This window comes from Selenomonas sp. FC4001, assembly GCF_000701565.1.
GTDB lineage: Bacteria > Bacillota > Negativicutes > Selenomonadales > Selenomonadaceae > Selenomonas_A > Selenomonas_A ruminantium_B.
The window spans coordinates 42071-99741 of sequence record NZ_JNJF01000012.1 but is presented as its reverse complement, the minus strand read 5'-3'; the positions used below and the strand labels follow the sequence as shown (position 1 = coordinate 99741).

Here is a 57671-nt window from a genome sequence, read left to right as displayed (position 1 = left end):
CTGGGTCACGCAGGGCGAGCGCATCGGTCAGTTGACCTTGGGCTTTGGCGCCGATGACCTCGGCAGTATCATGCTCGAAGAAAATGTCGTGCGGGCCGCTGGTACGCAGTATGAAATGTCCATCAATAAGATGACGGAACTGATAAAGGGCGCAGGCAAACAGCCCGCTCAGCGTGATACAGAATATAATGTAATAAGACGATATTAAAAAAGCCTTCCCCTTGAGGGAAAGGTGCCCCGTAAGGGGCGGATGAGGTGTGAAGACGATGAATGACCATAAAATCCCCGCAGCCGCCTACGCCGTAGTCGGCGGCTCGGGTACATTATCCAGCAATTTTCCGGCCAACGTGACCGATAAGGATGTAGAAATTCTGGCCGACAATCTGCGCTTTAATACGCCTTACGGCGAAAGCCCCGCTATGCGCCTGTTCCGTGTGGGCGAAAAGCGGGTGCTCACCGTCAAGATGCACGGCTGGCGCAGCGGCGTAACCCGAGCGGATGCTTCGCGGCAGGTATTCTGGGTTTTCCGCGAAGCTGGTGTTAAGCGCATTATCTCCGAAGGTGGTGTAGGCACCGTCAACAAGCTGCTCGATTTGCGGGACTTCATCATTCCGGATGATTATCTCGACCTTTCCGTGCGCAAGGATGTGATGCTCGATGGCCGCTATCTGCTCGTGATGCGTGATGCCCTGTGCCCGGAAATGCGGCAGGCTTTGATTGCGGCTACTAAGAAGCGTTTTGACGGCCGGGTATTTATCCGCGGGACCTATGCGGTAACCGATGGCCGCCATTTTGAAAGTCCGGCCGAAGTGGCCATGATGAACGGCCATGCCGATATCGTGGGCCAGAGCATCTGCCCCGAGGTCTATCTGGCGCGCGAAATCGGTGCCTGCTATGCAGGCCTGTACTTCACGGTGAACTACGGCGAGGGGATTAAGGAAAAATGGTCCCATCAGGATATGGCGGATATCTTCTACGATGATGCGCCGATGATTGGTGAGATTATCCTTGAAACCATCCGCAATGTGGATGCAGACGACAGAAAGTGCGAATGTCTGTCCCTGCGCAAGGAAACCTTGCTCAAGGACGTATATAACGAAGTGTCAGCCAAAGGTTAACGGCGGATAGCACCTGGGAGGTGACTCGTTTTGACAGCGGAGGAAATGAGGAATTTTTTCGGTGGACAGGGCTTGCGGCCTGAGCTTTTGGCGCAGGCTGCGGCCTTTCGTGAGGCTAATCCCTGGCAGGGAAAAAGGGAGGTAAATACGCCCCGTTTTCCCTACTTTGGCACAGAAATTTTAACAGCGGCATTGACGGCTCTGTTGGCGGGGGCAAACCTCCTGCTGGCAGGGCCTAAAGCCACAGGCAAAAATATTCTGGCAGAGAATCTGGCGCTGCTCTTGGGGCGGCCACTTTGGAATGTGTCCTTTCATATTGATGTGGATGCATCTTATCTGATTGGCATGGACACTTTCAAAGGCGGCGAAGTCTGCTTCCGGCCCGGCCCTGTCCATGAGTGCGTGACGGCGGGCGGCATCTGCGTCCTCGATGAAATCAATATGGCCCGCAACGAGGCCTTGGCGGTGCTCCATTCGCTGCTCGACCATCGGCGCCAGCTGGAGGTGCCGGGCTATGACCGCTTAAACCTTCATCCTGCCACCCGCTTTATCGCCACCATGAACTATGGCTACAGCGGCACGCGTGAACTGAATGAGGCGCTGCTATCCCGCTTTGTGGTCATTCATATGCCGGTGCCCGGCGAAAGCGAGCTTACCTCCCTGTTAAAATACGAATTCCCGGATTTGCGGGAAAATGCTGCCCGCACAATGGTAGCTTTGTTCCTCGACCTGCGGCAGAAATACGAAGCCCGGGAAATATCTGGCCGGGCGCTGGACTTGCGGGGATTATTGGAATCCCTGCGTCTCATTAAGCTGGGGCTTACGGCGGGACAGGCTTTTTCCATGGGGCTCACGGGCAAATGCTTTGATTTGCAGGAGCGGGCTTTGGCTGAGGACATTATCGCCCTGCGCCTGCCGGCGGACTGGGGCAGGGAAGAAATCTTTGCGGGGTAATTTGACATGTCAAAGGAAAATCTTCATGCCCAGCGGCAGAAACGGGCACGCAATATTGTCTGGACAGCGGCAGGGCGCTATGACTTTCGCCCGGCCTTTTTGTCCTTTTACGCAGACGGTGAACCGGATTTATACCTCAATTCAATTGTGGGACTGGTTCACCGTCATTATGATGCAGAAAAACTGACCGCTTACCTGCAAAATACGCTGGATAAATCCCTGCTGGGAGAGCTCTTTGTGGATCTTTTCTGGTTGGGACTGGAAGCGGCGGCCTATGAAAAGGAACTGCCTGCCCGCCCTGTTTTGGCAAGTTTGCGCCGTCAGCATGCGGCGCGGTTTCTGCGGGAGGATGTGGACTTGTCCTTTCAACAGCTTATGCTGCGGCAGGAACTGGCCCATAATCTCAAATGCGCCCGCTGTCGGGAGATTTTGGGCGGTAAGCCGGAACTCTTAAACCCTTGGGACAGGAAACTTTATAAAGCCCTGCAGTTTACAGGACAAATGAGTACTGAGGAAATCATTGCCGCCATGGAGCGGATTATCAAGCGCTTCTTTCGCTTTCATTGGTACGGTGCCCCGCGCAAAGCCCTGCACTTTTCTTTATCGCCAAGGCTCAAGACACTTTTGCATAAAATTCTGCCCCTGCATAGTCGCTATGGGGAGAATTTTGCGGCGGGCATGCTGCTGCCTGCTGCAGGTGAAAATGTGGCTGAGGAAAAATCCTTTTGGCCGGGGGTGAAGGTGGGCAGGAAGTCAGAGGCGGAACTTAGCCGCCTTTACGGCGAGCCGTTGTTCAGTCAGGAACGGTTAAGCGGGATAGAAGGAAAACTTTGCCGGGGCATCCATCGCCATGCCCAGCTTTGGTTTACCGGAGAAACGGGGAACGTGCAAAGTGAGAATTGGGAATTTTTTCAGCAGCAACAGATGTGGTTCCATACGGAATTACGGGAACTTACCCGCCGCCTGCAAAATGCTTTGCTCGTACACCGCCAGCCCATGGAACTGCCGGCCCGCAGCGGACGCCTGGCACCCGGCCGGGTATGGCGGGGCGTGAAATTGCAGGACAGCCGGGTTTTTACGGCGGCGGAAAAGGTAAGCTATGCTGATTTTTCCGTGATGCTGCTGCTGGATGCTTCGGACTCCCGGCAGGGGCGGCAGATGGTGATTGCTACGCAGGCGTATCTGTTGGCCGAGGCCTTGGGACAGGCGGGAATCCGATTGGCAGCGGCCTCCTTTTTCAGTCAGGGCGGCTGCACAATTCTGCGCCTGCTAAAAGGCTTTGACGACAGTTCAAGTCGGGGAATCTTCGCTTACAAGGCGCAGGGCTGGAACCGGGACGGGCTGGCCCTGCGGGCGGTGCCGGAGCTTTGGGGAGAGATGCCCGGCAGGAAGTTGCTTTTTATCCTGACCGATGCCGACCCTAGCGATGAGCAGCTTATTCCAGCCGAGGGCCTTGGCACCGCCACAATTTACGGCGGCCTTCCGGCAAGGGAAGATGCAGCCCAGGGTGTTAAGTATCTGAAAGCGCAGGGATTTGCCGTTATGGCGCTGATAAACAGCGTGATTTCCGCGGAGCTGGTGACGGAGGCAGCAGGCAAAATCTATGGCTCCGACTATATTCATCTGCAGGATTTATCGCATATGGCCAACAAAGTAGGAGATATGCTGGAGAAGGAAATTTTTTCGCATAGCGGTTGACAACTTTACACTCCGGTGCTAAGATAATAAACGTGTTCAAGAAAACAATAATCCACAATACAGATACAGTCAATGAGAGGAAAGAGTACATTTCCCAGCAGACTTCCAGCGAATCGGGTATGGTGTAAGCCGATAGTCCAGCAGAAATGGAAAATCATCCTTGAGATATGGTGCTGAACGCATTTGACATGTCAAAGGCAGTAGGCGGCCACGGGGGCTTCCCGTTACAGAAGCCGCGTATGCTGGTACGTAGTAGAGTGCCCTGTCATAAAAACAGGCAGGGAATTTGGGTGGTAACACGGATAATGAGTCCGTCCCTTCGCGGGACGGGCTTTTTTTATTGAAAGGGAGGATTATTTATGGAAGCTTTAGACTTACAACGACTCAAGCGCAAGCGGGACTTACGCATCATTTTGCCAGTGTTTCTGGTGTCCATCATTGCCTGCATTGACCGGGTCAATGTTGCTTACGCCAAACTCACCATGACGGCAGATATGCCCTGGCTGACGCCGGAAATCTTCGGCATGGGCGCCGGAATTTTCTTCGTGGGCTATCTGATTTTTGAAGTGCCCGGCTCGCTGGTTGCGGCGAAGTTCTCCGCGACAAAGTGGATTGCCCGTATCATGTTCACCTGGGGATTGGTGTGCGTGTATATGGCCTTCGTGAAAACACCGTCGGAATTTTACCTGTGCCGGTTCCTGCTGGGGGCGTCAGAAGCCAGCTTGTATCCGGTCATCTATTCGGTATTATTCCCGCGTTGGTTTGCCGCTGGGGAGCGTGCAAGAGCAACTTCACTGATGCTGACATCGCTGTTGATTTCCACGATTATCGGTGCGCCATTGGCTGGTGTTCTGCTCGAAACTTCCCTGTTCGGCCTGCACGGCTGGCAGGAACTCTTTATCCTCGAAGCACTGCCCGCGCTGGCGTTTGCGGTGTATTTCTTCTTCGCCGTCAAAGACCGCCCCGAACAGGCCCATTGGCTCACAGATGCGGAAAAGGAATACTTGAATAAAGTGTATGAAGAAGAACAGGCTGCTATGCATCGCGTAAAAAAATACACCGTTTGGCAGGCCTTCTGCGAGCCAAAGGTGCTGAAACTCTGTCTTATCTATTTCCTCTGGGTAGTAGGTTTCTGGGGCTTCAACTTCTGGATGCCCACGGTGCTCAAAGGACTTTCCGGCTGGTCAACCAGCCTCCTGGGCGGCGCTATCGCTATTCCCATGATTGCTGCTCTCGTGGTACAGGTGATTATCGGCCATACTTCGACAAAGACGGGCGATAAAGTCTGGCATGTGGCAGGCGCCCTGCTGGTTGGTGCTATCGGTCTTGGCTGCTCCCCACTGGTGGACAGCATGGGCATGGCCCTGTTCCTCGTGTGCCTTTCTGCTATCGGCATTTACGCCGCCATGGGCGTATGGTGGACGATTCCGACCACTTTCCTGACCGGCCCGGCCGCGGCTGCTTCTGTCGCTCTCATCAATTCCTGCGGCAATATCGGCGGTTGGGTAGGTCCGAATATGATGGCCTGGGTACAGACCAATACTGGCGCATTTGATTTGGGATATTACATCATGGCCGCCTTCATGCTGGCTGCTGCCGTACTGGTGCTGACCGTCAAATACCGCTGGAACGGCGAAGTCCGTGAGGACATGGCACAGCTTAAAGCGGAGGAAGAAGCTGTTTTGGCAACGGAATAAGCAAAGGTGTTATAAAGAGGCAGAGAAAGGCCGTTCCTTCGTGGGAACGGCCTTTGGCGTGAATGATTATATTACAACTTAAACTTCTGCATCTCTGCCTGCAAATCTCCGGCCAGTGTTGCCATATTGCGGGCGGCGTCGGAGATTTCGTGCATGGAGGCACTTTGTTCTTCGCCGGCGGCGGATACGGACTGGGCTTCGTCGGAGTTTTTGCCGCTGGTATTGGCGATATTGATGCTAGCTTGCAGCATACGTTCGTTTTCTGCGGCCATGGATTCGATGCCTTTTGCGATGGTTTGTATCTGGTTGGTCAAGTCGTCTATGACAGCGACGATTTCTTCAAAGACTTTGTCGGCGGACTGCACGGTGGCAATGCCGGACTGTACGCTTTGGGCACCGCTGTGGCTGGCTTCAACAGCTGATTTCATATCCTGTAGGTTGCTTTGAACCAGCTCGGCAATTTGTTGGGAGGACTGGTTGGAGCTTTCGGCCAGTTTGCGTACTTCGTCGGCAACTACGGCAAAGCCACGGCCTGCTTCTCCGGCTCTGGCCGCTTCGATGGCGGCGTTCAGGGCCAGCAGGTTGGTCTGTTCAGCTATGCCGGTAATCATCTGCACGATATCGGCAATCTTTTGCGAGCTGGTGTCGAGCTTTTCAATGGAGGCCTGAATGCTGTCGGTGCTGGCGGTGATGTTATTCATCTGTTCCACGGCCTGTACGATGGACTGGCGTCCTGTGGTGATTCTGTCCTTAGCCTGTATTGCATGGTCGTAGACCTGTTTGGTGCCTTTGACGATGTCCTGGGCGGATTCGGTCACCTGTTCGGCGGTGGCCTGGATATTGCCGGCATCGCTGGCCTGCTCGCTGGCACCTTCGGCAATGGAGACGATACTGTCGGCTACCATGTGGGAGGCCTGGGCAGATTGGTTTGCACTGGCGGTGAGTTCTTCACTGGCAGCAGCCACCTGCTGTGACATATCGTTGACCTGACCGATAACCTTGCGTAGGTTGGCTACCATATGGTTAAGGGAGTTGCCAAGGGCACCCATTTCGTCGTCACCCGTGATACGGAGCTGGCTCTGGAGATTGCCGTCGGCAATTTTGGCGGCTTCTTCCATGAGGTGATGGATGGGGCCGCCGATACGTCGGTTGAAAATCATAATCATGGCGGTGCAGAGAATTACCATAACCAATACGGCCATGATGATGCTGAGGTAGATGGATTTGGTGATGGGGCCAGTATAGTCGGCTTTGGGTGCCACAAGGACCAGTTTCATGTTGTCGATACAGAGTGGTGCGGCCATCACATAACTGTCCTCACCGAATACCGCGCTTTCCGTCAGGGATACTTCCGTGAGTCCCACGATTTTCTTGCCCAAGGCGGCCAGTTCCGGGGAGGATTCTTCGGTGATTTTTGCTTTCATGTTCTTGCTGTCGTCACGGGAAGCAAGGTAGAAGCCCTCCTGGCTGACCAAGAAGGCATAGCCGTTCTGACCGACCTGAATGCCTTTGACATAGTCTTCGAGTTCGGTGATGCCGATATCCACGGTGACAGTGCCCACATTTTTGCCGTCCTTTTGTACGGCGGCGGCGCTGGTCAGCATGGTTGTGCCGGTTATTTCGTCAAGGTAGGGGCCGGTCCAGGCTACTTTGCCGGGGGCCTTCATGGCGTTCTGGTACCAGTCGAATTTGGTGTAGCCGTATTCGGCGTTGCTGTACTCCATGTCCAAGTCAACAGAGCCCTTGTCGTTTTTCGCACGGTAGGGGCCGAAGTAATCGATGTCTGCTTGATAGGCGAAGGGCTCGAACCAAAAGCCACTGCCGATGATCAGCGGGTCAGAGAGTACATAGCCGTCTGCCATGCCGTACATGACATCTGTGTCATAGGTTTTCAGCTGGGTGACGCCACGGGCCAGCCCTGCGGTTTTCTGAGCTACCTGCAAAATGCGCTGGTCAAGTTTCCCGGCAATGGCGCCGGACTGCTCGGTCAGGGTGGCTTTTACCTGGTCTTCCATACTGCTTTTGAATTGTCCAATGTTGATAAAGGTCTGGATAGAAAGCAGTATACCAGTCAGCAGGATGATGCTGACGACGAATAATGTCTTAATACTTCCTTGTGGCTTGCGCATAAAAATCCCTTCCTTTCTGGCCACGAAACAACTGTGTTTTCGTTACTATTTCGCGACCGGGGGAACGTATTCCTGCCCGCACGAAAAAATCCCCTCCGCAATCTGCGGAAGGGATTTTTGTTATCTTACTGTACGTTCATGGAAAGTTCGATGAACTTGTTAGCCAGTTTTGCTTTCTGGAGAACTTCCTCGGTGATGTCCTGGCCTGCTTCTACGATAACGATGCCGTTATCCATCTTAATGTCGCGAGCGGCTTTCTTGCCCAGGAGAAATCGGCGATGGCGTTCTTCAGACGCTTTGTCAGCAGCGGCCTGTTTGGCGGCATCTGCTTTCGGAGCCTCTTTCTTGGGCTCAGCCTTGGGAGCAGGAGCAGCTTTCGGAGCTTCTTTCTTGGGCTCAGGTTTTGCTTCTTCTTTCGGAGCATCAGCCTTCGGTGCTTCTTCTGCTTTGGCAGGCTCAGCAGCCTTGGGAGCTTCCTCAGCTTTCGGTGCTGCTTCGGCCTTCGGTGCTTCCGGCTGTGCGGGAGCAGCTTTCGGAGCCTCAGGAGCACTGGGCATTACATTATTTTTTTTTTCCCCGGTGGGGTCAATAACCGTTACCTGCTTACCGAAGATGGAAATCTGGTCGGTTGCAATGTCGGAAGTGGTGCCATCGGGTGCAGTGATTTCGCATTTTTCAATTTTGCCATCGTCGCCGATGTAGAGTTCAGTTACTTTGCCCTGAATCGTACCGGACTTGGTGATAGCTTTGGTGTCGATGATGCGGATATTTTCATCCAGCAGAGCTTCGTAGTCGCCAGCAGCATCCAAAGTCAGGATGTTTTCGCTGTTGGTGATGGTTACGGCATCGTCACCGATAGCAATAACGGACTCATAGGGAATGAGTTTTACACCGCGGTACCAGTCAGCATCTTCGATGGTGATAGCTGCTACTGTGCCGTTCTTAGCATCGATAAGGAGCGTTTTGCTGACGCCCAGCTCGCGGCCTTCCGTAATGCTGATGATAGGAAGACCAAGGATTTCTACACTTTTCTTCATTAAAAATTCCTCCAATTATTTTGCGCTGCCACTGTGAGCCTGGAATTCGGTTTCGATTTCCTGCATGATATCTCCCGGAATTTGCGGGAAAGGCGTAGAAAGCGCAGCATGTTTGGCAAGTATATCCTGAACGGTGCCCAGATAGTGGATGTTCTTGGTGAACTCCTGACACATGGCATCGTTTTTGGCAATGATAGGCATGGTAAGTGCCTGTTTGTAAGCGGCGATGGCACCGCTGTAATTGGCTTGTTCTTTATAAAGGTTGCCCAGCTCGATGACGAGGAACGGTGTGTAGTCGTCGTCGCCGTAGCGGGAAATGGCTTCGTGATAGGCAAAGATGGCATCTTTGGGCTGTGCATCCTTGGCTTCGTAAGCAAAGTCCAAAATGGCATCGAGGCTGTCCATGCTCGCAAGCTCCTGCTTGAGTTCCTGTTCGTGAGCCTGACGCTTCGCAGCAAGTTCCTGACGCGCTTTTTCCTCTGCTTCTGCCCGAATCTTTGCTTCGGCAGCGGCTTTGGCCTTCGCCTCGGCCTCTGCTTTCTTGCGGGCAGCAGCTTCGCGTTTCTTCTGTTCAGCCCGCTCCTTGGCCTCTTTTCTGGCCTTGGCTTCGGCAATCGCCTGCGCTTCTTTTTCGGCCTTCTCTGCTGCAAGTTTGGCTTCTTTTTCCGCGATAGCCTGAGCTGCTAATTTTGCTTCTTCGACAGCTTTTTCTGCTTCGTTGTTCTTCTGCGGAGCTGCAGAGTTTTCTTCTGGGGGAACTTCCTGAACCGCTGTGGGCTGCTCTACCGGTGCTGTTTCTAAGGGGATAGCAGGTTCGGACGGGGTCATTTCGGCCATAGGTTCCTGCATTGTTGCCGGCAGTATATCTTCTGTAGGCGGTTCTTCTTCCACAGGCAGCTGCTCGGTGGGCAGAACTGTGCAATTGCCAGCAAGAGCTTCCTCCCGGCGCAGCATTCGTTCGTTGAAGATTGTCACCACTGCCGCTGCCGTTATGACCAATATCCCTAGTCGCAGGTAATGCCCGCGGTCGAGGAAAGGACTCATGGTGATTGCCATGCCATTGACGATGAAGGCCATCACAGCACAGAGCACCAGCGAAGTCCACTTCATCTCGATGTTAAAAAAGCGACATAGCCGATAAATGAGGAAGATGCTGATGGCCATGATGGATCCTGTTATCAGGATAAATGTCATGTTTCTCACCTCTTCCTGAAAGTGAGCATTATGCAAATATACTCACCATCTTATAAACTTTTCGACAATAATAGGAAAATTCCTGCCAGTGTTTACACATTTGTGCAAAATTAGCGAACCTTCCCCCACAGTATACCATATTCTCGTGGATTTGTGCAGATAAATATTTGTATTCTTATTGTTACTCGCTGATTTTGCTCTGGAGTTATAGTATAATGAAGGGAAGAAAGGAACGATGGCCAGATGATGTATGAACAGGAAGCTGTGGTTCACCACGAAAGCGGCATACATGCCCGCATTGCGGCCATGATTGTCCAGCGGGCAAGGGAACTCGGCGAAAAATATGCAACGCCTCTGTTTTTGCGCAGTCAGCGCAGTGAGCGGTTTGAGATGCGCAGTCTGATGAAGCTCGTCGCGCTCAAAATCGGCAAAGGCGATTCGGTCTTTGTATCGGCGGAAGGTGATGCCGGGCGGCAGGCAGTCTACGAGATGGTACGCTTTTTGGAAGGCGACTTCGAGCTGCGGGAGCCGGGAAAAATCCATGAGATGGATAAGCTGCTCCATGAAAATGCCTTGATGCAGGAACGCCTGCAGATGATTTTGGAGGCGGTGCAGGACGGCATCTGCGTGGTGGACAGAACCGGAGAGATTACCTATGTGAATCCGTCTTACCTGCGCATTGTCCATAAGACGCCTGAGATGGTCATGGGGCAGAATGTCTTTAAGACAGCGCCGGATGGCAATCGCTGTGCGGTGCTCCGCACTGGTGTGGCCCGCATTGGCAGCATCAGCCGCAAGAAGGATGGCACAACGGTCGTAGCCAATGTCAATCCCATCTTCATCAACGGTGAAATCGCGGGTGTTGTATCGGTCATCAAGGATATTACGGAACTGCAAAACCTTATGGCCAGATTGTCGCAGGTATCAGCCAGAGCAGAGTATTTGGAACAGGAACTTCTGCGCACGAAAAAGACCGCCAACGCCTTTGCCAACTATATCGGCAAAAGCGGCAAGGTCATTGACGTGCTGGCATTGGCTTCCAAGGCGGCGCAATCCTCGGCCACGGTGCTGATTCGCGGGGAAAGCGGCACCGGTAAGGAAGTCATTGCCGAGGGCATTCACTATGCCAGTGAGCGGCGCAGAGGACCCTTTATCCGCGTGAACTGCGGGGCTATTCCCGGCACTCTGCTGGAATCGGAACTCTTTGGTCATGAGAAGGGCGCTTTCACCGGCGCGGTGAAGCGCAAGCTCGGTAAGTTTGAACTGGCCGACCACGGCACGATTTTTCTCGATGAAATCGGCGAGATGGACAAGAAGATGCAGGTCAAGCTTCTGCGTGTATTGCAGCAGAAGGAATTTGACCGTGTCGGCGGTGAAGAAACTGTTCATGTGGATGTGCGAATTATTGCCGCCACCAACCGCCATTTGGAAGATATGGTGAAGGACGGAACCTTCCGCGATGATTTGTACTACCGTCTCAACGTCATTCCCATCATCCTGCCGCCGCTTCGGGACCGCATTGATGACATTCCTCTGCTCGTGGAGCATTTTATCGAGAAGGTCAGCGTCAGTACCGGTAAGACTGTCCGCAGTATTACGCCTGAAGCTATGGATATCCTCATGCGCTACAAATGGCTGGGCAATGTGCGGGAATTGGAAAATGTCATTGAGCGGGTTATCACCCTCATGGACAGCGACACCATTACGGTTGCGGCACTTCCTTCCTATATCAAGGGCGAAGCGGCGGACAGGGAGGTGCAGCGCCTCGAAACGGAAAGCGCCGTGCTCCCCTGGGAGGAATATGAGAAGCGCATCATTGCCAAGGCGTTGAAACAGTGTGGCAGTTTCAATGCCGCCGCTAAGGAATTAAAAATCACGCACAAGACGGTGGCGGCCAAAGCCCGGAAATACGGATTGGTATAATTGGTAAAAAATACCATGATTGGCAAAAATTACCAGAGAAATGACGTGAGTTGGTAAATTTTACCGAAACAATTATTGTTAGCTGGGAACTGCAGAGGGATAAATATTATTTTTTAACATCGTTATGGGTTGCTGGCAGGGCTTTTGCGAAAAAATTACCAAGTTTTTACAAAAGTTGGCACGCTGTTTGCATTTATATAAGGCAGTTAGCAACATTATAGTTCATAAACCGCTGTTTAGCGGTTAGGATATGTTGTGGTTTTTTAAGAATGGAGAGGTTTTAGAAATGACTCAGGAAATTGTAACGATTGAAAACAAGACTGGTATCCATGCCCGCCCGGCTTCCATCTTCGTACAGACGGCTACGAAGTTCAAGTCCAAGGTTCAGATTCAGGCTAAGGGTAAGACCGTTGACGCTAAATCCATCCTCATGATCATGAGCATGGGTCTCGTTAAGGGCACGGAAATCACCATCGTTGCAGACGGTCCGGACGAAGCAGATGCAGTTAAGGCTCTGAAAGACCTCGTTGATTCCAAGTTCGGCGAAGAATAATTTACTAAATTGGAATCTTAGGAATCGCCTTCTTTCCAAGGATTGGAACTTTGGAGGAAGGCGTTTCTTGTATGTATCGTATTTACAATCAGGGGGAAAGAAATAAAATGGCAGAAGCAATCAGAGGTAAAGGCGTTATTTCCGGTATCGCCATCGGTAAAATCATGCTGGCAGGTCAGAACCTGGACGGCTATCTGGTAAATTACCAGCCGGAATCCAAAGAAGTGGAGAGCAAGAAGGCTCAGGACGCTTTGACCGCCGTAGCAGAAACCCTGCGTGAAAACATCGACCGTCTGCAGAAGCAGAACATGGTTGAGCAGGCTGCAATCATGGAAGCGCATCGCATGATGGTGCAGGACCCCATGATGGCCCAGAAAATCGAAGAAAAGCTCGAAGAAGATGCCAATGCTCCGCAGGCTGTCCTCAAAGCTGCTGAAGAACAGGCACAGATGTTCGAGATGATGGAAGATGAATACTTCGCAGCTCGTGCAGTTGACCTCCGTGATGTAGGTAAGCGCGTAGCTAAGTACATCCTGGGCGTTAAAGAGCCGGAACTGGGTGACGAAAAAGTTATCCTCTGCGGCCGTGAAATCGAGCCTTCCGTTATCGCTGGCATGCCGACCGACAAGATTGCCGGTGTTATCCTGGGCTCCGGCTCCACGACGGCTCATGCAGTTATCATTGCCAAAGCCCGCGCTATTCCGACCATCGTTGGCCTGAACAAAGAAGACCGCATCGACAAGATTGCTGACGGCGACCATGTTATCATGGACGGCGAAGAAGGCAAGATTCTCGTGAACCCCAGCGAAGAAGAACTGGCTGGTTACAACGAAAAAATCAAGAAGCAGCAGGAACTGGCTGCTCATTACGCTCAGCTCAAAGACCTGCCGGCTGTTACGACGGACGGCGTGAAGGTTGACCTCATGGCCAACATCGGCACGCATATGGACGTTGATAACGCTCTCAAATATGGTGCTAAGGGCGTAGGCCTGTTCCGTTCTGAGTTCGTATTCATGGGCCGTCAGGATATCCCCAATGAAGAAGACCAGTTCAAGGCATACAAAGAAGCTGTTGAAAAGTGCCAGGGCAACCTCTGCGTTATCCGTACCATGGATATCGGCGGTGACAAACCCCTGCCGTACCTCAACATTCCGGAAGAAGAAAACCCGTTCCTGGGCTACCGTGCAGTTCGCATCAGCCTGCAGCGCAAGGACCTTTTCCTGCCGCAGCTGAAAGCTATCCTGCGCGCTGGTGTATACGGCAAAGTTGGTATCATGGTGCCGATGATCATCAACGTAGCAGAATTCAAGAAGGTTAAGGAATTCATCGAAGAAGCTAAGCTGGAACTGGCTCATGAAGGCAAGGCTTATGCTGAAGATGTACAGGTTGGTATCATGGTTGAGACCCCGGCGGCTGCTGTAATGACGCCGGTACTCGCTAAGTATGTAGACTTCTTCTCCATCGGTACGAACGACCTCGTTCAGTACACGCTGGCTTGCGACCGCGGCAACGCCAACATCGCTGAACTCTACAACCACTTCAACCCGGCTGTACTGCAGCTCATTCAGCGCACCATCACCAGCGCTCGTGAAAACGGCATCTGGGCCGGCATGTGCGGTGAAATGGCCAGCGACCCGAACGCTGCTGTAATCCTTATGGCTATGGGTATCAGCGAACTCTCCATGAGCGCTCCGTCCATTCCGCGTGTTAAGGAAAAAATCCGCAACATCAGCTCCACGAAGGCTAAGGAAATCCTCGCTGACGTGATGAAGATGGAAGACGGCGACGAAATCAAAGCATACCTGAGCAAGGTACTGTAATATTATAGAAAGCCCTGAATAAAGGATAAAAGCCTTTGTTCAGGGCTTTTTTAGGCTTAAATTTAACTGGAAATTATCTCTTTTTTAAGGCCATTTTAATATAGATGCATTATCATTGTTTATGGAATAAATCTTATAGCAGACCATAAACGGTAACACCGTGCCGAGGGATGTTGTGGCACGGTATTTCTTTGAGAAGTGGAAGGAGTAAAAATGAAGAAAAGTATGGGCAAGTTTTTTCTGGCAATGATGATGCTGATGGTGATGGTGGCATCGGCGGGTTGTATGATAAAAGCCGATTCTTCGGGATTGAAGTTCCATGGCGGTGGTGAAGATGTTTCCGTGCCGGCTGGTTGGGAGACGGTGAGCCTGCCTAAGAATGATGGCGGTCAGGTGGTAATGAAGATGCCGTTTGCGCTCAAGCGTGTAGCAGACCCGCATCCAAATGGCCCGGTGAAGGAGTCCGTTCGTTATCAAAACGAGTCTGACCGGATGGTAATTGATGTGCTCCACGGCAGTTTGGATGATCCGAAAGATGTGGTAAAATACAACTTGGGAACTTTTATGTGGGCTGTCAATATCGCGGAAAAACATCCGGAGATAAAGTCCATGGAAAGCCAGAAGTTAAATGGGCAGGAAATAACGCGCGCCAAGATCGCCATGGTCAACAATAAAAATATACCGTTCAGTGTGGACTGTGTGGGCCTTAATTTTGATAATGAGTTTTTTATCATCGAATTTTTCTACCCCGAAGGAGATCAGGAGATGAAGGAAGCCGCGGAGAAATCCATAGCGACGCTTAACATAAAATAAGTAAAAACTCGCTGGAGACAATGTCTCGCAGCGAGCTTTTTTATAAACCGATTGTATGGAATGCTGGGGGATGTTATTGATGAGGCAGGGACCAGTTGTTCCGGCCGTGTTCCTTTACATAGTATAGAGCCTGGTCGGCATGGTGCAGAAGTTCCTGATAGTCATTGCCGTGAACGGGATACAGGGCGATGCCAATGCTGGCCGACAGGCCGGGGAACTTGTCGCTGGCAGGTTCGAGGCTGTGTGCTGCTTCCATCACGCGACGGGCTACAGAGGCGATGGCTTCCTGCGGGAAATCCTGCAGCAGGAGGATGAACTCATCTCCGCCGAAGCGGCCGACGGCATCATGGGACCGCACAATATGGACGAGATTCAGGGCAAAATGGTGCAGGATTTCGTCGCCTTTTTGATGCCCCAGGGTATCGTTGGCTTCCTTGAAGTGGTCCAGGTCGATGATGAAGAGGGCATGACAGTGGCTCTGCTGAAACGGAGTGTTCAGCATTTCCTGACCGATGGTCTCAATGGCCGCTTTGTTCAAAACGCCGGTAAGTGCGTCGATTTCTGCTTTTTCCTTGTAGAACTCCCTGCTCTGGGTGGTTTCCTGCAATTCAAGGATGGTGGCCTTGAGTTTCGTGTTATTTTCCTGTAGAAGCTTTTTGGCCTTGGACATGGCCCGGCTATGGTGGTCGAGGAAGATCATGATGGCCAGCAGCAGCAGAATCAACCCGCAGACAAGTCCGGTCTGCAGGGGGTAGAAGGTGAGGATATGCTGCAGGGAAAAGCCGGGACGTGCCTTGATGATGTGCTTCTGGATGATATGGAGGCGCTTTTCCGGGTCGGTCTGGGTGATAGCTTTGTTGAGAATGCCCTGCAGAATACGGGGTTGGCTGGGGGCGATGATGATGCTTATGGGCACGTTGATGGAGGCATCGGGGATAATGACCAGATCAGGATGGAGCATCAGGGGACGGTCGATTTCCAGCATGGAGTTGCGGATGAGCGCCAGAGTTCCGGGCTTCTGGTCAAGGGCGTTGAGCGCCTCGGCGGCTGGTGCAGGGCTGGCTGTGATGTCCCAGGAGGGGAATTTCTGCTGCAAGAACTTCATCAGCGATGGTTCGGGGCGGGGGACAATCAGTTTTATGTTGTCAGCAGAAGATGGCGTCTGACTTGTGGAGCCGATGAAGGTATAGGGGAGGGTCGTTAGGGGATTGGTGTAGTAGAAGGGATGATGGTCTTCAGGCCCCGCATAGATGTCCAGCATCAAATCCGCCTGTCCGGATTTCAGCAGGTTTACGGCATCGTCATAGGTGGGTACATGGACATAGGTAAATTCCAGACCGGAATTTTTCACCAGCTGGCTGATAAGGTCGGGATAAATGCCGAGGGCTTTTTTCTGGGCCTCATCGTAGATAACATAGGGATAAACCCCACCGTAAATGGCAACCCGCAATGGCGCTGACATCTTGATATACTGACTTTCCTGGGGCGTGTAATGCACCAGCTGGAAGTCGAGCTTTTCCGCCAGCGTATGGGAAAGCTGAGGCTCGAAATGAGGATTTTCCATATTGAGCCGGTTGATGGCGTTTTCCAGATTGACCAGTTTGTCCCGATTGGCGGTTGTGGCGGCAGCACGCACGGGAATCCGGCTGTAGGCCAAAAGAAACTGTTCCTCGGGCATGGTGTTGGTGGCGGTGTCCACTACGAGGTCAACGCTTCCTGCCTGTAAAGCGGCCAGCATCTCCTGCTGGTTGGCGAAGGCTTTTACGGCGAAATTCAGGCTGTTGTTCTGTTGGAACAGTTCAAACTGCTGGTTGATGGGGCGGGCGGTGATAATGCCCACCCGGGCTCCGGTCAGCGTATTCAAATCGTGGGGGTCAAAGCGCGTTTCTCCAATGCGGGAGTACAGGCCCTCTACATCATAGCCAAAGTTGATGGTGCTGTAGATAATGCCACCCTTTAGGCCTAGGGAACTGGGATATTCCACGGAGAGCAGCAGGTCAATATCCCCGGCGAACAACCGTTCAAAGGCTGTGCTGGCATTGATGTTGACCAAATGGTAATCCCAGTCCGTATGTTTGGAGAGTTCGTCCAGATAGCTGGTATAGTATTGCCGCAGGACATGGGGATTGACTAGGCTGTTGTCCGGCTGTATATAGCCAAGCCGGATGTTCAGGTCTTCTGCTTCTAGCTGGTTGGCGGGCATAGCCAGCAGGAGGCAAATGCTGATAATAAATGACAGCAGTGCTTTCATATGTCATTCTCCTATGCATAATAAGAGCAGTGTTTCTGCTGTCTTAATTCGTGAGGGATAGAAAAAATCCTGCCTGTGGATAAAAGGCAGGATTTGTGGATAAAAGAGAAAATAATGCACAGATTATCCCCAGATATTGGGGATAATGTGGACAATTTTGTGGATAACTGTCGATAAAGCTGGCTTATTTATCCCTTTGCACGGTGTCATAAAGTGCATAAATGAATTTTTTCATGTTGATATGAACTTGAGAAGGGCTGGGTTTTTCCTCGTTTTCCAACAGGCGCATGGTATTGCGGATGTCGTTGTAGTCAAAGTATAGGGGCGCGTAGTCCTCAAATTTGGGATTGGTGTAGTCCAGCACGCCCATACTGGCCACGTTGATATGGCCCTGGAAAATGGTGCGGCGCAGCCGTTGTTCCATGGCTTTGGCTTCCCGGGCGGGGTCACTGGCGCCGTTCTGCTCCGCTACGGCGGTAAAGAGGCCCTTGAGGGCAGAGATTTCTCCGCCGCATTTTTCGATATAGGCAACGATGTTCAGCAGGTCCTGCGCTCCCGGCGCACTTAAGATGCCCAGTTCTTTCAATTGGTTTTCTGCCCGAGTGCGCAGGTTTTCCTTGGGGGCTGGGGCAGGTGCGGCCTGTGGATTGAGGCTCAGCAGGGAGTTTTGCAGATTGTGGGCAAAGGACTCCAGCCGCAGATGTTCGCTGACATTTTTCAGCACGCTGACAATTTCGTTGCGGTTCAGGGGCTTCATTATATAGTAGTCAATTCCGTTTTCATAGGCTTTGCCGACTAAATCTTTGCTTTCCACCTGCGAGAGCATGACGATTTTGCCGGGAAAGTCTTTTTTGATGCGGTTCACCGCCTGAATGCCGTCAATGCCGGGCATCAGCATATCGATGATGAGGATGTCTGTCTGGCGGCGGGAAAGAAGTTCGTTGGTTAATTCCGTAGCATTGTTTAGGGAGTCGGTTACATCGCCTAGATTATAGTCTTCGATGATGTCCTGCAGCATCATGCGTACGGCGTCATCATCGTCAATCAGCATTATATTCATAAGGGCTCTCCTTTATTTATCGTGTTGGGGGGAGTTTTCGTTGGTGCGGGGGCGGCAGGTTTATGGAGTTTTTGACAGGGCAAATCTAAGTGGCAGATAACTTTATCTTTGCCGTCTGAGGTCAATTCGATGGTGCCGCCTAATGTTTCTGTCTGATGTTTTACATAGGTCAGCCCCACGCCGCTGGAAGCCTTGCCGGTGCTGTCGAATTTTGTCGTGTAGCCCGGCGTGAAGACCTGCTCCAAACGCCGTGGTGAGATAAAGCTGCCGGTGTTTTCCAAGGTGATTTTGAGCCGTCCATCGCCAGTGCCGCCGACAATGGTCAAGGTGATGGTACCCCGGCAGGGGATAGCCTCTACGGCATTGGCTGCAAGATTGTTGAGGATAGACAGCAGCATAAAGGCGTGCAACGGTGGCAGTCCGGCAGGCACATGGCTGGCAAAATGTATTTCCTTGCCCAGCGAGCGGGCGTATTTTTTTTGTGTATGAATCATGAGCCGGGCGATTTTGTCCGGAGACATATAGTCATCGACCCGGCGGTTTTGGGTCAGCTCCTGCAGTCCTGCGTAAATGCGCTGCTGATTTTTCTTGATATCGTGACATTGGCCGGCAATGCGTAGTACTTCATTGGCCAGTGCTTCATCTTCTGGTGTTTGGGCGCTGTCTTTTAGCTGGACGTAGACGTTGTAACAGTCGTGGGTAACAGCTTCGCCGCTTTGCAGAGAGCATTTCAGCTCGAATACTTCTTCGTATAGCCCGGCAATCAGCATGGTGAGCCGGTCTTTTTCCTTGGTCTTGCGGGTCAGCCGCATTTCTGTGTTGTAGAGCTGAAACAGGAAGAAGAACGAGAGGATGAAGAAACACCGCAGAATGGCAATCAGTATCAGTCGCACAAGCATCCCAATGGTGAAGGTTTCCGACTGCTGGTAGGCGATGGCATTCATGGCCGCCAGTTCGCCGACGCTGGCAAAAACCTCCGCGATAATCGCCCAAAAGGCAATGCCCAAAGCCTGCTCGTAGATGGATTTACGGCTGAGCTGGGGCAGCGCGAAGAAGAGGGCGTAGACAAAATAGTAGAAGAAATTGGGAATGTGCTCAATGAAGGCCAGCAGTATGTCGTCGCCGTAGAACACATCAAGCCCCGTGCGGAACAGCATGACCGCAGCACCGGCCACAGCGCCGGTAAAGAGGCGGGGAAAGGTACTGAGCCAGATGAGAAACAGCAAAAACACAGGCGAGCCAAAGCTGACGCGGAAGTTGGCGAAGTCCCCGCTGAAGGGGTGCATCTTCGGTTCGCCTGCCAGGGGAACCAATATAATCATAAAGAGCAGCACTAGCCAGTCCTGTCGGGTAGGCTTGCCATCATTCATAGGAAAAACTCCTTTGAGAAATTTTATATATAAAATAATAATCGTTGCTTATCGGATTATATAGTTTTTTATAGTCACGCATTTATATTATTACCATCAATCATACCATAAGTCAAACAGCAATTATAATTTCGTTCAACTAAGACTTATGGTGGTCTAGTTATGAGGAGGTAGAAAAAATGTCTGACTCGAAAAATCAGGGATTAAGCCCGCTGATTCGCGGCCTGATGTGTGTGGCCATCGGTGCAATTATCTGGTTCATTCCCGCACCGGCCGGAGTTACTGCTCAGGCTTGGGGCCTCTTGGCCATCTTTATCGCAACTATCGCAGGTTTCATTCTCCAGCCCATGCCCATCGGTGCTATCGCACTGATTGCGCTGACGCTGCTGCCAATTTTGGGTATTATGAAAACCGGCGAAGCGCTGGCAGGTTTTTCCAACACGACGATTTGGTTAATCGTGTCCGCCTTCATGTTTGCAGAAGGTTTCATTAAAACCGGTCTTGGCAAACGCATTTCCTACATGCTGCTCTCCAAATTCGGCAGCAGTACGCTGCGGGTTGCTTATGTCATGAGTGCCGCTGACTTCGTTATCGCACCGTTCACGCCGTCCAATACGGCCCGCGGCGGCGGCATCATCTTCCCGATTGTCCGCAGTATCACGGCTGCCGTTGGCTCGGACGTGGACAAGAAGACCAATATGCGCACGGGTGCATTCCTGATGTTCAGCGCCTATGCGGCAGTTATCACTTCCGCTTGTATCTTCCTGACGGGTGCTTCCAACAACGTGCTCTGCAACACCTTGGCACAGCAGATTTTCGGCACCTCGATTGGCTGGGGAGACTGGTTCCTGGCCTGCATCATCCCCGGTCTTATCCTGACCGTGGCTACACCGTATATTCTCTATAAACTCATTAACCCGGAACTCAAGAACACTCCGGAAACGCAGGAACTGGCCCGCCGTGAGCTGGTTGAGATGGGCCCCATGAGCTCCAAGGAAATCATCCTGAGCTTCATCTTCGTGATTGCTTTGATTATGTGGGCAACGGGTTCCTATCATGGGATTGACTCTGCATTTGTTGCCTTGCTTGGTCTTTCTGCCATGCTTCTGACGGGGATTCTCGACTGGTCGGATGTGGCACATCAGCATGCTGCTTGGGACGTACTTGTATGGATGGGCGTGTTAGTTAACATGGCCGCCTTCCTCTCCAAGTTCGGTCTGATGAAATGGTTCGCCGATGTGATGGCTGCTCAGTTCGCAGGCATGGAATGGATTATGATGTTGGTAGTTCTCAGCATTATCTATACCTTCGCTCATTATCTGCTGGCCAGCAACTCGGCACATATCATGGCACTCTTCGCTGCTTTCGCGACGATTCTCGTGGCTGCTGGTGCTCCGGTACTCGGCGTGCTGATTCTCTTCGGCGCACTCTGCAACAGCGCATCCTTCCTCACCCATTATGGCTGCGGTGTTACCCCGATTTTCTTCGGTGCCGGCTTCATGGGCCAGGGTGAATGGTGGAAGATTGGTTTCATCATCACGGTACTGCATGTAATCGTTTGGATGGGCGTAGGCCTGCCGGTGATGAAGGTAATTGGGATGCTTTAAGGTTGGTCAGCAATAGAATTTGTCCACGAATATAAATTCGTGGACAAATTCTTAAAAATGTACTTGCGTGTATTTTGTATACATGATACAATATAGGCAAGTCAAAGAACTATGAGAGCATAAACGATACTTATAGTTCGACTCGGTAAAAGAGATGTTATGTTGGGTTATCTTTTATGAAAGAAAGGAACGTGGAGCAAAATGAGAAAAGAGCATGATTTCCTTGGCGAACTGGAAATTCCTGATGACGTGTACTATGGTGTACAGACTACCCGTGCAATCTCGAACTTCAAGATTACGGGCCAGAAGATTGACCCGGATTTCGTTCAGGCTTATGCCAAGGTCAAAAAGGCTACGGTAATGGCAAATATGTCTACAGGCCGTATGCCGAAGGAAGTCGGTGAGCCTTTGATTCAGGCTGCCGATGAAATCATTGCTGGCAAATTCTTGGATCAGTTCCCCGTTGACCCCATTCAGGGCGGCGCTGGTACTTCCGTGAACATGAACGTCAACGAAGTTCTCTGCAACCGGGCACTCGAAATCATTGGCAAACCGAAAGGAAGCTATGATATCATCAGCCCCAACAACCATGCCAACATGGCACAGTCCACGAACGATACCTTCCCGACCAGTATTAAGGTTTGTCTGTCCCACAAGGGCAAGAAGCTGACGGCTTCCCTTGGCAGACTGGCTGATGAACTGGACAAGAAGGGCGAAGAATTCAAGGATATCCTCAAGATGGGCCGTACTCATCTGCAGGATGCTGTGCCCATTACGCTGGGCCAGGAAATGCATTCCTATGCATCCGCAGTTCGCCGTGGCATTGACCGCATCAACCACGCTATCGACAGCATCCATGTGGTAAACATGGGCGGTACGGCAGTAGGCACGGGCCTCAATGCAGAACCGGCTTACATCACGAAAGTTGCTGAGACCCTGTCGGAAGTAACTGGTGAAAAATATGTGACCGCTGACAACATCATTGATGCTACCAACAACACGGATGGTTTCTCCGATGTTTCCAGCGCTATGAAGACTACGGCTCTCGTACTCATCAAGATGGCTAACGACTTCCGTCTGATGGCTTCCGGTCCGCGCTGTGGCCTCAACGAACTCAAACTGCCGATGCGTCAGCCGGGTTCCTCCATTATGCCGGGCAAAGTAAATCCGGTTATCGCTGAAGTTCTCGACCAGGCCTGCTATCAGGTAGTAGCGAATGACCTTGCTGTTTCCTTGGGCGTAGAAAATGGTCAGTTCGAACTCAACGTTATGGAGCCGGTTATCAGCTTTAATATGTTCAACTCCATGACGTACATGACCAACGCAGTGGATACCTTCGTGGAAAAACTGCTGCTTGACCTGCAGCCGAACAAGGAACAGTGCCAGGAATGGCTCGACAAGAGCGTAGGTGTTGTAACGGCTATGCTTCCCCACATCGGTTATGAAAATTCCGCGATGATTGCCAAAGAAGCCTACAACACGGGCAAACCCGTTCGTCAGGTCATCCTCGAAAAGGGCCTCATTTCCAAGGAGAAGATGGAAAAGATTCTCTCCCCGAAGGAAATGACCACTCCGGGCATTGCCGGCTGAATTTAGCGTAACCCAAATAACATTTCCATAAAGAGGAAGTGTGGCTGTGAAAATCAGTCACGCTTCCTCTTTTTCTATTATTTATGTAGGAAATATTTGCGTTAATACCCTGTATGTTATATTATAAAGATGTTGACTTTTGGCTAAATCCTTACGATAGGAGTAATTTTGATGAATAGACATAAGCTTGCAGGATTGTTGGCAGTAGCGGTAATGCTTCCTTTGCCAAGTGGAGTTGCTTTGGCGGCATACCACTCTAATTCGGGTACAGGCGTTTCAGCATTGGACTATATTGAAGACCGTCATCGTGCTGAACGGGAAAATCGTCTTAGCGATGAACAGAAGAAATTGCTGGAAGATGCCAAGGCACTGGAAAAGAATCTGCGTTATCCCTTGGACAAGACAAAGGCTATGCCTGTGGCCTTCGAAGGGGATGATTTGACCTATGACGAACGAGACGGCAGTTTTGTAGCTAAGGGCCACGTGGATATTGTGCAGATGGATGCTCATCGGTTCCAAGGGGCAGAAGTTAACGGCAATACCAAGACCCAGGATGTGTTTGTTCCCGACAAGGCGCATGTGCTCCAGATGACGCCGGGGCAGGTGCGAGTGACTTTAGACGGTTACAAAGCCCATTATAATTATGGCAAGAGTACGGGCGCTATGGATAATATCAAGGGCAAGGCTGGTAATCAGTATATTACGGGCAAGCGTGTGGAATTTTATCCTGACCGTATCGTGATTTTTGAAGGAACACAAACTAAATGTGGGGCGAAGAATCCGGACTATCAGTTAAAGGCAAAAAAAATAACGATATATCCCAACGATAAGACTGTGATGGAGAATGTGAAATTCTGTATCCGTGGGAAGACCATATATTCACGCAAGCATTATGAGGTGAAGGCTGGGGAAAGTGGCACCGAAAACTTTCCTAAAATTGGGTACGATAATGATGATGGCGTTTGGTTACAGTGGGATTTTAGCCAACCGGTAGCGAAGCATGTAGCGGCGAATGCTAATTTGCATGTGACGACCAAGGATGGCTGGCGTAGTAATTATAATGTGACATGGAACAATGCTGGTATGCGTGCCGGAGTGACTTATGGTCATTTTGAAGATAGCGATAACAATTGGATAAAGAAGCAGCCGTCTGTATTCTGGAGCTATGGGCATAAAATTGGTGATACGCATCTTAACTATGGCCTGAGTGCTGAATATGGCCGTTGGTATAATAAAGGAATTCATAGTAATCATGGTCAATATGGTATTAGTCTTAGTCGTGATGCCATAAGATTTCATCGGTTTGCGCTACATCTTAGCACGGGATATAGTATTACTACAGAATCTTATAATAAATCGCGGGTAAATGGCTGGTCTTGGTCGGCATTGTTAACCAAGGACTTCGATGAACGTTGGGCAGCTTATGCAGGTTACTATTACAGTCAATCAAACCAGAGAAATTCGTTGTTTAAATATGATACTGCGTCTACAGCGCGTAGAATAGATTGTGGTTTGAGTTACCGCCTAGACAGCAAGAATCGTTTTGTTGTTGGTTCACGTTATGATATGGAAGCCAGAAAATGGCTAAAGGTTGATTACTATTGGTATCATGACTTCCATTGCACACAAATGATTGTACGTTACAGATCTAAGGAAAACAGTTGGAATATTCGCTGGCAGTTTACTCCGTGGTAATCATGTTGCATATAAAAGAAGGAAGATTATGAAGCAGGAACTTGAATCCGTAGTGGATGATTTTCAAGGAAAACGAATATTGGTTATTGGTGATATGGTGGCGGATATCTATCTGGATGGCCGCATTTCCCGCATTTCCCGGGAAGCACCGGTTTTGGTGTTGCAACAGGCTGGCGAAAAGGTAGTAGCCGGCGGTGCTGCTAACGTGGTCAACAATGTGGCTACGTTGGGGGGCAATGTCTTTGCGGTTGGCCTTCTGGGGCTGGACAATGCCGCCAAGGGGCTTAAGGAAGCTTTGGAGAATAATGGTGCCCATACGGAAGGATTGTTCTGTGACGAAAAGCGGCCCACCATTTCCAAGACACGCATTATCGCTGGCGGCCGGGCGACTGTCAGCCAGCAGATTGTCCGCATTGACAAGGAAAGTGACAAGCCCATGCAGAAGGCTCACGAGAGCCAGATTATGCAGTATATTAAGGGGCTGTTGCCGAAGATTGATGGGGTGGTGCTCAGTGACTATGGTTCCGGTACCATTACGGAAAAGCTGCAGCAGCAGATTATTTCCTATTGCCGTGCGCATAATATTCCCAGCATGGTGGATAGCCGTTATGATATTCACCGTTTTAAGGATATTGGTTATGTGAAGCAAAATGATGCGGAACTGGCTGCCGCTGTAGGGCGGGATCTTAACGATGATGAAAGCATATTCACAGCAGGTCAGGAACTTTTAGAGGAATTGAATGCCGACGGTGTTCTCGTTACCCGCGGCGAAAAAGGCATGGTACTGTTGGAAAAGGATGGAGCCATCCATGATATTCCTGTATCGGACAAGAGTGAAGTCTTTGATGTGTCTGGTGCCGGCGATACCTGCGTTTCCACGGTGATTCTGGCACTGGCCGCAGGTGTGGAACCGGCAAGGGCAGCAGAACTCAGCAATATTGCCAGTGGCATTGCCGTGCGCAAGCTCGGAACGGCTACGGTTTCCAGTGAAGAACTGCGCCGGGCGCTGCGTTAAAGGAGTAAATATGTTAGTAGAACGTCAAGATATCGCGAAATTTTGTGAAATCCTGCGCAAGGGCGGACAGAAAGTGGTCTTTACCAATGGCTGTTTTGATATTCTCCATGCAGGCCATGTAACTTATTTGGAAGCTGCCAAAGCGCAAGGGGATGTGCTGGTGTTAGGCCTTAACACCGATGCATCTGTGCGCCGTTTGAAAGGCCCGGAACGTCCCATTAACAGTGAATTAGATCGTGCCAAAGTTGTTGGCGCGTTGAAATCCGTGGATTATGTGGTGCTTTTTGGCGAGCAGACCGCTGAAGCGGTTATTGCCGAAGTAAAGCCTGATATCTATGTTAAAGGCGGCGATTACACTTTGGATACGCTGCCAGAAGCCAAAATTGTCCAGAGTTACGGTGGTAAAGTGGCTTTTATCGATATGGTAGAGGGCCGTTCCACCACGAATATCATCAACAAGATTAAGAGTTGAGCCTATGAAAAATTTTCTTATTGTAAAATTAAGTGCCATCGGCGATGTAATCCATGCTCTGCCTGTGGCCTACGCGTTGAAAGAGGCGTATCCTGACTGCCATATCACCTGGGTAGTGGAGCCGCCTGCGTATGATTTAGTAAATATGAGCCCCTATATTGATGAAATTATTCTCTTTGAGAAGAAGAAATTTAAGTCCTTAGGGGGCTTTTTGCATGAGTATGGGCCGCTGAAGCGCAAAATCCGTCAGCGTCGCTATGATGCGGTGTTGGATTTGCAGGGGCTCTTTAAGTCGGCAGCCATTGCCTGGCTGGGGAAAGCTCCGGTGAAACTGGGCATGTGCAATATGCGGGAACTCAGTGATAAAATCTCCAGACCGGTTATCGGCCCGCATGCGCATGGTCATATTGTGGAGCGTTATCTGGATGTGGCTAGAGCTTTGGGCTGTCCGATAAATGAGGTACGATTTACTTTGAATGTGCCGGAAAGAGAAGCTGACCTTTCTCAACAGATTTTTGCCCAAGCGGGAGCAAATATGGCCAATCCTTATGTGGTGCTGGCTATTGGTGCTAACTGGCCCAATAAGCGCTGGCCAACAGAGAATTTTGCCAAACTGGCAGACCAGCTCTATGACCGGAAGCTGATTCCGGTTCTCGTCGGCGGTGGTGTGGTTGATCAGCAGAGGGCGGCAGAAATTTGTTCCTATAGTGAGGTGCCGCCATTAAATCTGGTGGGGCGAACGAATTTTAAGCAGCTTACGTATATCCTGCAAAATGCCCAGCTGACTGTGGGGGGCGACACAGGCCCGGTACATCTGTCTGCCGGCATGGGCACGAAAACCATTATGGTTATGGGGCCGACTGATGCCAACCGCAATGGCCCTTATGGACAGCTGGCTAATGCGATCGAAGTCAGCCATTCCTGCCGTTATTGCTGGAAACGGGCCTGTCCGAAAAATATGGACTGCTTACAAAATATCACAGTTGAGCAGGTAATCAAGAAGATTGAGGAGATTTGTTAGCGTGTATCAAAATATACTGGTCATAAATCTCATGCAGATTGGCGATTTAATGCTGACCACGCCGGTATTGGGAGCTTTGCGCAAGGCTTATCCGCAGGCACGGCTGACCTTGCTGGTCGATACCCGCTGGCGGGAGTTGGTGGAATGCAATCCGCATTTGGATGCATGCCTGTTTATGGACAAAAAAGGTGAAGATAAGGGGCTTGTTAAGTTATGGAAATTCATTCGCAAAGTGCGGGCGGAGAACTTTGATTTGGTTATCAATCTTCATCGCAATGAACGAGCTTCGGCGGTGGCAGCCTTCAGCGGTGCCAAGCGCATTGTGGGGTACAGCAAACCGTTGTTTTCCCTTTTTTTTGACCAGACAATGCAGAATCCGTCCATTGCTCACCATATTGGCTGGGGGCCGGGGGGAATCTTGCCGCCGCATCGTTATGTGCCGGGCTGGGAACATCAGGTACATGCCCACTTGAATGTTTTGCGGCAGACTTTGGGTATTGAGCCCGATGATGGTGGCTTGGAAATGGCGTTAAGCCCGGAAAATCAGCAGAAGGCGGATGTGCTTTGGCAGGAGCATTTTAAGGCTGAGGATAAGGTTATTGCCTTAAATATCGGAGCAAGCTGGGAAACCAAGCGCTGGCCGGATAGTTCTTTTGCCCAATGTGCGGATAAGTTTATTGAACAGGGCTATAAGATTGCTTTCTTTGGCGGGCCTATGGACTTGGATATTGTCAATAAATGCATCAGCCAGATGCAGCATAAGGAAAGTGAAGCATTGCATATCTTTACAGGCAAGGTGAGTCTGGCTGTACTGGCGGGGCTTCTGCGCAAATGCAGTCTGTTCCTGACCACGGATTCTGGCCCCATGCATATTGGCGTGGCCATGAATCTGCCGGTGATTACCATGTTTGGTGCTTCGCCTGTGCCGGGCTTCTATCCCTATGATGGCCGTTCGGTGCTGTTGAAGTCACCGGAATCTTGCCATCCCTGCGGCATTCATAAATGCCCTCGAAAAGGTGAAGAGAATATGGCCTGCATGAAGAATATTCCCGTGGCGGCGGCGCTGTATTATGCAGAGGCACTGCTGGAAAAATTCCAAGGTCAGCCTGCCTATAAATTGCCGCTTCATAAGGGCGACTATCAGTGTCGTGTTATCGAACTGTCCAAAGGAGAATTTTAACAGATGGATAAGCAGATAATGCATGATTTTATTGCCGGCCCCGCAGCAAAATGCCATGTGCTGGTGGTCGGGGATGTAATGCTCGATAAGTATTACTACGGTGAAGTTACCCGTATTTCCCCGGAAGCACCGGTGCCGGTAACCCATGTGACCAGCCAAAAGGAAACTTTGGGCGGTGCGACCAATGTGGCGCATAATCTTGCCCGTTTAGGCTGTAAGATTGGCATTGCCGGTTATGTGGGCGAGGACTATCATTGTCAGAGCCTTATGGATAAACTTACCGCACGGGGGATTGACTTTAAGGGGCTTATCACCACTGACAGGCCTACGACCACCAAGCTTCGGGTAATCGGCGGCCATCAGCAGATGATTCGGCTGGATTTTGAAGAGGCCGAAGATATGACTGGGCCTTATGCGGACAGACTCCATAATTTCGTTGCAGCCCGCTTGAATGAAAGTGTAGATGCAGTGATTATCTCTGATTACGGCAAAGGAGCCTGCACCGAGGAAACCTGTCAGCAGATTATCAAGGCTGCAAATGCCCATGGTGTTCCCGTGCTGGTAGACCCGAAGGGGACCGCTTGGGGCAAGTACCGTGGCGCAGATTACGTTACGCCGAACTTTAAGGAAATCAGTGCCGTACTGCCGGAAAAAATCAAGAATCAGGATGAGGATATTGAGAAAGCGGCCCGCTATGTGATGGGCAAGTTCGGTATCAAGCAGGTGCTGGCTACCCGCTCGGAGTTTGGTATGTCGTTGGTGACGCAGGATAGTGCGTATCATATCCCCACAAAAGCACAGGAAGTCTTTGATGTTTCTGGTGCCGGGGATACGGTTATCGGTGTGTTTGCCTTAGGACTGGCCGGTGGTTTGGCACCGGAAGTTAGTGCCTATATGGCCAATATGGCCGCCAGTGTAGTCGTAGCGAAACTGGGCACTTACGCTGTAAGTAAAGAAGAACTGTTAGAGGTTTTGAAATAAAGGGAGGATATATTCATGATTATTGTAACTGGTGGTGCTGGCTTTATCGGCAGCAACCTGGTTAAGGAACTAAATCGCCGTGGTCATACGGATATTCTCGTGGTAGATGATTTGAAGGACGGGCAGAATTACAAGAATCTGCGCGGACTCAAATTTATCGATTATCAGCACAAGGATGATTTCCTACAGAGCATCGAAAATGATGACTTTGATGGTACGGATATCGATGCGGTGTTCCACGAAGGGGCCTGCTCTGACACCATGGAATATGATGTCAACTATATGATGCGGGTGAATTACGAATATTCCAAGTCCCTGCTGCACTTCTGCCTCCAGCATCGTATTCCCTTCCTCTATGCTTCCTCTGCTTCCACCTATGGCAGTGGCAAGAATGGCTTCCGCGAAGGGGACGAGTGCGAGGATGCGCTGAATCCTTATGCGTTTTCCAAGCTGGCGTTTGACCGCTATGTGCGTCAGGTAATGCCTGAAGCACATAGCCAGATTGTCGGCCTCAAGTACTTCAATGTCTATGGCCCGCAGGAACACCACAAGGGTAAGATGGCATCCATCTTCTATCAGCTCTACAATCAGGTTAATGAAACGGGCAAGGCCCGCCTGTTCAAAGGCTGGGGCGAGATTAACGGCCAGCCGGTCAAAGATGGTGAGCAGCGTCGTGACTTTGTATACGTCAAGGATGTAGTCAATGTAAATCTCTGGTTCTGGGAAAACAAAGGCAAAAGCGGAATCTACAACTGCGGTACAGGCCATGCCCATAATTACAATGAAGTGGCCGAGGCTGTTATCGAAGCATTGGGCAAGGGCGAAATTGCCTACCGTGAATTCCCCGAGGTACTCAAGGGTAAATACCAGAACTTCACCGAAGCCGATACCACAAATCTTCTCGCCGCTGGTTATAATGAAGGCTTCCATGAAATGAAAGACGCGGTTAAAGAATACGTCGATTTCCTAGAGCAAGGTGGCTATTTTGACTACAACGAATAAAAACAAAGCCGTATTCTTCGACCGCGACGGCACCTTGAACGTAGACATTGCCTATCTTCACCGTCCCGAGGACTTCATCTGGATAGAGGGTGCTAAAGAGGCCATCAAATATGTCAATGACAGGGGTTATCTAGCCATCCTCGTCACCAACCAAAGCGGTGTGGCCAGAGGTTACTACCCTGAAGAAGATGTAAAAGCAGTTTATGACTGGATGAACAATGAATTGGCAAAAATTGGAGCGCATTTAGATGCGCTCTTTTACTGCCCGCATCATCCTGACGGGAAAATTCCTGCCTACACGAAAGTCTGCAGCTGCCGCAAGCCGAATACCGGCATGGTGGACATGGCTTGCGAAGCGTTTAAGATTGACCGGTCAAAATCCTTGTTTGTTGGCGACAGCGATAAGGATATGGAATGTGCCAAGGGCGCAGGCGTTAATGGGATTCATTATAGACAGGGCAGCTTATTGGATTGTATAAGGAGTTTTGTGAGATAATATGTTTTCACTTTTTTTTGCCGGAATACAGCAGGATTTTAAGTTGATGTTGGTGGCGCCGTTGATTTGTGCACTGTTTCGTCTGGCATTTATCTTGACTTATGCACCGGATAAATCACCTGTAAATCATATGCGAAAATGGTGGAATTGCTTTCGCTATGGTTTTTGGTGGGGGATGGACTTTAATGCCTATGTTTTTTTATATGGGTTGGTGTTGGTTTCTTTACCAGGTGCTTTTTTCCCGGATTATTATGCGCTGGGAGATACTGTCCGGCTGGTGGGACTGCTGATTTATTTGGCTGTGATTTATGCGGCATTTATGGGGAAAATGATTTTTTATTATCATTTTCATGATATATACAACGTAACGATTAAACTAGGCGGCAAGGCAGATAAAAAGAACTTGCTGGATATTTTTTTCAATCAAAATCATGGTTTGGCGATTTTATTGGGCTATGTGCCCTATTTGTGGTTGTGCAGCAAATTGATTAACTGGCTGTTAGGTTGGCCACTGATTGACTGCCCGGTTCGGGGCGAAGACTGGCAGCAGTATGGTTTTAATGCACTGGTCGTTATCGGTGCCGGAGTGCTATTTTATTGGATCCGCTACGGCGGCACATTAAATCACCGTAACAAGCCGGAATTTGACGAAGTTCCTGATGTGGTAAAAAATGATGTGTTTTTTGGCAAAGCCGTAATCGATGATTTGGTGTCTTTTGAGTTGGCTTGCAAGTCAAACGTTAGCGAAGCACTAACGCATGACGATGAGACATCAAGCAGAATTATGCAGCCTTTATTAGGCCGTACTGTGACATCTTCGGATAACCCGCTGGCATTTTTTAAGCGTGCAGCTCAAGGTGCGAAGATTTCCAAGCCAAGTCATATTTTCTTCCTGCTGGGTGAGAGTCATGCTCAAGCAGGATTGGATTCATTGTATGCAGATTTGCATTTGATGGATGCCAGCAAGCGATTCAGGGAAGAGGCACATACATTATCCATAGACAACTTTCTTTCTGCAGGCATGACTTCACGGCCTTCGCTGGTCAGCTTGCTTACGGGAATCTATGATGCGAATTTGGAACTGAATGAGCGGGAATTGTTCTGGAATAAAACTGTCCCCTCAGCGATGCCCTTGCAGATGAAGAAGCTAGGTTATCGGACTGAATTTTGGTATGGTGGCGGCTTAAATCATGGCAGCATGCAGCATTTTGTTCCGAAAACCGGATTTGATGTATGTCATGCGGGGCCAGACTTTTGTGGCAAGGATGCTCCGCAAACATGGTTGGGGGTGTATGACCATGTATTTTTGGAAAAAGCGGCAGATATTATTGCCAAAAGCGATGAGGGACCAACCTTTCACTTTCTATACACCACGTCTAATCATGGCCCTTGGAATATGCCATTTGAAAAGTATGGTTTTGATGTAGATAAAATCATGCCGGGGATTCCAAAGGCATTAAAAAAAGACTGCAAAATGATGCGCCGCTTAGCGGCAGCTTGGTATGCGGACAGAGCGTTGATGAAGTTTGTAGAAACTATGAGGGAAAAGTTTCCGGATAGTTTATTCATTGTCACAGGTGACCATACTTCGGGGCTGATTCCATATCAATATGATTTGGTGCCACGCCGGGAACCAAACTTTAGGGAATCCATGCTGACCACTTTCGCTATTCATCATCCTGAGCTTACGCCGGATATGTTAGTAGGTAATACTATCGGCGGTCATATGAATATAATGCCTACCATCATGGAACTGATTGCGCCTAAGGGGCATGAGTATTATTCATTGTTTCCATCACTTACAGAAACAATTGGGCATGTGGTGACGCCGACTTGCTGGATGACAGAAGAGTCAGTGGGGGCTTATGCTAGTGGCATGTCGCAGGCATTACGGGTTTTAGAGAAGATGTTGCCTGTGAGCCAGGATGATGCAAAGTTTGTTGAGGAACGGGAGGCCTATTGCGAAATAACCGGTTGGCTGGTTCGCCACCCAGAATTGTTATTGGAGAAAATTTAATGGGGAAACAGGATTTTTTTCTTGGCCGGCGAAATAACTTTCTAAACAAAAGTTAAAAGAGGGGGGGATTCCTGTGACCCTGTTATTTTTCGCGATTTTGCCGATTTTATGGCTGATTGTCGCGCTTTCCGGTCTGAAGATGGCGGCCTGGAAGGCCTGCCCGGTGGCGTTGTTGTTCTCGCTCTTGGCCAGTATCATTTATTTTGGCATGCCTGGTGACCATATGGCCAGCGCGTTTTTGGAAGGAACAGCTCTGGCTTGTTGGCCCATCCTCTTGATTATTACGGCTACGATTTACACATACCATTTGTCCGTTCACACAGGCGGGATGGAGATTATCAAGGCGATGCTGAATTCTGTCAGCAGTGACTATCGGGTTCTGATTCTCCTGATTGCCTTTGGCTTTGGCGGCTTTTTGGAGGGGATGGCCGGTTTTGGCACGGCCGTGGCTATTCCGGCTAGTATGTTGGCTGGGATGGGCATTAATCCCGTCAGTTCTGTGGCGGTATGTCTGGTCGCAAACTTTGTGCCCTCGGCTTATGGTTCTATCGGTATCCCGCTGGTAACATTGTCCGGCATTATGGGGACGGATTCTGCCCAGCTGGCAACTTACGTGGCATTGCAGCTAAGCATATTGGGGCTGTTCTGCCCCTTCCTGATGGTTGCTATTGCTGGGGGCGGTATTAAAGCCTTGCATGGGATGTTGCCGGTTTGTCTGGCGGCTGGTCTTAGTTATGTGTTGGCACAGTTGGGCGTATCGTATTTTATGGGACCGGAACTTGCTGGCGTTGCAGGAGCGCTTTGCACCATGGGCGCAATTATTGGTGTGGTAAAATTATTTCCCGTTCGTGATCCAGCTTATGTATTGGCACGGGAGGAAATTGCGACAGTATCTGGCAAACAGGCATTTATGGCCTGGCTGCCCTATGTAATGATTTTTATTCTGCTCCTCTTGACCAGCAGGCTCGTACCTACAATCTATGAGTCTATCACGCAGGTGAGGACGTCGGTTCTGATTTATCGTGGTGAAGGTGGTATGCCTTATACCTTCCATTGGTTGGCAACTCCGGGCATGGTGATTTTTTTCGCTACATTTGTGAGCGGTTTTATTCAAAAAACTCCGCTAGGCGATATGATAAGTGTCCTGCGGAAAACTATGGTCAGCCTGCGCCCTACATTTATCACTATAATCAGCATCATCGCCACAGCTAAAGTCATGGGGTACAGTGGCATGACCACAACCATTGCGGATCATACCGTAGCGGCCACAGGATTGATGTATCCGGCTATTGCAGCTTTTATCGGTTCTGTGGGAGGATTTATCACAGGCTCAGCTACTTCCACTTGTATTCTGTTGGGCAAGTTGCAGATGGATGCGGCTATCGCCATAGGCGCACCGCTGAATACTCAGATATGGATTGCCGCTGCCAATGCTACGGGAGCGTGCGCAGGAAAACTCATTGCACCGCAGAGCATAGCTATTGGCGTTGCCGCTATTGGTGTTGCCGGCAGGGGCAGTGAAAGTCATTTGTTGGCGCTGACAATGAAGGTTTATCTCCCCTTTATTGTTATACTGGGGATGCTGGTCTACTTTGGTGGTAGTTTGTTATAGCGCGATATCTAAATAAAATAACCAATCCGCACGGAAAGTGCGGATTTTTTTTTCAGGATGTAGTATAATTAGATGTTAGTATTTTTGAAAGACTGTAAGTGGAGAATAGGATAGCATGCCAAGACTAGCGGTTATAATCCTCACGAAAAATGAAGAGGCAAATATAGAAGGGGCGATGGAGAGTGCTGCTTTTGCTGACGAAATCGTAATCATTGACTCCGGCAGCACAGACAGGACGAAGGAACTGGCAGAGCGACATGGTGCAAAGTTTGTCAGTCATCCAATGGATGATGAAGGCTTTGCTGGGCAAAGAAATTTTGCACTTACACAGACGAATGCGGAATGGGTATTATATCTCGATGCAGATGAACGGCTTAATGATAAATTAGCTTTGGAAATAAAAAAGCATATTGCTGAATGCCCGCAGTATGCTGCGGAAATTAAGCGTGTGAATGTAGTCATGGGGCAGACCATGTATCATGGTGTTTACCGGCCTGATTATTGCCAGCGGCTGTTTAAGCGGGAGAATGTTCGTTGGGAAAGTGTGGTGCATGAGCATGCGGTTACGGATATGCCAACTGTTTGCTTAAAAACACCTATGAAACATTTGTGTTTGACGAATTGGCATCAGTATATTTCGAAGCTTGATCGTTATACAACGCTTATGGCCGAAGAAATGAAGCTGCGGGGGAAAAAAGTCGGTTGGCTGCAGATGCACAGTCATGCTATGTTTGCCTTTTTGAAAATGTATCTTCTTAAAGGCGGATTTTTAGATGGGAAATTAGGCTTTATATTGTGCCAGCTTCATTATTTTTATACTTTGATGAAGTATGTAAAATTACATGACTTATATAAGCAGGAGTAAGCATGCGTATTGGAATTTTTGAAAACATCATGACCCCCGGCGGTCATGAAGTGGATTTTGACCGGATTATTGTAGAAGAAATGCAAAAGCGTGGACATGAAGTCTGTTTCTACGTGCCCAAGGGATTTGTGTTCAGTTTTGATTATCATGTGCCGGTACACGAACTGCGTGGAGAAGTCGTTTCCTATAGCGGTGTAACTGGCTTGCGCAAGCTGGCGCGTACGGTGAAGAGGGAATGGAATCGCATGAGCTGGTATCGTCAGCTTTATGAGGTAGCACGACGGGGCGAGGTGGATGCATTAATCGTTCCCACGTCCACTTACCGTTATTTGCGGGCCTTGGCAAAAAGCAGATTGCGTAAGTCCCCAGTGCCCATTATCTTTATCCTGCATGGTATTAACCCAGGAGAGGCACCTAAATTTTTGCGTGAGGCAGATAAATTGGCTGAATGTAAAAATATTCGCCCCACGGTATTGACATTCAGCGAAGATATCTTTGGCGAGAAACGCAGCAATATCCGCACGATTTATCCTCCAACCTTTACCCCGCGGGATATAGAGAGGAAGCCACCGCAGAATGAAGTGCTGACCATTGGTTTCTTCGGTCAGTACCGTCGGGAGAAGCGATTGGAAGATTTTTTGCAGGTGTATTTGCAAGGGAAATATACGCGGCCTGTGAAACTACTGGTGCAGGGGGCAACCATGCATCCTGAGGATGCGGAGGACTTTGAACGCATTATCAAAAAGTACGAAGGGACAGAAGACATAGAATTCTTGCATAAGGGTCTTATCGGCAAAGAATGGCAGCAGGCCATTGTGGGGATAGACGTGCTCCTTATGCCGTATTCTGCGCCGCGATATCGCTATCACTGGGGTGGGATGTTATTTACCGCGATTGGGTACCAAAAACCTGTGATTGCCAGCGATGACATGAATCCAGAAGTGTTTGCATCTTATAAGATTGGAAAATGCTTTGCAAGTGGCAATATGCAGTCGCTGCATGAAGTGCTGGAAAATTTCATAAATACTTATGATGATATGCAGGCGCGGTATCATGCGGAATTGATAGAAGCAGGTCGGGAGTATTCTCCAGAGGCGTTTGTCCAGCGCGTGGAAAAGATAATCAATGAATAATAGCGAAAGATAATATGCAGGAGTTGAGCAATGATAGGCAAGATTATAGAGCTAGGGAAACGTATATATGATACTAGCAATCCGAGGGAAATGCATCGTTTGGTAGTGTTCGTCCTGCGCTCACTTTTACATAGATCGGCAGTTAAAGAAATGTTAACGTATTTCGAGACAAATGAAGCACGTCATAAACTGTTGTCTGAAAATACTTTTCCTGTTGAGCAAATGACTAGAGCATTCTTTTTTGCAGGCTCTACAGTAGAGGAACGCAAGAAACTTATTATGACGCATTATAGTACGCTGGAGAAAAAATTGCGTCCAGAATGGTTTGAAAAATTGACTCGTAAATATGTTGAATACACCATATGGATGTCGGAGGATGAGGATATAGATTGGAAGGCGCAACTGTTTATGGAGCCGGGACAGCGTAAAGAAGGCCTAATGGCTGTAGTTATGCGGCTTAATAATCAACATTTATATCAGATGATGTTCTGGTTGAACTCGGATAAGAATAACGAATTATCACTGTGGATTGGGGCTATGCAGGGGCCTAATATGGACGATGCTAAAGAGATTGTTAAAGATATTACCAAACGGTCACATCGCTATCGTACGAAAAACCTTATTTTATATATGACTATGGCCGTGGCCCGCAGTTTTGGATGTCAGCATATTTATGCAGTATCCAATGATGGGTATTATGCCATGAATCATATTCGCCGTGACCGCAAGCTTAAGACTAATTTCGGTGATTTCTGGGAGGAAGCAGGCGGCCATAAGACAGATGATCCTAGATTTTATGAAGTTCCTTTGGTAGAACCGCGTAAGATCATGGAAGAAGTCCCTACCCGTAAACGGGCTGTGTATCGTAAGCGCTTTGCTTTTCAGGATGATGTAGATGCCCAAATTGCAGCAAATATGGAGAAGATTTTGAGATGAAGCAGTATAAAAATATCCTCGTCAATGCAATGGTGAATCTTGGCGATGTGGTGTTGACCACCAGCGCCATAGCTTTGCTGAAGAAGGCTTATCCTCAAGCGAAGATTACCATGCTGGTTAAGCCTGTAGTGCGGGAGGCGGTGGAGAATAATCCGTTGATTGACGAAGTTATGGTCTTTCAGTATAAAGCCAAGGACAACTCTATAGGCAAGATGCTGGGGCTGGTCAAGGATATCAAGAACCGTCATTTTGATTTGTCTATTTCCTTTGACCGGAAGTTGCGGCCAGCGCTCCTTTGCTGGCTGGCAGGGATACCCACGCGCGTGGGGCCGGACAAGGTCTTTGCTGACAAGTCCAGCAAGGTCACCTGGCTTTATACAGATGTGATGCATATCGCCCATGATTTGGATGCAACCTTGCAGGCAGAAACTTATCAGACCATAATTCGCGAATTTACGGGGGTGAAAGACCATGCTGAGCCAGTGTTTGCCCGCATTACCGATAGGGCAGAGAAAAAAGCAGAAGAACTTCTCGCCCGTCTGCCACAGGCAGAAAAACGCATAGCTCTGTGTGTGAAAGGAACCTTCGCGTTAAAGACATGGCCCAAGGCTTATTTCGTTGAAGTGGTGGAGGCTTTGGCCAAGCGCTATGATGCGGCGTTCTTTGTTGTAGGTGCACCCAATGACAGGGAATATGCTGATGAGGTAATTGCAGCCATGTACCAGACCGTCCTGAATCTCTGTGGGGAAACGAACTTAGTGGATTTGGCGGCTATCATTCGCAAGTCTGATTTGCTGATTACTGTGGACACTGGCGCGACACATATTGCCGCTACTACTGGTGTGAAGATGGTTACGATGTACGGCTGCACCAGCCCTGACCGATGGCATCCCATTAACAAGAATGCCAAAGTGCTTACGAGTCAGGAACAATGTTGCCCTTGCAGTGTGCGCGCTGAAGAATGTCCGAGCAACCCAAAACCAAAATGTTTGTGGAGTATTACTCCGGATATGGTACTAAAAGAATGTTATGCTTTGTTGAATTAAATTTCACTGAAAAACTCCGATTATGATAGATGTGCATACGGTCGATTAATAAAGGCTGGAGGCGTTAAATGACGAAGAAACTATTATTTGTTGATGAACACAAAGTTGTAAATTATGCTGGTGGAATAGAACGTGTTATTTGCAATTTCGCAAATGAATTTATTCAGCGTGGTTATGATGTGGTGATTGTATGCATGGATATGGAAAAAGGGAGGCCTCTTTTTCCGTTAAATGGAAAAGTAAAATTTTTAAATTTGTGTTATGATAATCGAGGTCAGTGTACCTTTGGCGGTATTATTTGGCTTTTGAAAAAAATTCAAAAAGAAATTCTACGTGTATTTTGCGGCGCGAAAATGAGGTTTGGAAGCCGCAAGATAAAAGACCCTAAAAAAGAGTATTATTTTAATGAATTTATAAGACGTTTACATAAAGTTGTAGATGACGAAAATCCAGATTTGCTGATAAGCATAAGTGCAGATGGTGCAGATATTATTCAAAAAGCTGCTGCAGGAAAACACATTCCTGTAGTGGCAATGTGTCACATGGATCCAAGTCGAATTTTGGATGAGTATGTAGATAATCAGATTGCGGCATGGAAAAAATGTGAATATGTACAAGTTTTGATGGATAGGTTTGTAGAACATTTACAGAGAATTGATATAAACAATGTGGTAAGGATACCTAATGCAGTAGTACAGTTTAAGGATGATGAGATATGTGATTTGTCAATAACACATCATCGGATTATAACTGCTGGAAGGTTAGATGGTGCAGGGAAACGCCAACATTTACTTATTGAAGCTTTTGCGGAGATAGTAAGTGATTTTCCAGACTGGAAAGTTCATATATATGGGGATATAGCCAATAAACGATATAAGAAAAAATTAGATCGTTTGATAAGGGATAATCATCTGCAGGATAAAGTTTTTTTTGAGGGACATACAGTAAATTTGCTGGATGAAATGCGGCAATCAGATGTTTTTGTTTTTCCTAGTGAACATGAGGGGTTCGGTTTAGCATTAGCGGAGGCTATGAGTATAGGGATGCCAGTGATTGCCTGTCGTGAATGTGAAGCAGCAGAAGAAATAATTGGTGAAAATGGTATTTTATGCGACGATGAAGTCAGCATAGCAGATGGGTTACGTCAGTTGTTAAATAGTATAGAGCTTCGGCAGAACTTGGGAAATAAAGCCCATAGGGCGATGGCACAATATTCTGCTGATAAAGTATGGGATATGTGGCAGAAGTTGATAGATAAAGTTTTGCATGAGAGGAGATTGTAAATGCCTTTAGTCAGTGTCTTGATGCCTGTATACAATGCAGAGACTTACCTATATGAGGCAATTATAAGTATCTTAAATCAGTCTTTTGAAGATTTCGAGTTTTTGATAGTTGATGATGGATCGACAGATCATAGTATGGATATCGTGCATAAATTTGATGATTATAGAATAAAGATTTTGCACAATGATGGTAATAGGGGCTTGGTTTATAGTTTGAATCGCGGAATTAAAGAAGCTAAAGGGAAGTATATTGCGCGTATGGATGCGGATGATGTCAGCAGACCTGAACGGTTAGCCAAACAAGCAGATTATATGGAACGACATCCAGATGTGGCTGTTTGTGGCTCATTCATACAGACATTTTTCAAGAATGTTATTAATTCATGCCAGACTTATCCAGTTAGAGATGAAGAAATTAAAGGAATGATGTTGTTTCAGTCAGCATTTGCACATCCAGCAGTTATGATTCGTAGAGATATGCTTGTGTTAAGTAATTTGTATTATCGTGAAGAGATGAAACATGCGGAGGATTATGATCTGTGGAGCCGTATGATGCAAAAATATAGATTTTATAATATACCAGAAGTATTATTGAACTATAGAATGAGTGGCGATAGCGTCAGTAGTCGTAATGGAGATATACAAATTAAGAATACAAATTATATTGTCAGTGAAAATCTGCAGCGGCATGGAATACATGAGAAGGTGGCAAAAATTCTGTGTAAGGATAGATTGACAACGATAGAATACGATGCTTTGATTGGTGCAATAAATGAAGTCTTATACTTAGGTATATCGTGCTACAATTATGATAAGAAGTGGCTCCAAGAAGCTGCTGTTTATCGAAAAATGAAAATAGCGAGGAAGAATTGTCATCTAGGATTACACGTATTATTTAAAGCCTTGCAAAAAAAAGATTTTCCGATAACTGCTTGGAATATTCAATTTGTGAAGCATTGCTTATTAAGGAGATAACATGGATAGTATGGTAGTGACCTGGCTTTCGGGCGGGCTTGGAAATCAAATGTTTCAATATGCTTGTGGTAAGGCGCTGGCCTTGCGATATAATAAAAAGTTACAACTGGATTTGGATTGGTTCGATAAGGAAGGGAATCGTCCATTTCAGCTGGATATATTTAATTGTGATATTAAAAGATGTTCAGATAAAGATATACTTAATATCAAAAAAGCAGGAAAGATTGAACGCTATATAAAAAGATACATAAAAGGTGTGAATTATATTCATGAAAAAGGAATGGATTATTTAGGTCCACTGGATATTGCTGGTGAAATTACCTATTTGCAAGGGTGTTGGCAGTCGGAAAAATATTTCATCGATGTAGCAGATGTTATACGTAATGATTTTTCTTTGGCACAGAAACTTGATGAAAAAAATAGCATGTGGAAGAAAAGGATTGAAAAAAGCGACAATTCTGTAGCTTTGCATGTGCGTCGTGGTGATTATGTGACGGTTGCAGCTAATAAAAGTATATACAAAGAGATTCCAATTGCCTACTATCAAGAGTGTTTGGCTGAATTGCAAGATAAACTTGGTAAAATCACAATATTTGTTTTCTCAAATGATATGGATTGGGTGAGAAAAAACATACATACAGATCAAGAAATGTTCTACGTAGATTGTAATGATGAAAATCATGGATATATGGATATGTATTTAATGAGCAAATGCCAACATAATATAATTGCTAATAGTACTTTTAGTTGGTGGGGAGCATGGTTAAATGAAAATTCATCGAAAATTATATATACACCTGCTTTGTGGTTTAATGAAGAAAAAATGAATAAGAATCAAATATTGCCTGAATCGTGGTGCAAAGTGAAAGTGTGATTACTCCTTGGAGGATAAGGGATGTTTTTCAAAAGTCTGTTTAAAAAAGATGAAAAGAAATCAATGTTCAAAAATGTTGACTGGGGAGGAAATGTACATTTATATGGGCATGTTGAAGAAGGCGATATTTCCATAGGAGAATATACTTTTATTGGAGATAATACCAAGATTACAAAAGCAGAAATAGGACGGTATTGTAGTGTCGGCGAGGATGTGTGTATTAGCCCGGGAGAACATTTGATAGACGCGGTATCGACAAGTGCGATGTTTTATGAAGAACCATGGGATGTTTTGACTAGAAAAAATGTAGTTATAGGCGATGATGTATGGATTGGAACGAGATCAATCATATTGGGGGGGGTTAAGATTGGAAATGGTGCGATAATTGCTGCTGGTGCGGTAGTAACTAAAGATGTTCCACCATTTGCGGTATATGGTGGTGTGCCGGCAAAGTTTATAAAGATGAGATTTCCAGAAGTTAAGATAAAGATTATTCTTGACTCAAAGTGGTGGGAGTATCCGCCCAATGAAGCAAAAATTATTATAAGGTCGCTAGAGAAAAAGATGGCTGAGTTTGCTTGACTGTGAATTTTAAGATATAACAATAGGTAGAAAAATGAAGAATATTAAAATTTCTATGGGGAATAATTGGCCCTTGGAAAAACAAACACCGAACAGGATGGCTGAATGGGGCGAGTATAAATTTTTTATTAATGACAATACCGAAGAATGTGATTATTGGTTTGTGTTGTACGATATTGAAAAACCAATAAAGGGGATATGTAATCCTAAGAATGTTTTCTTTATTTGTGGAGAGCCGGAAGATATATGTGTTTACAAGAGGCGATTTGTCGAACAGTTTGGCGGATTGATAACAACACAGAGTGTTGAGTACGATGTCTTAAAAGTAATTAGAAAAACAATATTGCCTTGGATGATTGGTGCAAGATTTATAGATGGGAAAATGGCAGATGTTCAAAGTAAAGATTATGATGAATTGATGCGTAATTTTGGGGAAGTAAAGAAAACAAAATTGATATCGGTGATTAGTTCGGACAAGAATTTTACAGAAGGTCATCGAAAGCGTCAGCAGTTTGTTGGATTTTTAAAGGAGGAATTCAAAGATAATATTGATGTTTTTGGTAGAGGGATTAGAGATTTTGAAGATAAGTGGGAGGTTATCGCACCTTATAAATATCATGTAGCCTTGGAAAATTGTCAGGTGCGTGATTATATAACGGAGAAATTGACGGATGCATATTTATCGGAGGCATATCCAATATATTGGGGATGTCCTAATGTGGATGAATACTATCCAAGTGACAGCTTGACTGTTATAGATATAGAACAGCCGCAATTGGCAGCGGATATTATAAAAAAAGTAATAGAAGGAAATTATTATGAAAAATACCGTGCGGATATATTAAAAGGGAAGAAATTGGTTTTGGATAAGTATAATGTTTTCCCGGAATTAGCCAACATAATGGATGAGCTGAGTAGAGCTGAGGTGAAAGGGGAAAAGAAAAAAATTACAATTTATCCAAATGGGGATTGCAACTTTTTGTGGGATGTCAAAAAAAGAATGGGAATTATTGATTAGTGTCTTTTGGTTGTATTGCAATATTAATTGTTAGGGAGTTAAATAAATGATTAAGGCAGCTTAAATTGTGGAAAATATTTATCAAAATGTATAGAAGTGGTGTGAGTTTGTAGCGGGGATTTTATAATGAAAGAGATTTTATTGGTGGCTACAGTAAAAAGAATAGTATGGGACGAATTTACTATCCGGATATCCGGAGAGGGAGATAGTGTCGTGGTGCCTTTCTAGATAGTATTTGTGTTGTGAGCATATGGATAGAGAAGTGTATTTATAAAACTAGGATCCAATCGGGGACATGAAATTTATGTGGATGTGCATAGGCAGCTGCTGGTTAGGTATATATGTTCATATGATTAGGCTGAAGGAGACATAAATAATGAAGAAAGCTTTAATTACCGGTGTTACCGGTCAGGATGGTTCTTATTTGGCGGAATTCCTGCTAGAAAAGGGATATGAGGTGCACGGCATTATCCGTCGCTCGTCTGTGGATTATCGTGAGCGCATTGCTCATCTGGAAGGAAAGCCGAATTTTCATCTGCATTATGGTGATATGGGCGATTCCCTGGGACTGATGGCTGTTATCAGCACAGTACGTCCTGATGAATTATATAATTTAGCGGCACAGAGCCATGTGCAGGTTTCTTTTGATGCACCGGAGTTCACTGCAGATGTGGATGCTACGGGGGTGTTGCGTATACTGGAAGCGGTTCGACTTAGCGGACTCAAGGATACCTGCCGTATTTATCAGGCGTCCACATCGGAGCTTTATGGCAAGGTGGAAGAAGTTCCGCAGAACGAGAATACACCGTTCCATCCGTATTCGCCGTATGCGGTTGCTAAGCAGTATGGTTTCTGGATTACAAAGGAGTATCGTGAAGCCTATAATATGTTCGCTTGCTCGGGTATTCTCTTTAACCATGAGTCGGAACGCCGCGGGGAGACTTTTGTAACGCGTAAGATTACGCTGGCCGCTGCCCGTATTGCGCAGGGCAAACAGGAGAAATTGTACCTCGGCAATCTCGACAGTCTGCGTGACTGGGGTTATGCCAAAGATTATGTGGAGTGCATGTGGCTGATTCTCCAGCATGACAAGCCGGAGGATTTTGTCATTGCTACGGGCGTGCAGCATTCCGTGCGTGAATTCTGTCAGCTGGCATTCCATCATGCTGGGATTGAACTGGAATTCACAGGTGAAGGCCTGGAGGAAAAGGGTATCGACAAGGCTACGGGCAAGGTAGTAGTTGAGGTCAGCCCGGACTTTTATCGTCCGACCGATGTAGTAAATCTGTGGGGCGACCCGACGAAAGCCAAGAAAGAACTTGGCTGGAATCCGACAAAGACCACCTTTGAACAGTTGGTGGAAATCATGGTCAAGCATGATATGGAGAAGGTTGCGGCTGAACGCTTAAAGGAATATGTTAATCTAGCGGAGTTCTTGGAAAAGGGCATTGTAAAGTGATGGAAAACCTGCATATTGTATTATTGTCCGGTGGTTCCGGCAAGCGTCTGTGGCCGCTGTCAAATGATATTCGCTCGAAGCAGTTTATCCCCCTGTTTCCGCAGGTTGACGGCGAATATATCTCTATGGCGCAGCGTGTGTTCCGCCAGATTCGCAAGGTGAATCAAACAGCTGACATTACGATAGCTACGTCCAAATCGCAGGTATCTACGCTGAAAAATCAGCTGGGCGATCAGGTGGATATTTCCGTGGAACCCTGCCGCCGGGATACGTTTCCCGCCATTGTGCTCGTTAGTGCCTATTTGCACGATGTAAAAGGCGTGGGACTGGATGAAGCGGTGGCGGTTTGTCCCGTTGACCCCTATGTGTCAACCGCTTATTACAAATCTGTTGAGCGATTGACCGAACTTGCGACCAAGGGAATGGCGGATTTGATGCTGATGGGCATTGAGCCAACTTATCCGAGTGAAAAATACGGCTATATTATGCCAATGTCCAAGGACGAAATCAGCAAGGTGGCTTCATTTAAGGAGAAACCAACGGAAGTCAAGGCGGCGGAGTATATTGAAAAAGGTGCCCTGTGGAACAGTGGCGTATTTGCCTATCGTCTGGGCTATGTACTGGAAAAAGCCCATGAGCTTTTGGCCTTCAAGGGATATGAAGATTTGTATGCAAATTACAGCAATCTGACCAAAATCAGCTTTGACTATGCTGTGGTAGAAAAAGAGCAGAGCATAGGCGTTCTGCGTTATGCCGGCGAATGGAAAGACTTAGGCACGTGGAATACGCTGACGGAAATCATGCATACGCCATCCATTGGTGACGTGACCATGGATGATAACTGTGTCGATACCCATGTGGTCAATGAAATGGATGTGCCTATCCTTGTGATGGGAGCGAAAAATCTCGTGGTAGCTGCCAGTCCTGAGGGAGTCCTTGTAGCCGATAAAGATGCATCCAGCCATATCAAGCCCTATGTGGAAAATCTTACGCAACAGATTATGTTTGCGGAAAAATCCTGGGGCAGGTTCCAGATTATTGATGTGGAAGATGACAGCCTGACCATCAAGGTTACGTTAAATGCGGGACATGGCATGAATTATCATAGCCATACCCATCGCCGTGAAATTTGGAATATCGTCAGCGGCGAAGGCAAGGTTTTGCTTGATGATAAGGAGCGGGCAGTTAAGACAGGAGATATTATTGAACTGCCCGTTGGTTGCAAGCATAAAATCATGGCAGATACCCGCATGACCATTATCGAGGTTCAGATGGGGGCAGCGATTTCCAAAGCGGATAAAATTAAGTGGGAATAATTTTAGGCTTGAAAAAAAGGAAGAATGAAAACATGCTCTTGACAGACAGACAGACAGACAGACAGACAGACAGACAATATCTTTGGATAGACTCACTTAAGGGCTTAGCTATATTGATGGTTATTGCTGTTCATATAGGCATAGGAGAAGTTGATTCGCCGATAAAGCAATATACGAATAACGGGATGTATGGAGTACAAATATTTTTTGTAATAAGTGGATATCTAACTATGAAGTCATATCATAGGCACATTCAACATGGAGATATGGCTATATCTGCGTGGTTAAAGCGAAAACTATGTAGGTTAATCCCTGGTTTTTATATTGCGTGCCTATTTTATACCTTAGTGTTTGATGGCATACCATATTATCTTGGCGAAGAAAACGGTGTTTCATTGTTAAATTTTTTAGCGCATATCACATTTACATTTGCATTGATACCACATTATATTAACAGTATTATTGGAGTGGAGTGGTATCTAGGATTATTAGTAGTTTATTATGTGTTTGTTGCTGCTTTAGGAAATAGATTTGTGGGAATAAGAAAAAGTATATGGTTGTTTATTTTAGCAACTTTATTATATAAATTCCACCATATGCTGATATACTTTCTCCCTAAAGATTTACCAGATTGGTATTTATACGAAATTTTTCTTTCAAAATTTAATCCATTTTCTCAAGGCGTATTCTTTGCTGCTGGCGTACTATTAAGCGAATTTAAGTTGGCTAGGATTAATGATAAATTTATAGATTCAATGATGAAAAGAAGAATGTTGATATTGCTGGCAATCACTTTGTTTTTATTAACCACATTTAACATTATTCGTAGTAAGCATGATTTATTATATGGTCTTTTTGCGTTTGTAGTGATATTGGTTAACTTAGAGCCAGGTGTTTCATGGGGTAATAATAAATTTTTAGCAAAATTTGGTAAATTATCTTACGAGATATATCTGACTCATTTCATGATAATTTTATTATTCAATCAGTGGCTGGTAGGATTACAATTTATATTGGGAGATTTATATTTTTTTAGTAAATATTGTATAGTTATTATTGCTTCGTATATCGTTTCTATTGTGTTAAAACATGCTTCGACAGGAGGGAAGTTATTGTATGAAAATACTTATAACCGGTGCTAATGGTTTAGTGGGACATAGCATAGTGGAAAATCCTGCTATGCAAGTTCACAAGCTATTAACGCCTTCTCATGGGGAGTTAGAATTGCTTGACTACGGCAAGGTTAAGTCATATCTTGCGAAAGAACAGCCTGACTTAATAATCCATGCGGCAGGTAAGGTGGGCGGTATTGCGGCCAATTGTAAAGCACCGATGGAATTTTTGCTGACTAATATGGATATGGGGCGCAATATCATTTACGGTGCTTTTGAGACAGGGGTAAAGAAATTTATCAATTTAGGCAGTTCCTGTATGTATCCCTGAAACAGCGAAAGGCCATTGACAGAGGATATGGTACTCAAAGGTGAACTTGAACCGACCAATGAAGGCTATGCTTTGGCAAAGGTGATGTGTGCGCGGTTATGTGATTATATATCCCGGCAGCATCCGGAGTTTCGGTATAAGATGCTAATTCCCTGTAATCTATATGGGCGTTGGGACAAGTTCCGTACCGAAAATGCACATATGATTCCTGCGGTAATTCATAAGTTATACATGGCCAAGAAAAACGGTTTGGATACTGTGGAAATTTGGGGTACAGGCAAGGCGCGCAGAGAATTCATGTACAGTGGGGAGTTAGCAGATTGCATTGCATATAGCATCGATCATTTTGAAAAACTGCCCACATATTTGAATGTTGGTCTAGGACATGATTATACTGTGGATGAATATTATGAAGCCATAGCAAAAATCGTTGGGTATACAGGGAAGTTTACGCATAACACAGAAAAACCGGAAGGTATAAAGCGAAAGCTGACCTATGTTACAAATCTTAAGGCCTTTGGCTGGCAGTCAAAGATTAGCCTGACTGAAGGTCTGCAAAAGACTTTTGAATTTTATTTACAAACGGAGCGATAAAGGAGAGCTGTAAAATGGAGAAGATTGGTGTAGGTTACGCCTATGTAAGCGATATTGAGAAGAAGTATGTCAATGAAGCGTTGAATGAAAGCCGCTTATCGCAGGGGAAGATGGTGCATAAGTTTGAAAAGCAATTCGCGGCTATGCACGACCAAAAATATGGTATTGCTTGCAACAGCGGAACATCGGCTTTGCATGTCGGCATAGAAGTAATGAAAGAAATGTATGGGTGTCCGCGGGGGGGACACTGAGGTCTTAGTTCCGGCGATAACATTTATCGCTACATCAAATGCGGTTATGCATGCCGGTCTAAAACCGGTGTTTGTGGATGTGGATCCGGTAACGTATAATATGGATCCAGCGAAAATCGAGGAAAAAATCACGGAAAATACCGTGGGGATTATTCCTGTGCACACCTTTGGACAGCCCTGCGATATGGATCCGATTATGGATATTGCCAAAAAGCATAAACTGTGGGTGATGGAGGACTGCGCCGAGGCTCATTTTGCAACCTATAAAGGCAAGAAAATCGGCAGCTTTGGTAATATTGCCGCCTTTAGTACCTATGTGGCGCATACCATTACGACAGGTGTAGGCGGTGTAATCACGACCAATAATCAGCAGATGGCAGAGATTTCCCGCTCCCTTATCGCTCATGGACGTGCCTGCACCTGTGAGGTGTGTCTGGCTTCTGACCCGCGAAAAGTATGTCCTTTGCGAATGAAAACACAGATGGATAAGCGCTTTATGATGGTGCGAATGGGGTACAGCTATCGCATTGGTGAGTTGGAAGGCGCTATTGGCTTTGACCAGTTGGAAAATAAGGACATCATCATGGGCAATCGCAAGAAAAATGCAGCCTACCTGACGGATAAACTGCAGGATACACAGGATGTATTGCAGCTGCCCAGTGCGCCTGACTATGTGGAACATTCTTACATGATGTATCCCATTGTGGTGAAAAAAGAAGCAGATTTCACCCGTGAAGCGCTGACCCATTTCCTCGAAGCACACAATATCGAAACCAGACCCATGCTGCCGCTTTTAAATCAGCCGATTTATCAAGAGATATTCGGCGATATCGAAAAAGATTATCCGGTAGCAGAGTGGATTGACCATAATGGTTTTTATGTTGGTTGTCATCACGGTATGACAACCAAGGAACTTGACGTTATTATTGAAACCATTCACGAGTTTTTGCATAAATAAAAACTTTCTTCTGCCGGATAGTGTATTTTCTATCGCGGCAGGAGGAAGAAAATGGAAAAAAATGCAAAAATCTATGTGGCAGGCCATAGAGGTATGGTTGGCTCGGCTATCGTACGGGAATTGAAACGTCAGGGCTACACGAATATCATCACCCGTACGCATAAGGAACTGGACTTAATCGACCAAGTGGCTGTAAATGCGTTCTTTGAGCAGGAAATGCCGGAATATGTATTTTTGGCGGCTGCCAAAGTTGGCGGTATTGTAGCCAACAGTGAAGCATTGGCAGATTTTATGTATGACAATATGATGCTCGAAATGAATGTCATTCATGCGGCATGGCAGAACGGCTGCAAGAAACTGGAATTCTTAGGTTCCAGCTGTATTTATCCGCGCATGGCACCGCAGCCGATGAAGGAATCCTGTCTTTTGACTTCGGAACTGGAAAAGACCAATGAAGCCTATGCACTCGCGAAGATTTCCGGGCTGAAATACTGTGAATTCCTCAACAAGCAGTATGGTACGGATTATATTTCCGTAATGCCGACCAATCTTTATGGGCCGAATGACAACTACCATCCGACCCATAGCCATGTACTGCCGGCACTTATCCGCCGCTTCCACGAGGCTAAGGAACAGGGACTTTCGAAAGTCACCTGCTGGGGTGACGGTTCGCCGCTCAGAGAGTTCCTCTATGTAGATGATTTGGCTAATCTCTGCGTGTTCCTGATGAACAATTACAGTGGCGATGAAACGGTCAATGCCGGCACGGGCAAGGAGCTGACCATTAAGGAACTGACGGAACTGGTGGCTGAAGTCATCGGCTATGAAGGCGAAATTGCGTGGGATACCAGCAAACCGAATGGCACCCCGCGCAAGCTTCTCGATGTGTCCAAGGCGGAAAAACTTGGCTGGACCTATAAAACGGAATTAAAAGATGGTATTAAACTTGCCTATGAGGATTTCTTAAACAATCCTATGCGGGCAGAACGATAAAGGATGTTACTAAATTTATGCGTTATTGCACAGAGGCCTTTGGGGCCTATGATATTCGGGGCATTTACCCCAAAACAATCAATGAAGAAATAGCTTATCGAATTGGTAGATTTTTCCCTGCGCTGTTTGCGGCAAAGAAAGTGGTTGTCGGTAACGACATCCGCTTATCTGGGCCGGCAATAAAAAAAGCTTTGATGAAAGGCTTGGTGGAATCGGGCTGTGATGTTATCGATATTGGACAGTGCGGCACGGAGATGATTTATTTCGCTACCGCTCACTTGAAACTCGATGGCGGCGTGATGATTACAGCCAGCCACAATCCTAAGGAATATAACGGCATGAAATTTGTACGCCAGGAGGCAAGGCCGATTTCTGGTGATACAGGGCTGCGGGAGCTGGAAGCGCAGGTTGCCGATGGTGAACTGCCGCCTATGGCAGAAACTAAGGGCAAGGTCGAAGCGCTGAATCTTGCCGAGGATTATGTGCAGCATATTCTGTCCTATGTGGATGTTACAAAGCTGAAGCCGCTCAAGGTAGTGGTTAATGCCGGCAATGGCGCAGCCGGTCCGATTCTCGATGTGATGGAAAAATATCTGCCATTTGAACTGGTGAAAGTACATCATCCGCCGGACGGCAGTTTCCCCAATGGCGTACCGAATCCGCTTTTGCCGGAGAATCGTGAGGCTACGTCTAAGGCTGTACGAGAGTCAGGTGCTGATGCCGGTGTAGCCTGGGATGGTGACTTTGACCGCTGCTTCATGTTTGATGAGCAGGGCGCTTTTATTGAGGGATATTATATGGTTGGTTTTTTGGCAAAAGCTTTCCTGAAAAAAAATCCTGGAGCAAAGATTGTTCATGACGCACGATTGATATGGAATACCGAAGAAATTGTCAGAGAAAATGGCGGAGTGTCAGTATTGTCTAAAAGCGGTCATGCCTTTATCAAGGAAAAGATGCGTGAGGAAGATGCTATTTATGGTGGAGAAATGAGTGCGCATCATTATTTTCGAGATTTCTTTTATTGTGACAGTGGCATGATTCCGTGGTTATTGGTTTTGGAATTGTTGTCTCAAGATAATAGCAAAACATTATCAGACTTAATGGCGAAACGGATACATCTTTACCCTTGCTCTGGTGAAATCAACAGTAAGGTTAACGATACAGATAAAATGTTAAAACATATCGCGAGCGAATACGGTAGTAAGGGAATCCTTACGCAATTAGATGGTTTATCTGTGGCTTTTCCTGATTGGCGTTTTAATTTGCGCAAATCAAATACGGAACCGATGCTTCGATTAAATGTAGAATCTCGGAATGATGAGGCACTGATGATTGAAAAGACAGCTGAATTGTTGGGGAAGATTAGAAAAGAATAATTGTACTTAAATGTTGAGAAATATAATTTTACGACTTAAGTAGTCGAATAATCCATGAAAAACTTCTTTTTCGCTAAAAAAGGTAAAGATTTTTGGGGGGAGAAAGAAGTCTTTCTTTAGCTTTTTGTTTATGGGCAATAGGATATCTATGCGTAACGGTGATTGGCATTTTTTTGCTTTTGCGGTATAATATTGTTCGAGATGAAATGCATTAGTGGTAAGGAGAAATAAGCCTTAGGGCTATGTGATATGGAGAGTGAGTGTAGTGTTAGACATTAAATTTGTCCGTGAGCATCTGGATGAAGTGAAGCAGATGCTGAAGAATCGTTGCAATCCGTTGAATCTGGATGATTTTTCTTCGTTGGAGCAGGAGCGCCGCAGCTTGTTGCAGCAGACGGAGACGTTGAAGGCGGAGCGCAATGAGGTTTCCAAGGTCATCAGCCAGATGAAGAAGAACAAGGAGAACGCTGATGACAAGATTGCGGAGATGCGTGCCGTAGGCGAGAAGATTTCCGCTTTGGATGCTCAGCTCAAGGATGTTGAGGAGAAGCTGCGGGATATCCTGCTGCATATTCCGAACATGCCGAAGGCTGATGTGCCCATCGGCAAGGATGATACGGAAAATCCGGAAGTGCGCAAATGGGGCACGCCGAAAGAGTTCTCCTTTGAGCCGAAGGCTCACTGGGATATCGGTGCGGATTTGGATATCCTCGATGCTGACCGTGCCGCCAAGGTTACCGGTGCCCGCTTTATGTTCTATAAGGGCTTAGGTGCCCGCCTGGAACGTGCTTGCATCAACTTTATGATGGATCTACATGCTACGAAACATGGCTATACGGAAATGCTGGCGCCTTATATTGCCAACAAGGACAGCATGACGGGCACGGGCCAGTTGCCAAAGTTTGCCGAAGATATGTTCAAGCTGGAAGGCATGGACTATTATCTGGTGCCGACGGCTGAAGTGCCGACCACGAACTACCATCGCGATGAAATTCTCGATGGCGACAAGCTGCCGGAATACTACAGCGCTTACACGGCCTGCTTCCGTGCTGAAGCAGGCAGCGCCGGCCGCGACACTCGCGGCCTTATCCGCCAGCATCAGTTCAACAAGGTCGAGCTGATTAAGTTCGTTAAGCCGGAAACGAGCTGGGACGAACTCGAATCCATGGTGGATGCTGCCGAAGATGTTCTGCGCATTCTGGAACTGCCGTATCATGTGGTACAGCTTTGCACGGGCGATATGAGCTTTACGTCTGCCAAGACCTATGATATCGAAGTTTGGTTCCCGTCGCAGGGCAAGTACCGTGAAATTTCTTCCTGCTCGAACTGTCTGGATTATCAGGCACGCCGTGCCAATATCAAATTCCGCCGCGATGCAAAGTCTAAGCCGGAATTTGTGCACACGCTGAATGGTTCTGGTCTGGCTGTTGGCCGTACGGTTGCCGCAATTCTGGAAAACTATCAGCAGGAAGATGGCTCGGTTATCGTACCGAAGGCGCTGGTTCCCTACATGGGCGGCGTAGAGGTTATTCGCTAAGCAAATAAATATAGTAACACTTGTACAGATTTCTGTAATATTGTGTCGCTTGTAGCTGGACAAAATTCGCTCTTTGCGGTAAGATAGATAGGTGTATTTATCTATTTTTATCGCAAGGAGCGAAATTTTTTTGTAAGAAGGTGTATTTGTTGGAAAGAAGTGGATTTTCCACCCGTTTAGGGTTTATTCTCGTATCGGCGGGGTGCGCTATTGGTTTAGGTAATGTGTGGCGTTTCCCCTATATTACCGGTCAGTATGGCGGTGCGTCCTTTGTGCTGATTTATCTGCTGTTTTTGGCTATCTTGGGGCTGCCGATTATGGTGGCGGAGTTTGCGGTAGGGCGTGCCAGTATCCGCAGTGCGGCGATGTCCTTTGACGTGCTGGAGCCGAAAGGAACCAAGTGGCACTGGCATAAGTATACGGCCATTGGCGGTAATATGATTCTGATGATGTTCTATACTACCGTGGCCGGCTGGATGCTTTATTATCTTTATAAAACGGCGACTGGGGCTTTTGACGGTTTGGATGCCGCAGGCATAGGTGCTGTTTTTGGTAATTTGCTGCAGGACCCTGTGACTATGGGGGGCTATATGACAGCCATTGTCGCACTGTGCGGCGGTGTTTGCTATCTCGGTGTGGAAGCCGGTGTTGAGCGCATCACGAAGTTTATGATGACCTGCCTGCTGGTGCTCATGGTGATTTTGGGCATTAACTCGGTACTGCTGCCGGGCGCAGGTGAAGGGTTCAAGTATTATCTCTATCCGGACTTTGGCCGTCTGATGGAACATGGCTTAAAGGAAGTTATCTTTGCTGCTATGGGACAGGCGTTCTTTACGCTGTCCATTGGTATGGGATCCTTGGCTGTGTTTGGTTCTTATATCGGCAAGAGCAAGCGCCTTACGGGTGAAGCGGTCTGGATTATTATTCTCGACACGTTCGTGGCCATTATGGCCGGTTTGATTATTTTCCCGGCCTGCTTCAGCTATGGGGTAAGTCCGTCGAGTGGGCCAAATCTCTTGTTCGTGACCCTGCCGAATGTATTTAACGCCATGCCGTTTGGGCGCATGTGGGGAACTTTGTTCTTCCTCTTTATGACCTTTGCGGCGATGTCAACGGTTATTGCGGTATTTGAAAATCTGGTTGTCTGCTTCTTTGATTTGCTGCATATCGACAGGCGCAAGATTATCTGCGCAGGCATTCCCCTCGTTATCTTGCTCTCTCTGCCCTGCGTACTGGGCTTTAACGAGTGGAGCTGGATTCAGCCCTTGGGCAAAGGCTCCGGCGTGCTGGATTTGGAAGACTTTTTGGTTTCCAACAATATCCTGCCTTTGGGCAGTTTGGTGTATATGGCGTTCTGTACCAGCCGTTATGGCTGGGGCTGGGATAACTTCATCAAGGAAGCGGATACCGGCCGCGGTATGGCTTTCCCGAAGTGGATTCGGTTCTATGTAACCTACATTCTGCCGCTTATCGTGCTCGTTATTTTTGTGAACGGATATTACGCCTTGTTCTTTAGTAGGTAAATGGTGTATAATAAGCTGCAATTGAGCTTGTTACTTTGTTAAGATGGGAGTGAATGCCTGTGATTAAGTTTTCGAAAGTAGAGAAAACTTATGCCAGTCCGGCAGGGCCGGTACCGGCGCTAAAGGGCATTGATTTGGAAATCGCCAAGGGCGAGATTTTTGGCATTATTGGTCTGTCGGGGGCTGGTAAATCGACGCTTGTGCGATGCATCAATATGTTGGAGCGGCCCACGGGCGGCAAGGTTATCGTTGATGGCAGGGATATGACGGCGCTTAGCGACAGTGAGCTGCGGGAGGCGCGCAAGGATATCGGCATGATATTCCAGCATTTTAACCTCTTGTCCTCGGCTACGGTTTATGAAAATATCGCCTTTCCGCTGAAACTGGCGGGTAAATCCGACAGTGAAATCAAGGAAAAGGTTGAACCGCTCTTGAAGCTGGTTGGCTTGGAGACAAAAGCGGGGCAGTACCCTTCACAGCTTTCCGGCGGGCAGAAACAGCGCGTCGGTATTGCAAGGGCGCTGGCCAGTGAGCCGAAGGTGCTGCTCTGTGACGAGGCTACGAGTGCCCTTGACCCGCAGACCACCAAGGCAATCCTGGAGCTGATTCGCGATATCAACAAGAAGCTGCAGCTCACCGTGGTGGTCATCACCCATGAAATGCAGGTCATCAAGGATATCTGCGATAAGGTGGCTGTTATCGATAAGGGCGTTATTGCCGAGCAGGGAACGGTGCTTGAAGTATTCACCAATCCCCAGCAGCCCATCACCAAGGAATTTATCAGCGTTCTGCTGAGCAATGAACTGCCCGCGGCTTTCCGTGGCGGCAATATCAGTCAGGAACCGGCGGAAGATGCGTACCTGCTGCTCCGGCTGACCTTTATCGGCGAGTCGGCAGATGACCCGGTGATTGCCGATATGATTCGCAAATTCCCGGAAGTGGAAACCACGCTGCTGTTCGGCAATCTTGACCATATCAAGTACACGCCTTTTGGCCGCATGATTATCGGACTCAAGGGGGAGACTGCACAGGTGCAGGCAGCCCTTGACTATTTCAAAACCCGTGAGCTGAAAGAGGAGGTGATTGGTTATGTCAAACGACATGATTCCACTTCTGACTAAGGCTTTGGGCGAAACCGTCTACATGGTAGCCGTTTCCATGGCCATCGCCTCAGCTTTGGGTATCCCTTTGGGCGTGCTGCTCTATGCTACGGATAAGGGACAGATTTTGGAGTCGCCGATGCTCAACAAGGTAATCGGTACGGTGGTCAACGCCATTCGCTCCATTCCGTTCATCATTTTGATGGTGGCCATTATCCCGCTGACCCGCTTGTTGGTCGGCTCGGCTATCGGTACGACGGCGGCGATGGTGCCGCTGGTTATCGCCTCCATTCCCTTTATCGGGCGACAGGTGGAAACCAGCCTCAAGGAAGTGCCTTATGGCCTGATTGAGGCGGCATTGTCCATGGGGGCTACGCCCATGCAGATTATCAGCCGTGTGCTGCTGCCGGAATCCATGCCCAGCATTGTGGCGCAGCTGACAACGGTGGTTATCAGCCTTGTCGGTGAGTCGGCGATGGCAGGCGCTATCGGCGGCGGCGGCCTGGGTGATTTGGCTATCCGTTACGGCTATCAGCGTTTCCGTCCGGAAGTAATGATTGCCACGGTTGTCATTCTGATTGTTCTCGTGCAGGCGGTACAGTTTGTAGGCAACACCATCGCCAAGCGCTTGGATAAAAAATAAGCATTTATTTATAAGGGAGGTACCTCTATGAAAAAAGTTTTAGCACTTATCGGTACACTGCTGATTGCGGCGATGGCCTTTGCCGGCTGCGGCAGTGAACAGGCAGCCAAGACGGACAGCAAGACCTTGAAGGTCGGCGCAACGGCTGTTCCGCATGCAGAGATTTTGGAAGTTGTAAAACCTCTGTTGGAGAAAGAGGGCATCAAGCTGGAAATCGTGGAATTCAACGATTATGTACAGCCGAATCTGGCACTCAATGACAAGGAATTGGACGCCAACTTCTTCCAGCATGAACCGTATCTGGTGAACTTCATGGAAGAACATAAGGAAGTCAAGCTGAAAAATGCGTTCGGCGTGCATATCGAGCCCATGGGGGTATACTCCAAGAAGGTTAAAGACCTGAAGGAACTCAAAGATGGTGCTGCTATTGCCATCCCGAATGACCCGACCAACGGCGGCCGTGCCCTGTTGCTTTTGCAGAAGGCTGGTCTTATCACGCTGAAAGACGGTGTGAAGGAAAAGGCTACGGTGCAGGATGTAACAGGCAATCCGCATAACTTCAAGTTCCAGGAAGTAGAAGCTGCGCAGGTTCCGCGTACGCTCGATGATGTGGATGCTGCGGTGATCAACACCAACTATGCAATGCAGATTAACCTCGTGCCCACCAAAGATGCCCTCTTCATGGAGGACAGTACTTCTCCTTATGTGAATATCATCGCAGTTCGCGAAGGGGATGAAAAACGTCCGGAGATTCAGGCGCTGATTAAGGTGCTCAAGAGCAAAGAAGTTAAAGACTTCATCACCGATAAGTACAAAGGTGCAGTTGTGCCGGCATTCTAATCGCGCACAGAGTTATCCACCTAACGGCCAAAGAGCCCGCTGACGAAACGTGTCAGCGGGCTTTTATAAAATGCAGTTTGTGGGGAGTTCAGTTCGTGCTAAAGGTATCTAGTTCATACGTTGTCAGGGGCGAACGGGGTGTGAATTTTCTGTTTTCCGCTAAACGACCCCCTCGGAAAAATAGCTGTCCATTTACTCGCGCCGGGCAGGCCAACGGCGCTGCTTTCAGCGTATTTGCTTAGTTTTCTCCTACATGGGGCCGGCCTTCACTGCGTTCAGGCAGTCGCTCCCTACAGAAAATTCGCACCCCGTCTGCCCCAAGATACGGTCTATGCTATTGCCACGAACTCGTTGCTCCCGTTACAAGAACATCGATGTACTTGCTCCTTGTCATCACGAAATGACAGTTGGTACGGACATCACTTAGGGCGGAGGTGGTGATGCTTTTCGCCGTGGAACGACTGTCCGAACGTAGTGAGGACTGGCCCACAAACGGCACAGGCTAAACACTGGGCTGAACATACGCGCCGCCGGTCTTGCCCGGCGCAGGTAACTAAAAAGCCCATACATTTACTTGTGGGTCATTCAGTGCAACGGCGAAAAGTATTACCACCTCCGCCC

48 protein-coding genes, 1 pseudogene and 1 other annotated feature (1 of these 50 cut by a window edge) are annotated in these 57671 nt (G+C 47.8%); of the genes and pseudogenes, 43 read left to right on the top strand and 6 right to left on the bottom strand.

Annotated features, from left to right (window positions below; genetic code table 11):
* The 5 genes from mqnC to T320_RS06250 form a co-directional block, all read left to right on the top strand.
* Nucleotides 1-208 carry the end of a cyclic dehypoxanthinyl futalosine synthase gene (gene mqnC, locus T320_RS06270; RefSeq protein ID WP_037354146.1) on the top strand. It extends 818 nt beyond the left edge of the window, so only the last 208 of its 1026 coding nucleotides appear in the window; its start codon lies beyond the left edge, outside the window; its stop codon occupies nt 206-208.
* Between the two features lie 58 nt (nt 209-266).
* Complete coding sequence (locus T320_RS06265) at nt 267-1118, top strand: MTAP family purine nucleoside phosphorylase (RefSeq protein WP_037354043.1); 852 nt, start codon at nt 267-269, stop codon at nt 1116-1118.
* A gap of 30 nt (nt 1119-1148) precedes the next feature.
* Entirely contained in the window at nt 1149-2072 is a 924-nt protein-coding gene (locus tag T320_RS06260; RefSeq protein ID WP_156032756.1) for an AAA family ATPase, read from the top strand.
* Between the two features lie 6 nt (nt 2073-2078).
* Complete coding sequence (locus T320_RS06255) at nt 2079-3770, top strand: vWA domain-containing protein (RefSeq protein ID WP_037354041.1); 1692 nt, start codon at nt 2079-2081, stop codon at nt 3768-3770.
* A gap of 63 nt (nt 3771-3833) precedes the next feature.
* Nucleotides 3834-4092, top strand: a binding site (T-box leader).
* A gap of 37 nt (nt 4093-4129) precedes the next feature.
* On the top strand, nt 4130-5467 hold the full coding sequence (locus T320_RS06250) for an MFS transporter (RefSeq protein ID WP_037354039.1): 1338 nt from the start codon (nt 4130-4132) through the stop codon (nt 5465-5467).
* Between the two features lie 71 nt (nt 5468-5538).
* Here T320_RS06250 and T320_RS06245 read toward each other — a convergent pair whose 3' ends face one another.
* The 3 genes from T320_RS06245 to T320_RS13930 all read right to left on the bottom strand — a co-directional run bounded on the left by T320_RS06245 (nt 5539) and on the right by T320_RS13930 (nt 9827).
* Nucleotides 5539-7596, bottom strand: coding sequence for a methyl-accepting chemotaxis protein (locus T320_RS06245; protein ID WP_037354036.1), 2058 nt, complete (start codon nt 7594-7596; stop codon nt 5539-5541).
* A 125-nt stretch (nt 7597-7721) separates the two neighbouring features.
* Entirely contained in the window at nt 7722-8633 is a 912-nt protein-coding gene (locus tag T320_RS06240; protein ID WP_026759718.1) for a PRC-barrel domain-containing protein, read from the bottom strand.
* A gap of 15 nt (nt 8634-8648) precedes the next feature.
* Nucleotides 8649-9827, bottom strand: a complete 1179-nt coding sequence (locus tag T320_RS13930) for a hypothetical protein (protein WP_051608627.1) — start codon at nt 9825-9827, stop codon at nt 8649-8651.
* 243 nt (nt 9828-10070) lie between these two features.
* On the opposite strand from T320_RS13930, the gene T320_RS06225 reads away from it, so the two are divergent.
* From T320_RS06225 to T320_RS06210, 4 genes are all read left to right on the top strand, one after another.
* Nucleotides 10071-11750, top strand: a complete 1680-nt coding sequence (locus tag T320_RS06225) for a sigma 54-interacting transcriptional regulator (RefSeq protein ID WP_037354034.1) — start codon at nt 10071-10073, stop codon at nt 11748-11750.
* Nucleotides 11751-12036: 286 nt separating this feature from the next.
* Nucleotides 12037-12303 (top strand): HPr family phosphocarrier protein, encoded by a 267-nt coding sequence (locus T320_RS06220; protein ID WP_026759719.1) that lies wholly within the window; start codon nt 12037-12039, stop codon nt 12301-12303.
* A gap of 107 nt (nt 12304-12410) precedes the next feature.
* Nucleotides 12411-14123 (top strand): phosphoenolpyruvate--protein phosphotransferase, encoded by a 1713-nt coding sequence (gene ptsP, locus T320_RS06215; protein ID WP_026759720.1) that lies wholly within the window; start codon nt 12411-12413, stop codon nt 14121-14123.
* 213 nt (nt 14124-14336) lie between these two features.
* On the top strand, nt 14337-14936 hold the full coding sequence (locus T320_RS06210; protein ID WP_037354031.1) for a hypothetical protein: 600 nt from the start codon (nt 14337-14339) through the stop codon (nt 14934-14936).
* Between the two features lie 73 nt (nt 14937-15009).
* Here the strand turns inward: T320_RS06210 and T320_RS13925 are convergent, their stop codons facing one another.
* The 3 genes from T320_RS13925 to T320_RS06195 form a co-directional block, all read right to left on the bottom strand.
* On the bottom strand, nt 15010-17187 hold the full coding sequence (locus tag T320_RS13925) for a GGDEF domain-containing protein (protein ID WP_051608626.1): 2178 nt from the start codon (nt 17185-17187) through the stop codon (nt 15010-15012).
* Nucleotides 17188-17371: 184 nt separating this feature from the next.
* The gene (locus T320_RS06200) at nt 17372-18247 is read right to left on the bottom strand and encodes a response regulator (RefSeq protein ID WP_026759723.1); all 876 of its coding nucleotides are present in this window, start codon (nt 18245-18247) and stop codon (nt 17372-17374) included.
* Complete coding sequence (locus T320_RS06195) at nt 18244-19617, bottom strand: sensor histidine kinase (RefSeq protein WP_051608625.1); 1374 nt, start codon at nt 19615-19617, stop codon at nt 18244-18246. Before T320_RS06195 ends, T320_RS06200 begins: the two co-directional genes overlap by 4 nt.
* Before the next feature lie 179 nt (nt 19618-19796).
* Between T320_RS06195 and T320_RS06190 the strand changes: the two genes are divergently transcribed.
* The 34 genes and pseudogenes from T320_RS06190 (at nt 19797) to T320_RS06030 (ending at nt 57050) form a co-directional block, all read left to right on the top strand.
* Nucleotides 19797-21224 (top strand): DASS family sodium-coupled anion symporter, encoded by a 1428-nt coding sequence (locus T320_RS06190; RefSeq protein WP_037354028.1) that lies wholly within the window; start codon nt 19797-19799, stop codon nt 21222-21224.
* A gap of 201 nt (nt 21225-21425) precedes the next feature.
* Nucleotides 21426-22814 carry an aspartate ammonia-lyase gene (locus tag T320_RS06185; protein ID WP_026759725.1) on the top strand — a complete coding sequence of 463 codons (1389 nt, stop codon included), beginning with the start codon at nt 21426-21428 and terminating at the stop codon, nt 22812-22814.
* Nucleotides 22815-22985: 171 nt separating this feature from the next.
* Entirely contained in the window at nt 22986-24509 is a 1524-nt protein-coding gene (locus tag T320_RS06180; RefSeq protein ID WP_051608624.1) for an LPS-assembly protein LptD, read from the top strand.
* 28 nt (nt 24510-24537) lie between these two features.
* Entirely contained in the window at nt 24538-25524 is a 987-nt protein-coding gene (locus tag T320_RS06175; protein ID WP_051608623.1) for a bifunctional heptose 7-phosphate kinase/heptose 1-phosphate adenyltransferase, read from the top strand.
* A 10-nt stretch (nt 25525-25534) separates the two neighbouring features.
* Entirely contained in the window at nt 25535-25996 is a 462-nt protein-coding gene (gene rfaE2, locus T320_RS06170) for a D-glycero-beta-D-manno-heptose 1-phosphate adenylyltransferase (protein WP_051608622.1), read from the top strand.
* Between the two features lie 4 nt (nt 25997-26000).
* On the top strand, nt 26001-27017 hold the full coding sequence (locus T320_RS06165) for a glycosyltransferase family 9 protein (RefSeq protein WP_037354026.1): 1017 nt from the start codon (nt 26001-26003) through the stop codon (nt 27015-27017).
* A gap of 1 nt (nt 27018) precedes the next feature.
* On the top strand, nt 27019-28197 hold the full coding sequence (locus tag T320_RS06160; protein WP_037354024.1) for a glycosyltransferase family 9 protein: 1179 nt from the start codon (nt 27019-27021) through the stop codon (nt 28195-28197).
* A 3-nt stretch (nt 28198-28200) separates the two neighbouring features.
* Nucleotides 28201-29178 carry a D-glycero-beta-D-manno-heptose-7-phosphate kinase gene (rfaE1, locus tag T320_RS06155; protein ID WP_037354022.1) on the top strand — a complete coding sequence of 326 codons (978 nt, stop codon included), beginning with the start codon at nt 28201-28203 and terminating at the stop codon, nt 29176-29178.
* A 15-nt stretch (nt 29179-29193) separates the two neighbouring features.
* Nucleotides 29194-30180 carry an ADP-glyceromanno-heptose 6-epimerase gene (rfaD, locus tag T320_RS06150; RefSeq protein WP_026759733.1) on the top strand — a complete coding sequence of 329 codons (987 nt, stop codon included), beginning with the start codon at nt 29194-29196 and terminating at the stop codon, nt 30178-30180.
* Nucleotides 30164-30676 (top strand): D-glycero-alpha-D-manno-heptose-1,7-bisphosphate 7-phosphatase, encoded by a 513-nt coding sequence (locus T320_RS06145; RefSeq protein ID WP_037354018.1) that lies wholly within the window; start codon nt 30164-30166, stop codon nt 30674-30676. Before rfaD ends, T320_RS06145 begins: the two co-directional genes overlap by 17 nt.
* 46 nt (nt 30677-30722) lie before the next feature.
* A complete protein-coding gene (locus T320_RS06140; protein ID WP_369793433.1) occupies nt 30723-32693 on the top strand; it encodes an LTA synthase family protein in 1971 nt (656 codons plus the stop codon).
* Between the two features lie 73 nt (nt 32694-32766).
* Nucleotides 32767-34305: an L-lactate permease gene (locus tag T320_RS06135; protein WP_037354012.1), complete on the top strand. Its 1539-nt coding sequence runs from the start codon at nt 32767-32769 to the stop codon at nt 34303-34305.
* A gap of 115 nt (nt 34306-34420) precedes the next feature.
* A complete protein-coding gene (locus T320_RS06130) occupies nt 34421-35170 on the top strand; it encodes a glycosyltransferase family 2 protein (RefSeq protein ID WP_037354010.1) in 750 nt (249 codons plus the stop codon).
* A gap of 2 nt (nt 35171-35172) precedes the next feature.
* Complete coding sequence (locus T320_RS06125; protein ID WP_037354008.1) at nt 35173-36303, top strand: glycosyltransferase; 1131 nt, start codon at nt 35173-35175, stop codon at nt 36301-36303.
* Between the two features lie 30 nt (nt 36304-36333).
* Nucleotides 36334-37239, top strand: a complete 906-nt coding sequence (locus T320_RS06120) for a VirK/YbjX family protein (protein WP_037354006.1) — start codon at nt 36334-36336, stop codon at nt 37237-37239.
* On the top strand, nt 37236-38285 hold the full coding sequence (locus tag T320_RS06115; RefSeq protein WP_037354005.1) for a glycosyltransferase family 9 protein: 1050 nt from the start codon (nt 37236-37238) through the stop codon (nt 38283-38285). Before T320_RS06120 ends, T320_RS06115 begins: the two co-directional genes overlap by 4 nt.
* 68 nt (nt 38286-38353) lie before the next feature.
* Nucleotides 38354-39568 carry a glycosyltransferase gene (locus T320_RS06110; RefSeq protein ID WP_037354002.1) on the top strand — a complete coding sequence of 405 codons (1215 nt, stop codon included), beginning with the start codon at nt 38354-38356 and terminating at the stop codon, nt 39566-39568.
* Nucleotides 39569-40543 (top strand): glycosyltransferase family 2 protein, encoded by a 975-nt coding sequence (locus T320_RS13920; RefSeq protein WP_051608621.1) that lies wholly within the window; start codon nt 39569-39571, stop codon nt 40541-40543.
* A 1-nt stretch (nt 40544) separates the two neighbouring features.
* Nucleotides 40545-41417, top strand: a complete 873-nt coding sequence (locus tag T320_RS06100; RefSeq protein WP_037353999.1) for an alpha-1,2-fucosyltransferase — start codon at nt 40545-40547, stop codon at nt 41415-41417.
* 21 nt (nt 41418-41438) lie between these two features.
* Nucleotides 41439-41999: a CatB-related O-acetyltransferase gene (locus T320_RS15080; RefSeq protein ID WP_037353996.1), complete on the top strand. Its 561-nt coding sequence runs from the start codon at nt 41439-41441 to the stop codon at nt 41997-41999.
* A gap of 34 nt (nt 42000-42033) precedes the next feature.
* A complete protein-coding gene (locus T320_RS06090) occupies nt 42034-43017 on the top strand; it encodes a glycosyltransferase family 10 domain-containing protein (RefSeq protein WP_037353995.1) in 984 nt (327 codons plus the stop codon).
* 376 nt (nt 43018-43393) lie between these two features.
* Nucleotides 43394-44476, top strand: coding sequence for a GDP-mannose 4,6-dehydratase (gene gmd, locus T320_RS06085; RefSeq protein ID WP_081824781.1), 1083 nt, complete (start codon nt 43394-43396; stop codon nt 44474-44476).
* Nucleotides 44477-44484: 8 nt separating this feature from the next.
* Nucleotides 44485-45792, top strand: coding sequence for a sugar phosphate nucleotidyltransferase (locus tag T320_RS06080; protein ID WP_037354123.1), 1308 nt, complete (start codon nt 44485-44487; stop codon nt 45790-45792).
* Complete coding sequence (locus T320_RS06075) at nt 45783-46934, top strand: acyltransferase family protein (protein ID WP_197019388.1); 1152 nt, start codon at nt 45783-45785, stop codon at nt 46932-46934. Before T320_RS06080 ends, T320_RS06075 begins: the two co-directional genes overlap by 10 nt.
* Nucleotides 46882-47829 (top strand): annotated as a pseudogene (locus T320_RS14935) (GDP-L-fucose synthase family protein). The gene T320_RS06075 and the pseudogene T320_RS14935 overlap by 53 nt, the downstream one beginning before the upstream one ends.
* Nucleotides 47830-47843: 14 nt before the next feature.
* Nucleotides 47844-48080: a DegT/DnrJ/EryC1/StrS family aminotransferase gene (locus tag T320_RS15060; protein ID WP_051608620.1), complete on the top strand. Its 237-nt coding sequence runs from the start codon at nt 47844-47846 to the stop codon at nt 48078-48080.
* A gap of 46 nt (nt 48081-48126) precedes the next feature.
* The gene (locus tag T320_RS13910; protein ID WP_051608619.1) at nt 48127-49038 is read left to right on the top strand and encodes a DegT/DnrJ/EryC1/StrS family aminotransferase; all 912 of its coding nucleotides are present in this window, start codon (nt 48127-48129) and stop codon (nt 49036-49038) included.
* Nucleotides 49039-49089: 51 nt separating this feature from the next.
* Nucleotides 49090-50031 (top strand): GDP-L-fucose synthase family protein, encoded by a 942-nt coding sequence (locus tag T320_RS06060; protein WP_037353987.1) that lies wholly within the window; start codon nt 49090-49092, stop codon nt 50029-50031.
* A 17-nt stretch (nt 50032-50048) separates the two neighbouring features.
* Nucleotides 50049-51407, top strand: a complete 1359-nt coding sequence (locus tag T320_RS06055) for a phosphohexomutase domain-containing protein (RefSeq protein WP_037353985.1) — start codon at nt 50049-50051, stop codon at nt 51405-51407.
* A 265-nt stretch (nt 51408-51672) separates the two neighbouring features.
* The gene (serS, locus tag T320_RS06050; RefSeq protein WP_037353982.1) at nt 51673-52944 is read left to right on the top strand and encodes a serine--tRNA ligase; all 1272 of its coding nucleotides are present in this window, start codon (nt 51673-51675) and stop codon (nt 52942-52944) included.
* 149 nt (nt 52945-53093) lie between these two features.
* Nucleotides 53094-54467 carry a sodium-dependent transporter gene (locus T320_RS06045; RefSeq protein WP_037353981.1) on the top strand — a complete coding sequence of 458 codons (1374 nt, stop codon included), beginning with the start codon at nt 53094-53096 and terminating at the stop codon, nt 54465-54467.
* Nucleotides 54468-54526: 59 nt separating this feature from the next.
* Entirely contained in the window at nt 54527-55588 is a 1062-nt protein-coding gene (locus tag T320_RS06040) for a methionine ABC transporter ATP-binding protein (protein ID WP_037354121.1), read from the top strand.
* On the top strand, nt 55557-56210 hold the full coding sequence (locus T320_RS06035; RefSeq protein ID WP_037353979.1) for a methionine ABC transporter permease: 654 nt from the start codon (nt 55557-55559) through the stop codon (nt 56208-56210). The genes T320_RS06040 and T320_RS06035 overlap by 32 nt, the downstream gene beginning before the upstream one ends.
* 27 nt (nt 56211-56237) lie before the next feature.
* Nucleotides 56238-57050, top strand: coding sequence for a MetQ/NlpA family ABC transporter substrate-binding protein (locus T320_RS06030; RefSeq protein ID WP_037353977.1), 813 nt, complete (start codon nt 56238-56240; stop codon nt 57048-57050).
* Nucleotides 57051-57671: the final 621 nt, after the last annotated feature.

Excerpts from the sequence above, each read along its gene's own strand:
- T320_RS06265 (WP_037354043.1), top strand. The coding sequence starts at position 267 with ATGAATGACCATAAAATCCCCGCAGCCGCCTACGCCGTAGTCGGCGGC.
- T320_RS06255 (WP_037354041.1), top strand. The coding sequence starts at position 2,079 with ATGTCAAAGGAAAATCTTCATGCCCAGCGGCAGAAACGGGCACGCAAT.
- T320_RS06250 (WP_037354039.1), top strand. The coding sequence starts at position 4,130 with ATGGAAGCTTTAGACTTACAACGACTCAAGCGCAAGCGGGACTTACGC.
- T320_RS06245 (WP_037354036.1), bottom strand. The coding sequence starts at position 7,596 with ATGCGCAAGCCACAAGGAAGTATTAAGACATTATTCGTCGTCAGCATC.
- T320_RS06240 (WP_026759718.1), bottom strand. The coding sequence starts at position 8,633 with ATGAAGAAAAGTGTAGAAATCCTTGGTCTTCCTATCATCAGCATTACG.
- T320_RS13930 (WP_051608627.1), bottom strand. The coding sequence starts at position 9,827 with ATGACATTTATCCTGATAACAGGATCCATCATGGCCATCAGCATCTTC.
- T320_RS06225 (WP_037354034.1), top strand. The coding sequence starts at position 10,071 with ATGATGTATGAACAGGAAGCTGTGGTTCACCACGAAAGCGGCATACAT.
- T320_RS06220 (WP_026759719.1), top strand. The coding sequence starts at position 12,037 with ATGACTCAGGAAATTGTAACGATTGAAAACAAGACTGGTATCCATGCC.
- ptsP (WP_026759720.1), top strand. The coding sequence starts at position 12,411 with ATGGCAGAAGCAATCAGAGGTAAAGGCGTTATTTCCGGTATCGCCATC.
- T320_RS06210 (WP_037354031.1), top strand. The coding sequence starts at position 14,337 with ATGAAGAAAAGTATGGGCAAGTTTTTTCTGGCAATGATGATGCTGATG.
- T320_RS13925 (WP_051608626.1), bottom strand. The coding sequence starts at position 17,187 with ATGAAAGCACTGCTGTCATTTATTATCAGCATTTGCCTCCTGCTGGCT.
- T320_RS06200 (WP_026759723.1), bottom strand. The coding sequence starts at position 18,247 with ATGAATATAATGCTGATTGACGATGATGACGCCGTACGCATGATGCTG.
- T320_RS06195 (WP_051608625.1), bottom strand. The coding sequence starts at position 19,617 with ATGAATGATGGCAAGCCTACCCGACAGGACTGGCTAGTGCTGCTCTTT.
- T320_RS06190 (WP_037354028.1), top strand. The coding sequence starts at position 19,797 with ATGTCTGACTCGAAAAATCAGGGATTAAGCCCGCTGATTCGCGGCCTG.
- T320_RS06185 (WP_026759725.1), top strand. The coding sequence starts at position 21,426 with ATGAGAAAAGAGCATGATTTCCTTGGCGAACTGGAAATTCCTGATGAC.
- T320_RS06180 (WP_051608624.1), top strand. The coding sequence starts at position 22,986 with ATGAATAGACATAAGCTTGCAGGATTGTTGGCAGTAGCGGTAATGCTT.
- T320_RS06175 (WP_051608623.1), top strand. The coding sequence starts at position 24,538 with ATGAAGCAGGAACTTGAATCCGTAGTGGATGATTTTCAAGGAAAACGA.
- rfaE2 (WP_051608622.1), top strand. The coding sequence starts at position 25,535 with ATGTTAGTAGAACGTCAAGATATCGCGAAATTTTGTGAAATCCTGCGC.
- T320_RS06165 (WP_037354026.1), top strand. The coding sequence starts at position 26,001 with ATGAAAAATTTTCTTATTGTAAAATTAAGTGCCATCGGCGATGTAATC.
- rfaE1 (WP_037354022.1), top strand. The coding sequence starts at position 28,201 with ATGGATAAGCAGATAATGCATGATTTTATTGCCGGCCCCGCAGCAAAA.
- rfaD (WP_026759733.1), top strand. The coding sequence starts at position 29,194 with ATGATTATTGTAACTGGTGGTGCTGGCTTTATCGGCAGCAACCTGGTT.
- T320_RS06140 (WP_369793433.1), top strand. The coding sequence starts at position 30,723 with ATGTTGGTGGCGCCGTTGATTTGTGCACTGTTTCGTCTGGCATTTATC.
- T320_RS06130 (WP_037354010.1), top strand. The coding sequence starts at position 34,421 with ATGCCAAGACTAGCGGTTATAATCCTCACGAAAAATGAAGAGGCAAAT.
- T320_RS06125 (WP_037354008.1), top strand. The coding sequence starts at position 35,173 with ATGCGTATTGGAATTTTTGAAAACATCATGACCCCCGGCGGTCATGAA.
- T320_RS06120 (WP_037354006.1), top strand. The coding sequence starts at position 36,334 with ATGATAGGCAAGATTATAGAGCTAGGGAAACGTATATATGATACTAGC.
- T320_RS06115 (WP_037354005.1), top strand. The coding sequence starts at position 37,236 with ATGAAGCAGTATAAAAATATCCTCGTCAATGCAATGGTGAATCTTGGC.
- T320_RS06110 (WP_037354002.1), top strand. The coding sequence starts at position 38,354 with ATGACGAAGAAACTATTATTTGTTGATGAACACAAAGTTGTAAATTAT.
- T320_RS13920 (WP_051608621.1), top strand. The coding sequence starts at position 39,569 with ATGCCTTTAGTCAGTGTCTTGATGCCTGTATACAATGCAGAGACTTAC.
- T320_RS06100 (WP_037353999.1), top strand. The coding sequence starts at position 40,545 with ATGGATAGTATGGTAGTGACCTGGCTTTCGGGCGGGCTTGGAAATCAA.
- T320_RS15080 (WP_037353996.1), top strand. The coding sequence starts at position 41,439 with ATGTTTTTCAAAAGTCTGTTTAAAAAAGATGAAAAGAAATCAATGTTC.
- T320_RS06090 (WP_037353995.1), top strand. The coding sequence starts at position 42,034 with ATGAAGAATATTAAAATTTCTATGGGGAATAATTGGCCCTTGGAAAAA.
- gmd (WP_081824781.1), top strand. The coding sequence starts at position 43,394 with ATGAAGAAAGCTTTAATTACCGGTGTTACCGGTCAGGATGGTTCTTAT.
- T320_RS15060 (WP_051608620.1), top strand. The coding sequence starts at position 47,844 with ATGGAGAAGATTGGTGTAGGTTACGCCTATGTAAGCGATATTGAGAAG.
- T320_RS13910 (WP_051608619.1), top strand. The coding sequence starts at position 48,127 with ATGCATGCCGGTCTAAAACCGGTGTTTGTGGATGTGGATCCGGTAACG.
- T320_RS06060 (WP_037353987.1), top strand. The coding sequence starts at position 49,090 with ATGGAAAAAAATGCAAAAATCTATGTGGCAGGCCATAGAGGTATGGTT.
- T320_RS06055 (WP_037353985.1), top strand. The coding sequence starts at position 50,049 with ATGCGTTATTGCACAGAGGCCTTTGGGGCCTATGATATTCGGGGCATT.
- T320_RS06035 (WP_037353979.1), top strand. The coding sequence starts at position 55,557 with ATGTCAAACGACATGATTCCACTTCTGACTAAGGCTTTGGGCGAAACC.
- T320_RS06030 (WP_037353977.1), top strand. The coding sequence starts at position 56,238 with ATGAAAAAAGTTTTAGCACTTATCGGTACACTGCTGATTGCGGCGATG.